Raw genomic sequence first — 44498 nt, 5'->3', positions numbered from 1 at the left:
GACGGTCACGTCGAAGGTGCCGGTCGAGGCGGTGAAGCAGGTGTCGCCGTTGTAGAGGGCGGTGACGGTGCCGGTTCCCAGTGTGCTGGTGGTGACGCAGGCGGTGCCGTTGGTGTCCAGGGGGACGGTGGTGTTGAGTCCGCCGGGTCCGGTGAAGGTGATGGTTCCGGTGGGGGTGCCGCTGCCGGGTGCGACCGCCGTTACGGTCGCGCACACCTTTACCGTCTCGCCGCATACGGAGGGGTTGGGGCCCGCCGAGACGGTGGTCGTGGTGGAGGCTTGGTCGACGGTCACATCGAAGGTGCCGGTCGCGCTCGCGTAACAAGCGTCCCCGCCGTAGGCGACGGTGACGGTGCCGGTCTCCAGCACGGTCGTGGTCACGCAGGCCGTGCCGCTCGCGTTCAGCGTGACCGTCGTGTTCAACCCGCCGGGGCCGGTGAAGGTCACCGAGCCCGACGGGCTGCCGATGCCCGAGGAGACGGGCGCCACGGTTGCGCAGAGTGTCACCGTGGCGCCGCACACCGACGGGTCGGGGTCGGCGGAGACGGCGACCGAGACGGGCGCGTGCTCCACCACGTGGAGCGTCAGGGGAGAGTTCGACGCATCGAAGTCCGCGTCGCCGGTGTAGAAGGCGGCTGCCTGGTGGAAGCCGACATGCAGGTCGCTGAGCGTGACCTGGGCTTGCCCGTTCTGATCCACGGGGGCGCTCAGCACCGGACCGTCGTCGCTGATGATGAAGGACACCAGTCCGGTCGGGGTTCCCGCGCCCGGCGGAACGGGCGTCACCTGCGCGGTGAAGGTGACCGCCTCGCCGCAGAACGAGGGTTCTGGGTCGAAGGACAGGGTGGTGGTCGTTCTCGCGAGGGTGACGTCCTGGGTGTCCGCGCCCGTGGACGGGTCGTACTCGGCGTCACCCGAGTAGTTGGCCTCCACCGCGTGGAGACCCACATCCAAGTCCGTGGTCGTGTACTGGGCTTGCCCGCTTCCGTCGAGCCCGATCGTCGTGACGGACACGCCGTCGACGACGAACTCGACACTGCCGGTCGGGACGGGGCCGCCGGCGAGTTCCGGCTGGACGGTGGCGCTGAGGGTGACCGACTGGCCGAAGGCGGACGGATCCGGCGCCGAAGTCACCGTTGTGATTGAACTGGCCATGACATGTCTCCTTTCGGATGACGCACGAAAGCAGGTGATCACCATCGTCTGTGTGGCGTGCGGCCGGAGTGCGGGACGTACAGGAGAAAGCCCATACGCGTTCCTGAATGCCCCTTGTTGCGCGCGGAGTTGAAGACATCACCCGCCGATATCCTCATTAGGGGCTTTGGTTGTGGAGTAGGCCAGAGTGCCGAGTGGTATCCCACCCCTTCGGCGTAGCGCACTTCGGGGCGCGCGAGGTGGGAAACCCTCATGCGACGCCTTGGCGCGCCTGCCGCATCGCTATCCGGAAGGGGAAAAGAGTTCCGTTTCTGATCGAAGCGCAGATGGATGAGATCCTGGAACTGATGGACTCGAAGTGAACCGCTACGCCGACCAGGTGGAACGCCAGGTCGGCAGGGCACTGTCGGCTTGCCAGTGCCCTGCCCGGCCTTTGACGATGAGACGTATGACACGTTGCGAAGTGTGTGGGAACGACTACGAGCTGGCATTCACTGTCGAGACCCAGGACGGATCACGTCACGTCTTCGATTCGTTTGCCTGTGCGATTCATCGGATGGCCCCTATCTGTGAGCACTGTCGCGTCCAGATCCTCGGCCAGGGAGTCGAGGTCGAGGGTCACTGGTACTGCGGCGCCCACTGCTCGCGTGCAGAGGGCAAGGCCGGCATTGTGGACAAGGTTGGCTCTGCCGTATGACCAAGGGGCCCTGCGCCATACGAGATCCCGCACGAGACCATCCGGTTGCGAGCCGGCGACGCTGAGTGCGCCACACTGTTCGGGACGCTGCTCGGTGCGGTGGTAGGTGGATGTCGCGGTGCGCCGGCCCCCCGGCTCACCGCAGACCTCGCACCGCGTGCCGCGTCAATCCATCCGTCCGGTCACTCGTCTGTGGGGAACAGCCCGGGGGCCGACTCCTGCGCGGGTACGGGACGGCCCGGTGGTACGGAGTGCTCCGCCGGTACGGCGCCATGGTCCGGACCGGCGCCACGGGCGGCCGTCCGCCCCGTCGAACCGCCCGCGGGCGTCACGTCCCGCAGGAGCTGGGTGAAGGCCGCCTCGTCGACGACCGGGGTCCCGAACGACGCCGCCTTGACCGTCTTCGACGTCGAGGACCCCGGATCGTTCGTCACCAGCAGACTCGTCAGCCGGGACACGCTCGTCGCGACATGCAGCCCCGCCTCCACCGCCCGGTCCTCCAGCAGCTCCCGGTCGACGGACGTGTCCCCCGAGAACGCCACCCGCATCCCCTGCTGCAGCGTCCCGCCCGGCACGTACCGCCCCGGGTTCGGATAGGGACAGGCGGGCCGCTTGCGCGACGGCCGCCAGCTCGTCTGACGGTGCGAGGCCTGGCCGTACGACGGCTGATACCCGACCCGGGGCCGCGACGGGGCGTCGGACCACTCGGTCAGCGGCCGGCACTCCAGCAGCGGCAGCCGTACGCCGCCCCGCGCCGCGGCGTGCAGACTCGGCCGGAACGCCTCGGCCAGCACCCGGGCGTCGTCCAGCGCGTGGTGCGCGCGCCGCTGTACGACACCGAAGTGCGCGGCGAGCGACTCCAGTTTGTGGTTGGGCAGGGGCAGGCCCAGCTCCTTGGAGAGCGCGATGGTGCACAGCCGCTGCCGGGTGGGGGCGGTGCGCTTCGCGCGCGCGTACTCCCGGGCGATCATCGACCAGTCGAAGATCGCGTTGTGCGCCACGAGCACCCGCCCGTCCAGCCGCTCGGCCAGCTCCTCGGCCACCTCGGGGAAGAGCGGCGCGCCCGCCAGCACCTCACTCGTCAGACCGTGGATCCACACAGGTCCCGGATCGCGCTCCGGGTTGACGAGGGTGTACCAGTGGTCCTCGACATTGCCGAGGGCGTCCAGACGGTAGACGGCGGCGGAGATTATCCGGTCGTCGCGGGCGAGACCGGTGGTCTCGACGTCGACCACCGCGTACCCCTGTGGATAGGCGGTCGGCCATGCCGCTGAAGTCGTCTGCGTCTGGTCGTCAAGCATGGTCACAGAGAATACGGGCCGGGACCGACAGTGCTGTTGCCCGGTCAGCCGTTGCCCCGTCAACGGCCTTGACGGGCGGGTCGGTACGGGCGCCACGAGGCCCCGGGGTGAGACCTTGGCGGAATGACCGACCCCACGCATCAGGATGAACCGTCCGGCGAACCCCGTCACGAACACCGTCACGAGCCCCACGACGAACCCCATGGTGATTCCCTGGGCCCCCGGCTCAACTGGCTGCGCGCGGCCGTCCTCGGCGCGAACGACGGCATCGTCTCCACGGCGGGCATCGTCGTCGGGGTCGCGGGTGCCACCCAGGCCCGCTCCACCCTGCTCACGGCCGGGCTGGCCGGGCTGTTGGCCGGATCGATGTCCATGGCGGCGGGGGAGTACGTATCGGTCTCCACCCAGCGCGACTCGGAGAAGGCGGCACTGGAGACGGAGAAGCGAGAACTCCGCGAGCAGCCGCAGGCCGAACTGCACGAGCTGACGGAGATGCTCGCGGCCCGCGGGCTCTCGCAGGACGTGGCGAGGGAAGCCGCGGAACAACTCACCCACCGCGACGCCCTGCGCGCCCACGCGAGCGTGGAACTGGGCATCGACCCCGACGCCCTCACCAACCCCTGGCACGCGGCGGGCGCCAGCTTCCTCGCCTTCACGGCGGGCGCGCTGCTCCCCCTCCTGGCGATGGTGCTCCCGCCGGCCTCCCTGCGCCTCTGGATCACGGTCCTGTCGGTCCTGGCGGCCCTGGCCCTGACCGGCTGGGTCAGCGCCCGCCTGGGCTCGGCGGCGGTGCGGCCCGCGCTGCTGCGCAACATGGCCGGGGGAGCCCTGGCGATGGGGGTGACGTACGGGGCGGGGACGTTGCTGGGGGCGGCGGGGGTCTAACCGATGCGGATGAGCTGACCGGGCGGGAACGCGTCCTCGCCATGGACCGTCTGTTCGTACGTATCGAGCTGAGCCGCGTCCGGCGGGCACTCCCGGCGCGCCGCGTCGTGCCAGTGCCTGACGAACGCGCGGATGTCGCCGCGCTCCATCGGCAGCAGAGAGTGCGCGGTGAAACCGTGGCCCGTCAGCCAGCCCTCAGGAACGGCGGAGGGCCGCGTCGTCACCACGTACCGCGCCTTCGGGAACGCCGCGATCAGGGACTTCAGCCAGCTCTCCGTACGGGCTCGCAGCCGCGCCGGGACCTCGTCCACCCCGTCCGCCAGCACCAGCGCCCGGCCGCTCGTCAGCAGGTCTTCCACCCACCCCGCGGGTGCCGAGGCGCCCAGTGGCACCCCCGCCGCCCGCAGGAAGTCGGCGGGCAGCGGCAGTTCGGCGGAGGTCGTGAACGCGCGCAGCCGCAGGACGAACGGCACGCACGCGTTCCACGCCGCGAGTTCGGCGGGGAAGGTGCGCCGGGCCGCGTTCAGCGCCGGCCACTGGACCAGCGTGCTCTTGCCGGAGCCGGCCGGGCCGCGCAGCACCACCCGGCGCGCGCCCCGCAGGGCCTGTTCGGCCTTGACCGGGCCTTGGCCGACGACCCCGGCCCCGTGGAACTCCCAGCGGTCGCCGGCCGGTTCACCCGTCACCGCGAGGCTGATGTAGGCCGTGTCCAGCGGCCATTCGCCCGCCGACCGGCCCAGCGTCAGCCCGTACAGCTCCAGCCGGCTCTGAGCGGCCGCCACATACTCCGCGTACCGCCCCTCGAACTCCAGCGCGGCAGCGGCGGGGCGCGGGCCCATCCGGTCCCGTACGTCCTCCACCAGCTCCCGTGTGCGCCCCGCCGCCCGGGTCTGTTCCACCGCCGCCCGGGCCGTGAACGAGAGGTGTGCCGTGAGCTGCTCCACCACATGCGCGCAGCACAGCCCGAGCAGTTCGTCGTACAGCCCGAGTGCTCGCTCGCTCAGCCCCGCCGCCGGGGCCCGTAACCGGGCACACAGCCGGGCCGGGTCCAGGTCCAGCGAGAAGAGCAACTCCGCGTCGAGGGCGCCCGCCGCCGCGAAGGTGTCCTGTACGGAGTCGGCCGCCGCCTGCCGTTCGTGCTCGGGGAGTGCGGCGTACGCGTCGGAGAGGCGTCCGGCCAGGACTCTTGCCAGGCGGCGCGGGGCGTCCTGGCCCACCGGACGAGGGAGCGGGCGGACCGGGTCACCGACCAGGGCCGCGCCCGGCCGTGGAGTCAGCGGGGACTTGGCGATCGCGCCCGCGACCGTACCCGCGAGACGGATCAGTAGCACTTCCGGACCTGACACAGCAGCCTCCCCCGACGCCGGTACGGATGATCGTACGGTCGTCCGGGGACGCCGGGGGTGTGTTCGGGCGCGGGCCCGCCCGGTGGACGGCCCGCGCCCGGTGCTGTGCGCCGCTACTTGCTGACAGCGGCCAGGGCGTCGACCAGGCCCGCCCCGTAGAAGCTGTTGTAGCGCTTGCCGCCCTCGCAGACGGCGTCGATCCGGCCGTCACCGTCGATGTCGTACGCCTCCGGGCAGGCGACGTCGTCCGCCTGCGCCTTCAGCAGCGCCTTGATCGCCCACGCGGGGGCGTGCGGGTGCGTCGACTTCAGCAGGGCCGCCACGCCCGCGGCGTGCGGGGAGGCCATCGACGTACCGGCCATGTAGCCCCAGCCGCCGCCCGGCAGCGGGCCGAGGATCAGACCGCTGGTCGCCGGCGGGGCCGGGGTCTGGTAGCGGGTGGAGTCGCCGCCCGGGGCAGCGACGTCGATGATGCCCAGACCGTGGTTGGAGAAGGAGGACTTCAGGTTCTTGGCGCCGGTGGACGCGACCGTCACCACACCGGGCAGCTGGGTCGGTATGTCGAAGCACGTGGACGGGTCGATGACCCGCTCACCCGGCGTCGAGTCGTTCGGGCTGCTCGGGTCGGTGATCGAGTCGGCCGCGAGGTCGTAGTTCTCGTTGCCCGCCGCGGCCACGTTGACCGTGCCCTTGCTCTCCGCGTACCGGGTGGCCCGGGTGATCGAGTCGACCAGGGCCTTCTGGTCCGGGTCGCTCGTGCAGTTGAAGTACCACGGGTCGGTGTAGTAGCTGTTGTTCGTCACGTCCACGCCGTGCTCGGCGGCCCAGACGAAGCTGCACACGACGGCCTCGGTGAAGAAGTACCCGGCCGGGGTGGACGCCTTGATGCCGGCGACCTTCACGCCCGGCGCGACACCGGTGATCCCGACGCCGTTCTTCGCCCCGGCTATCTCACCCGCCACATGGGTGCCGTGCGGGCTCTCCTCGGCGGTCGGCCGCCAGGCGCCGTCCGCCGTGTCGGGCTTGCCGCTCACGCAGTTGACGGAGGCGGCGCGGTCGAAGTTCGGGGCTATGTCCGGGTGCGTGTCGTCCACGCCCGTGTCGATGACCGCCACAGTGACGTTTTTGCTGCCGAGGGTCTTCTCGTGGGCCTTGTCCGCCTTGATGGCGGGCAGGTCCCACTGCAGGGGCTCCAGCGGGTCCTGGGCCAGTGCCCGGCCCGACGCCCCGCCCGCCTGCTTGTTCGCGCGCTCGGCCCTGGCGGTCGCCGCCGCGATCTCCTCGGCCGTCACCTCCTGGGGCGCCCCGAGGTCCGTCGTGGACTGCGAGGGCAGCGGCGAGGTACGGGTCGCGCCGGCCGAGTCGACACCCCTGACCTTGCGGACCGTCGCGGCGAAGTCGGGGTTCTGCGAGGTGGCGACGATCACCCCGATGCGGTCGTACGTCGTCACCACCGTGCCGCCGGCCTTGCCGATCGCCTTCTCGACCGACCGGGCCGTGGAGCGCCCGCCGCGGGTGTTGACCACGTACGAGAGCTTCGGCCCGTCCGTCACGACCGGGGCGGACGGACCGCCTTCCGGGGCCGTGACCGCGGCCGTGGCCGTCCCCGCCGGCAGGAAGCCGAGCGTGACGGTGAGGGCCAGACCTGCGGGCAGCGCGAGGACGCGCCGCCGTCTGGATCCCAGATGAGCCATGGGTTCTCCACATCATCCGTGAGAGCCGTCCGGGCGCGGGCTACGCCTGGACGGGTACATGACCAGTGAAGTTATCGCCGACCAGCCGCGCTCATCAATCACTTCCAGAATCCTTTCCGGAAGAACCGGAAGAAAAAGGCCGGTGTTGAACCGCTTCGCCATGCCTCCCGTGCCGTTGTCAGAGGGACCAGTACCTACGCGCTCCCTGTGAGGTCTCCCGTCCCCATGAACCACCCCACCGCACCCGCGTCACGAGGAGAGTCCGTGGCTTCCGACACACCGCCGCCGCCCGAGGGCGGTACGGACACCAGCACCGTCCCGTCCACACCCGAGGGGGCCCCGAAGAGCGGGGCTCCGCAGGACCGGATCCCGGCGGACGGGCCCACGACGGCCCAGCCCACGACGGCCCAGTACGTCGCGGTACAGGGGAGCGAGGAGTTCGGCGAACTGCGCCGTACCTACCGCTCCTTCGCCTTCCCGCTGACCGTCGCCTTCATCGCCTGGTACCTGCTCTACGTCCTGCTGTCCAACTACGCGGGCGGCTTCATGGGCACCAAGGTCTTCGGCAACATCAACGTCGCGCTGGTCCTCGGCCTCGCGCAGTTCGCCACCACCTTCCTCATCGCCTGGGTCTACTCGCGGCACGCGGCGCGGAAGCTCGACCCGCAGGCCGAGGCCATCAAGTCCCGCATGGAGGCGGACGCATGAGCCATCCCGTCACTCTCCTCGGCCAGTCGGCCCCGGTGCAGCTCGCCGCCACCGGCGACGCCAGCGAGCACCGGCCGCTGATCATCACGCTCTTCGGGCTCTTCGTCGTGGCGACCCTGATCATCACCGTCTGGGCCGGCCGCCAGACCAAGGACGCCTCCGACTTCTACGCGGGCGGGCGGCAGTTCTCCGGCTTCCAGAACGGCCTCGCCGTCTCCGGCGACTACATGTCCGCCGCGTCGTTCCTCGGGATCGCCGGGGCCATCGCGCTCTTCGGGTACGACGGCTTCCTCTACTCCATCGGCTTCCTGGTCGCCTGGCTCGTCGCGCTGCTGCTCGTCGCAGAACCGCTGCGCAACTCCGGCCGGTACACGATGGGCGACGTCCTCGCGTACCGCATGCGCCAGCGCCCGGTCCGTACCGCCGCCGGCACCTCCACCATCGTCGTGTCGATCTTCTACCTGCTGGCGCAGATGGCCGGCGCGGGCGTGCTGGTCTCCCTGCTGCTCGGCATCACCAGCGACGCGGGGAAGATCGCCATCGTCGCGCTGGTCGGCCTGCTGATGATCGTGTACGTCACGATCGGCGGCATGAAGGGCACCACCTGGGTGCAGATGGTCAAGGCCGTCCTGCTCATCGCGGGAACCCTGCTGATCACGCTCCTGATCCTGTGGAAGTTCCACTTCAACCTCTCCGACCTGCTGGGGACGGCGGCGAGCAACAGCGGCAAGGGCGCGGCCTTCCTGGAGCCCGGTCTCAAGTACGGTGCGACGGCCACCTCGAAGCTGGACTTCATCTCGCTGGGGATCGCCCTGGTCCTCGGTACGGCGGGGCTGCCGCACATCCTGATCCGCTTCTACACCGTGCCGACCGCGCAGGCGGCCCGCAAGTCGGTCATCTGGGCCATCGGCATCATCGGTGCCTTCTACCTGATGACGATCGTCCTCGGCTTCGGCGCCGCCGCGCTCCTCAAGTCGGACGACATCATCGCCTCCAACAAGGCGGGCAACACGGCGGCTCCCCTGGCGGCCCTGGAGATCGGAGGCGGCGCCGGGTCGACGGGCGGCGCGATCCTGCTGGCCGTGATCTCGGCGGTCGCCTTCGCCACCATCCTCGCGGTGGTCGCAGGGCTGACGCTCGCCTCGTCCTCGTCGTTCGCCCACGACATCTACGCCAATGTGATCCGCAAGGGCGAGGCGACCGAGCAGGAGGAGGTCCGCGCGGCCCGCTGGGCGACCGTCGCCATCGGTGTCGTCTCCATCGGACTCGGTGCCATGGCCCGCGATCTGAACGTGGCCGGACTGGTCGCGCTCGCCTTCGCCGTCGCCGCCTCGGCCAACCTGCCGACGATCCTGTACAGCCTGTTCTGGAAGAGGTTCACCACCCAGGGCGCCCTGTGGTCCATCTACGGCGGTCTGTCCTCGTCCGTCCTGCTGGTGCTCTTCTCGCCGGTCGTCTCGGGCAAGCCCACGTCGATGTTCCCGGACGTCGACTTCCACTTCTTCCCGCTGGAGAACCCGGGGCTGATCTCCATCCCGCTGGGCTTCCTGCTGGGCTGGCTGGGCACCGTACTCTCCAAGGAGGAGCCGGACAGCGGCAAGTACGCCGAGCTGGAGGTCAAGTCCCTCACCGGTACGGCGGCGCACTGACCTTGAGCGGGTGAACGAGCTCTGCTCCGGGGCCGCTTCGTGGAATCCCGCGACGCGGCCCCGCTGCTTTCCACAGCTTTCCCCCGCTTTCCGCTGTCGGAGCTGTCAGCGCCGGCAACGCTGTTGGAGGTCTGACGTAGGCTCGATGGAGCCGGATCCGATCACCGGCCGGTCACCGGGGAGCCACACCGACCACCAGACATCACCGGGAGGGGCCAGCGTGCTCATCGACACCTACGGCCGGGTTGCCACGGATCTTCGTGTCTCGCTCACGGACAAGTGCAATCTGCGGTGCACCTACTGCATGCCGGAGGAAGGCCTCCAGTGGCTCACGAAATCCGAGCTGCTGACCGATGACGAGATCGTCCGGCTGATCGGACTGGCCGTGGCACGTCTGGGCATCGAGGAGATCCGCTTCACCGGCGGTGAGCCGCTGCTCAGGCCCGGGCTCGTCGGCATCGTGGAGCGGTGCGCGGCGCTGGAGCCGCGCCCCAGGATGTCGCTGACCACCAACGGCATCGGGCTGGTGCGTACGGCGGCCGCGCTGAAGGCCGCAGGGCTGGACCGCGTCAACGTCTCCCTCGACACCCTGCGGCCCGACGCCTTCAAGGCCCTCACCCGCCGGGACCGGCACCGGGACGTCCTCGACGGACTGCGCGCGGCCCGCGACGCGGGGCTGACCCCCGTCAAGGTCAATACGGTCCTGATGCCGGGGGTCAACGAGGACGAGGCCCCCGATCTGCTGGCCTGGGCGGTCGAGCACGGCTACGAGCTGCGGTTCATCGAGCAGATGCCCCTCGACGCGCAGCACGGCTGGAAGCGCGAGGGCATGGTCACGGCCGGTGACATCCTGGCCTCGCTGCGGACCCGCTTCACGCTGACCGAGGAGAGCGGGAGCGCCCGGGGCTCGGCGCCCGCCGAGCGCTGGCTCGTGGACGGCGGCCCGCACCGCGTGGGGGTGATCGCCTCCGTCACCCGTCCCTTCTGCGGCGCCTGCGACCGCACCCGGCTGACGGCCGACGGCCAGGTGCGTACCTGCCTGTTCGCCCGGGAGGAGACCGACCTGCGGGCCGCCCTGCGCTCGGGCGCCCCCGACGAGGAGATAGCGACGCTCTGGAAGCTGGCGATGTGGGGAAAGAAGGCCGGTTCCGGTCTGGACGATCCCGCGTTTCTCCAGCCGGACCGGCCCATGTCAGCCATCGGAGGCTGAATCGTGCTCCTCGCGACCCTCCCACTCCGCCAGGGTCACGACCTCCTTGAGGAACCCGCGCACCCCCAGGAACGACGAAAGGTGTTCCCGGTGCGCGTCGCACGCCAGCCAGGTCTTGCGGCGCTCCGGCGTGTGCAGCTTGGGGTTGTTCCAGGCGAGGACCCAGACGGCGGTGTCCCGGCAGCCCTTCGCGGAGCAGACCGGAGCCGCGCTGTCGTCAGGGGAATCAGGAGCGGGGAAGAGGGGGAAGTTCACCCACCCACCCTAGGGCGTCGCGGTCATGGCCCCCGGCCGTGATCGACTCGGGAAAGGTCGTGATCGACTCGGGAAAGGTTCGCGCTCGGCCCAGGGAAACGTCGTGTTCGCCCCCGGGAAGGTCGCGCTCAGCCCGGGAAAGGTCGTGTTCGACCCTGGAAAAGGCGACGCCGAGCAGCCACGGGGGGAGCTGCCCGGCGTCGGTCCGTCGCTCCGACGGGGGATGCGGAGCGCCTGCAAAGTATGTCACGCGCAATGGGGTGCCGTGCACCGGAACTTCACGATTGATCTGAGCTTTTCTTGAGGCTGCGCCTGCTTCAGGCGGACGCGGTGAGTCCGCTCCCGCCGGGTCCGCCGCCTCCCGTCACGTCGGTTCCCGTGTCGGTGACGGCCCCTCACCGTACTCCCGGCCGGTGCTCCCGGCCCCCGCTTGCGCCGTACCGGACGCGGGCGGCGCCGCGATCATCGGGGGCAGGGTCGGCGTGGCCACGAACGTGGCGGGCAGCGCGGGGGAGTTCTCCCGGCCCGCGTTGGCGATCACCACCGCCACATAGGGCAGCAGCACCCCCAGGGCGAGCGTCACGATCGCGACAGGCCTTTGCACGTTCCACAGGGCCACCGTGGCGATCACCGAGAGCGTCCGTACCGTCATCGAGATCACATACCGGCGCTGCCGGCCACGTACATCCTCGGCCAGTCCCGTACGGGCCCCGGTGATCTGGAAGACCTCCGTGCCGCTCTGCTTCCGCATCACGTTCCACCACCCGATTCCCGCCGCCGGACTCCCCGGATCGGAGTACCCCTCACGGTACGCCCGGCGCCCGGCGGCTACGAGAGGGGGTCACCCTTCAGCGTGACCGACCCCTCTCGTCGATCGGGCCGACACCGCTCGTCACGCCCCGTACGGCCGCGTCCGACATGCGCCGTATGGGCGATCGCCACAGACTGGCCCTCATGCGCACATCGCGCCGTGTGAGGAGGCGACCATGAGCTGGTTGTGGGTCATCATCGTGGGACTGGTGCTCGGCCTGATCGCCAAAGCGATCATCCCGGGCAAGCAGAACATCCCGCTGTGGCTGACGACCCTGTTCGGCATCCTGGGCAGCGTGCTCGGCAACGCCGTCGCCGGCTGGCTCGGGGTGGCCGACACCAAGGGCGTCGACTGGACCCGGCACGTGCTCCAGCTCATCGGGGCCGTCATCGTGGTCGCCCTCGGCGCCAAGCTCTGGCACGCGATCCGCGGCACCAAGGGCACGGGCACCACCGGCACCCGGGAGCGCATCTGACGGACCCCGTCCCGGGAACGCCCCCGCAGTACGGACCCCGTCCCGGGAACACCCGCGCGGTACGGGGCCGGCCCGGGAACACCATCGCGGTACGGGCCCGGCCCCGGAACACCACCGCGGCCGGGTACCCGGATGACCTCCCGCGTACCCGGCCGCAGCCGTGTCCGTATCCCTATCCCTGGATCCCTGATCAGCCCGCCGTGACCTCGACCGCGGCCAGGTTCTTCTTCCCGCGGCGGAGCACCAGCCACCGGCCGTGCAGCAGTTCCGTACGGTCCGGGACCGCCTCGCCGTCCGCGACCTTCACGTTGTTCATGTACGCCCCGCCCTCCTTGACGGTCCGCCGCGCCGCCGACTTGCTCGGCGCCAGACCCACCGCGGCGAGCAGGTCCACCACCGACGCCAGCTCCTTGACCTCGGCGCGCGGCACCTCGGAGAGCGCCGCGCCCAGCGTCGCCTCGTCCAGCTCCGTCAGCTCGCCCTGGCCGAAGAGCGCCCGGGAGGCCGAGATGACCGCCGCGCACTGCTCCGCGCCGTGCACCAGCGTCGTCAGCTCCTCCGCCAGTGCCCGCTGCGCGGCGCGCGCCTGTGGACGTTCCGCCGTGGCCCGCTCCAGCTCCTCCAGCTCCGCGCGGTCGCGGAAGCTGAGGATGCGGCTGTACGCGGAGATGTCGCGGTCGTCCACATTCAGCCAGAACTGGTAGAACGCGTACGGCGTCGTCATCTCCGGGTCGAGCCAGACCGCGCCCCCCTCCGTCTTGCCGAACTTGGTGCCGTCCGCCTTCGTCATCAGCGGCGTCGCCAGCGCGTGCACCTCGGCGCCCGGCTCCAGGCGGTGGATCAGGTCCAGGCCGGCCGTGAGATTGCCCCACTGGTCGCTGCCGCCCTGCTGGAGGACGCAGCCGTACCGGCGGTACAGCTCCAGGAAGTCCATGCTCTGGAGCAGCTGGTAGCTGAACTCGGTGTAGCTGATGCCCTCGTCGGACTCCAGCCGCCGGGCGATGGAGTCCTTCGTCAGCATCCTGTTGACGCGGAAGTGCTTCCCGATATCCCGCAGGAACTCGATCGCGGACAGTCCCGCGGTCCAGTCCAGGTTGTTGACCATGGTCGCCGCGTTCGGGCCCTCGAAGGAGAGGAACGGCTCGATCTGCGACCGCAGCCGCTGCACCCAGCCCGCCACCGTCTCCGGGTCGTTCAGGGTGCGCTCGGCGGTCGGCCGCGGGTCACCGATCTGCCCGGTGGCCCCGCCCACCAGCGCCAGCGGCCGGTGCCCGGCCCGCTGGAGCCTGCGTACGGTCAGCACCTGCACGAGATGACCCACGTGCAGGCTGGGCGCGGTGGGGTCGAAGCCGCAATAGAACGTGACGGGACCGTCCGCGAGCGCCTTGCGCAAGGCGTCCTCGTCGGTGGACTGGGCGAAGAGCCCGCGCCACTTCAGGTCGTCGACGATGTCCGTCACGGTCGTTTCTCTCCTCGGGTGGTGCACGCGTGGATGGTGCGGCGTCGAATCGGTCGAATCATCAGTCTATGGCGGTCATACGCCCTGGCTGACCGAGCTCATGTTGAAATCGGGGATGCGCAGGGCGGGCATCGCGGCCCGGGTGAACCAGTCGCCCCACTCGCGCGGCAGCGTCTTCTCCGTACGGCCGGCCTCCGCGGCCCGGGACAGCAGGTCGACGGGCGACTCGTTGAACCGGAAGTTGTTCACCTCGCCGACGACCTCACCGTTCTCGACCAGATAGACGCCGTCCCTGGTCAGACCCGTGAGCAGCAGGGTCGCCGGATCGACCTCGCGGATGTACCAGAGGCAGGTCAGCAGCAGCCCGCGTGAGGTGTCCGCGACCATCTCGTCCAGCGAGCGCCCGCCCCCGCCGTCCAGGATCAGATTGCCGATGCCGGGCGCGACCGGGAGTCCGGTCAGCGCGGCGCTGTGCCGGGTGGTGATCAGACGGTCCAGGGTGCCGCCGCGCACCCACTCCGTGGGGGCGAGGGGCAGCCCGTTGTCGAAGACGGAGGCGTCGTCGCCGGAGGCGTGCGCGATCACGAACGGCGCGGACTCCAGACCGGGCTCGCCGGGGTCGCTGCGCAGCGTGAGCGGCAGCTCCGACAGCTTCTCCCCGACGCGGGTGCCGCCGCCGGGCCGGGAGAAGACCGTACGGCCCTCCGCCGCGTCCCGGGCCGCCGACGACCAGAACTGGTAGATCAGCAGATCGGCCACGGCGGTCGGCGGCAGCAGCGTCTCGTACCGCCCGGCGGGCAGCTCGATCTTGCGCTCGGCCCAGGCGAGCCGCTGGGCCAGCTCGGCGTCGAGGGCGGCCGGGTCCACGTCCGTGAAGTCGCGGGTGGCCCGCCCGGCCCAGGCGGAGCGCGAGCGGTCGGGCGACTTCGCGTTCAGCTCCAGCGTGCCGCTCGGCTGGTCGTGGCGCAGCCGTACGCCCGTCGACGTACCGAGATACGTGGAGGTCAGCTCGTGGTTGGCGAAACCGTACAGCTCCCGGCCGCCGGCCCGGGCCCGGGCGAAGGACTCGCCCAGCGCCGGCGCGAACTCCGCGAAGACGGCGGAGGTCGTCTCGGCGGGCGCGTCCGTGAAGTCCCCCGACACCCGCTCCGCCCCCACCAGCGGCTGCGCGTCCTCGGCGGGCCCGGCCCCCCGCGCGGCGGCCTCGGCGGCCCGCACCAGCGGCTCCAGGTCGTCGGCGGTGACGGCGGAGCGCGACACGACCCCGGAGGCGGTGCCCCGCGCGCCGTCCACGGTCGCGATGACGGTGAGCGCCCGGCCCCGGGTGACCCCGTTGGTCGTCAGCGCGTTGCCCGCCCAGCGGAGGTTGGCGGAGGACTGCTCGTCGGCGATGACCACACAGCCGTCGGCGGTGGACAGTTCGAGGGCGCGCTCCACGATCTCGTGCGGCTTGCTGATACGGCTCATGGGGGAAGTCGGGGAAGTCATCGGCCAGCCTCCTGCGTCGTGTTCAGAATGTTGACGCCGCGGAACAGCGCCGACGGGCAGCCGTGGGAGACCGCCGCCACCTGGCCCGGCTGCGCCTTGCCGCAGTTGAAGGCGCCGCCCAGGACATAGGTCTGCGGTCCGCCGACCGCCTCCATCGAGCCCCAGAAGTCCGTGGTCGTCGCCTGGTAGGCGACATCGCGGAGCTGGCCCGCCAGCTTGCCGTTCTCGATCCGGAAGAACCGCTGCCCCGTGAACTGGAAGTTGTAGCGCTGCATGTCGATCGACCACGACCGGTCGCCGACCACGTAGATCCCGCGCTCGACCCCGCCGATCAGATCCTCCGTGGCGAGCCCGCCCGGATCCGGCCGCAGCGACACGTTCGCCATGCGCTGCACGGGCACATGCCCCGGCGAGTCCGCGTACGCGCAGCCGTTCGACCGGCCGAGGTCGGTGAGCTTCGCGATCCGGCGGTCGAGCTGGTAGCCGACGAGCGTGCCCTCCTTGACCAGGTCCCACGACTGCGCCTCGACGCCCTCGTCGTCGTACCCGATCGTGGCGAGCCCGTGCTCGGCGGTGCGGTCGCCCGTCACATTCATCACCGAGGAGCCGTACGCCAACGTCCCGAGCTGGTCGAACGTGGCGAACGACGTCCCCGCGTACGCCGCCTCGTACCCCAGCGCCCGGTCCAGCTCGGTGGCGTGGCCGATCGACTCGTGGATCGTCAGCCACAGGTTGGACGGGTCGACGACCAGGTCGTACGTTCCGGCCTCGACGCTCGGCGCCCGCATCTTCTCCGCGAGCAGTTCCGGGATGCGCTCCAGCTCCGCGTCCCAGTCCCAGCCGGTCCCGGTCAGGTACTCCCAGCCCCGGCCGACGGGCGGCGCGATCGTGCGCATCGAGTCGAACTCGCCGCTCTTGCCGTCGACCGCGACGGCCGTGAGCTGCGGATGCAGCCGTACTCGCTGCTGGGTGGTGACGGTGCCCGCCGTGTCCGCGTAGAACTTGTTCTCGTGGACCGTCAGCAGCGAGGCGTCCACATGCGCCACGCCCTCCGCCCGCAGCAGCCGCTCGCTCCACTCGGTGAGCAGCCCGCTCTTCTCCTCGTCGGGGACGGCGAACGGATCGATCTCGTACGCCGACACCCAGGTCTTCTCGGCGTGCACCGGCTCCTCGGCCAGCTCCACCCGCTCGTCGGACCCGGCGGCGGCGATCACCTTCGCGGACAGCTTGGCCATCGCCACGGCCTGCCCGGCGACCCGCGCCGCCGCGTCCATCGTCAGATCCACCCCGGACGCGAAACCCCAGGCCCCGCCGTGCACCACCCGGACCGCGTACCCGAGATCGGTGGTGTCCGAGGACCCGGCCGGCTTCCCGTCCCGCAATCGCCAGGCCGCGCCGCGCACCCGCTCGAACCGGAAATCCGCGTGCTGCGCGCCGAGCGCCCGCGCCCGCGCGAGCGCGGCGTCGGCGAGCGCCCGCAGCGGCAGCGCCAGGAACTCCTGGTCGATGTCATGGGCCATGTGCGGCCTCCCCTTTTCTGCTCACACCGTCGTATCCGCCAGACGGAAGTCAAGCACGGACGCACGTCGCGCGCCCGGACGATCGTGTGCGCAGGGGGACCTGTGCCTCGGCGAGCGTTTGGTGGCGCTCAGAGTTCGCCGGTGACCACTCCGGTACGGAAGGCGGCCCACCCCGCGGCGGTGAAGCGCAGGGGAGTGCGCTGGGGGTCCTTCGAGTCGCGTATGGCTCGTCCTGCACCGGGGAGTTCCGCGATCTCGACACAGTCGTGTTCGGCTCCGCTGGCGGACGACTTGCGCCAGGAGGCGGCGGAGAGGTCGTAGGCGTACAGCTCTGCCTTCGAGTCGGTCACTTTCTTTGGCCTTCTTCCATCTCGGCGATCCGTGCCAGCGAATCCTCTGTCGAGAGAGCCGTGGCGCGGATGCGTTCGAAGGCTCTCGTGAAGGGAGCCGCTTCGTCTCCTTCAACGTAGGCGGCACCGCCCACGTTCTCCAAGAGCACGACGGATGGCATGCGTGCGGGAAACGATGTGACGCTGAAACCGCCGACGACGCCAGGGTGCGCGGTGCAATCCAGTGGCATCAACTGGACGGTGACATTGGGCATCTCGGCAGTGTCCAGAAGGCGCCGCAGCTGGTCCCGCATGGTGTCGGGCCGTACGGCAAATCGCTGGTGAAGCGTTGCTTCATGGATGATCGCCCAGTATTCCAACGGGGCACCTGGGCGTGTGAGGACCGACTGACGGGCCAACCGGACCTCAGCCAGCGCGGCAACCTCGTCCGGGGTCCGCGAGGTGGTGATGCCGGCGATGTTCTCGCGGGCGTACGCGGCGGTCTGCAGCAGGCCGGGAATGACCAACGGGGACCACGCGGAAATGGTCTCGGCGTCGGACTCCAGGGAGATGTAGTCCGCGTAGGACGGCGAGACGATGCCGCTGTACGTCTGCCACCAGCCTTTCTTTCCAGCGTCCTTGGCCAGGTTGTCCAGTGCGGTGTACACCTCGCGGTCGGTCACCCCGTACACCTTGAGCAACCCGGCCAGGTCGTTGGGGCGGATGGACTGAGCCGCGTTCTCGATCTTCGACATTTTCGGGCCCTTCCAGCCCACGGCCCTGGCGGCATCGTCGAGTGTGAGTCCGGCGTCGTTGCGAAGCCTGCGCAAGGCCGATCCAAGACGGCGGCGGCGGATGGTCGGGACGAGCGGAGAGTTCGGCATGCCCGGAGTTTGGCACCGGATTTCGGTGGCCTGCCCCCGACTTCGCGGGTTCACCACTCGATCGGGTGGAAAGGTTGCGATCGATCATGGAAAGGATGCACCCTCGCTCCATCGGTCACCCAAAGCGATGGTGTGACATCAAGGCGTTACATCGATCGGCGCTGACGACGCGCGCCGCCTACGGCTGGAGGCTCCATGAACCTCAACCCGCCCCACGAGCCCGCTCTTCGCCACCCCGCCACCCTCGGCCACTACCTCACCCCCACCCCCGCCGGTTTCTCCCTCCACATGTCCGCCTCCCCGCGCAACCTCCGCGCCGTACGCGGGCTCACCGAGAAGACCCTCCTCGACGCGGGCGTCAGCCCGAACGGCGTGGACTGCGCGCAGCTCGTTCTCGCCGAGCTCTACAGCAACGCCGTCCACGCCTGCGGCGACTACGTTCCGCTCGTCGCCGAGGTGGAGGCGGGAGCGGCGGGTGTCTGGGTCCGGCTGCACGATCCGGACGGGCGCCGGATGCCCTGGCACTCGGGCGTGGCCATGAACGATCCGGAGGCCGAGTCCGGACGCGGGCTGGCGATCGTGGACGTGCTCGCGCCCGGCTGGGATGTGATGCCCACGCCCGTCGGGAAACAGATCCGCTGCCTGCTGCCGCGGGACTGACGGCGGTGGTGACCGTGACGTACCCCCTGCCATGTCGTGAGGGAAACGTACTTCCGGGAAATGTGCTTCCTTGACCGGGAACCCGCCGAAACGAAGGGGAGGGGCGCGTGTGCGGCAGGGGCAGCACCACCTCGCGAAGCCGGACGACATGTTCGACCGGGACCGGGAGTGGAGCGAGCTGACAGCCTTCGCGTCCGATCCCGGGCCCGAGGCGACGATGGCCGTCGTGTCCGGTCGGCGCAGGCAGGGCAAGTCGTTCCTGCTCGACGCGCTCGCCCGGGCCGGTGACGGCTTCTACTTCTGCGCCTACGAGGCGACGGAAGCCGAGTCGCTGCGCCGCTTCGGCGATGAGCTGGCCCTGTACACGCGGAGCGCCGCCCCGCTCAGGTTCGACCGCTGGGAAGCGGCCGTCGATGCCCTCCTGGCGCTCGGGCGGGAAGGGCCCCTTCCGGTGGTGGTCGACGAATTCCCCTATCTCGCGCGCCACTCGCCCTCGCTGCCCTCCGTACTTCAGGTGGCGTACGGGCCGCGCCGCCCGGAGCGCCGGGAGTCCAGAACCCGGCTGCTGCTGTGCGGCAGCTCGCTCGCCTTCATGGGCGGGCTGCTCAGCGGCACGTCGCCGTTGCGTGGCAGGGCGAGTCTGGAACTCGTCGTCCATCCGCTCGACTTCCGGAAGGCGGCCGAGTTCTGGGGCATCGGCGATCCCCGGCTCGCGGTGCTCGTCCACTCCGTCGTCGGCGGCACTCCGGCCTACCGCCGTGAGTTCGTACGGGACGACACCCCGTCCGGCATCGAGGACTTCGACGCATGGATCTGCCGCACCGTACTCTCGCCGAGCTCGCCCCTCTACCGGGAGGCGCGCTATCTGCTGGCAGACGAATCCGACCTGCGGGACCGGGCGATCTATCACTCCGTGCTGTCTGCGATCGCCTCGGGGAACTGTACGTCCGGCCGTATCGCGAGCTTCCTCGCCCGGCCCACCGGCGATATCACGCATCCGTTGACCGTGCTCCAGGACTGCGGCCTGGTGCGTCGGCAGACGGACGCCTTCCGCAAGAACCGGAGCAAGTGGGACCAGAAAATGGGGATCGGGCATCTCGAACGGCTGTGGATGATTCTGCGGCTGCTGGCCGAGCGGGGCACCGATGTGACACAGGCCCGGCCCGTCTGCTTCAGCGCGGCCGGGTTCACCCCCGAACTGCGCGCGGCGGAGCGGCGTGGCGAGGTCGTTCTGGTGGGGCTGGAGCGGTTGTACGGCGGTGAGTGAACCGGGCACGTGAACCAGAGCCGGTCGGGACCGCAGCAGTCGTGTCACCCGCACGAGGGCACTCAGTCCCATCGTGCGGTTCGTACTGATGGGCATCGGTACGGTGAGCGCATGTCCTCTAAGAGTCGTTCCACCACGCGAAAGCGTGTCCCCGCGCCCCGCCCGGTCCGCCGTGTGTACTCCGCCGCCGAGGCCGCCGCCGAGATGGAGGCGGACGCCGAGCGGTATCCGGAAGCGCGCGAAGAGCTGCTGCACGATGCGGCCGGCGAGTGGAGTGCAGCCGGGGAGCACGGCCGGGCGGTCGCGGTGTACGAGCGGCTGCTCGCGGACGGCCCCGCGGCTCCGGAGCTGACCGAGGCGTACCGCATCGGTGCGTTGTGGGATGCCGGGCGGGAGGCGGAGGCGCGGGCGGCCGCCACTGACCTGCGCCGGAGCCGTATCAAGGACGCGGGAGCTTGGAACGCCGTCGCCGAGTTGTTCGAGGCCAAGGGCGAGTACCGTGCCGCCGCCGAGTGGTTCACGGCGGGTATCACCCAGGCGCTCGGGGCGACGACCCCGCTGGCCTCGGTGGGTGACCGGGGGACCGGTGACGACGATGTGGACATGCTGGTGATCGGGCGCCATCGGGTGCGCCGGAGGCTCGGGGAGCCGCACGACGACGGCGACGAACTCGCCCATGAGCTGCACCAGGGGCGAGACGGTTTCTTCGGCGAGTTGCGATCGCTCGACGAACTTCACGACCCCCGGCGGCTCGACGCCACCTGGGAGAGCGATCCCGAAATGATGCGGAACGAGATGCTGGCGGCCGAGGAAGCAGCGGCTCGGAACGAGCGCGATGCGGCTGCTGCCCGGCCGCGGACGGTGATGCCGTGCGTGCTCTTCTGGCCCGAGGTGGAGTTCGGGCGGCTCCTCGACACCTGGGCAGAAGCCGCCGACGAGTACGGAACCGAGCACGCCGGGCATCTTCGGCAGGTCGAGCGGACCCTGCGGGACCTCTCCGACCAGGGAGGCGTCCGGCTCGCCGTCGGGCAGGGCTCCGTAGCGGATCTCGACGAGTACGCGCGGGGCCGGGACACCTCGCCGGCCGTCCCCGCCACGCGGTCCGCGTACGCCGCGGAACTGGCCAGGACCGGGCGCGCCGACGACTGGCCGCCGCCGCGCAACGGTCCCTGCTGGTGCCGGTCGGGACGTAAATACAAGAAGTGCTGCGGCAACCCGGCGGCGCTGTCCTGATCCCGGCCGCCGACGGGAAACGCGGCCACGCGTTTCTGTAGGGATCCGACAGGGAGTGCCCCGAGGCGCTGTCAGGGGCCGAGTCCCCGTGGAACGGGCGGGACCTATAGGTTTTCAGGGGTAGCAGACCCCCTGAGGAAAGGCTGATCCGTTGAGCCGCTCGGTTCTCGTCACCGGAGGAAACCGGGGCATCGGCCTCGCCATCGCCCGTGCCTTCGCCGACAACGGCGACAAGGTCGCCATCACCTACCGCTCCGGCGAGCCGCCGCAGGTTCTCACGGAGCTGGGCTGCCTGGCGGTCCGCTGCGACATCACCGACAGCGAGCAGGTGGAGCAGGCATACAAGGAGATCGAGGAGAAGCACGGTCCCGTGGAGGTGCTGGTGGCCAACGCCGGTATCACCAAGGACCAGTTGCTGATGCGGATGTCCGAGGAGGACTTCGCGTCCGTGCTCGACACCAACCTCACCGGCACCTTCCGCGTCGTCAAGCGCGCCAACCGCGCGATGCTGCGGGCCAAGAAGGGCCGGGTCGTGCTGATCTCGTCCGTGGTCGGGCTGCTCGGTTCGGCGGGGCAGGCGAACTACGCCGCGTCCAAGGCCGGACTGGTCGGGTTCGCCCGGTCTCTCGCCCGTGAGCTGGGTTCGCGGAACATCACCTTCAATGTCGTCGCGCCGGGCTTCGTCGACACCGACATGACACAGGTCCTCACGGACGAGCAGCGCGCGGGCATCGTCTCGCAGGTGCCGCTCGGCCGTTACGCGCAGCCGGAGGAGATCGCCGCGACGGTGCGGTTCCTCGCCTCCGACGACGCCTCGTACATCACTGGAGCCGTCATTCCCGTTGACGGCGGATTGGGCATGGGTCACTGATCACATGAGTGGAATCCTCGCCGGCAAGCGCATTCTCGTGACGGGGGTCCTCACGGAGTCCTCCATCGCCTTCCAGGCCGCCAAGGTGGCGCAGGAGGAGGGCGCGGACGTCATCCTCACCGGCTTCGGCCGGCTCTCGCTCGTCGAGCGCATCGCCAAGCGGCTGCCCAAGCCCGCCCCGGTCATCGAGCTGGACGTCACCAACCAGGAGCACCTGGACGGGCTGGCCGACAAGATCCGTGAGCACCAGGGCGAGGGCGCCTCCCTCGACGGCGTCGTGCACTCGATCGCCTTCGGCCCGCAGGGCGCCTTCAACTTCCTGGAGGGAAGCTGGGAGGACGTCTCCACGGCGGTGCACGTCTCGGCGTACTCCCTGAAGTCGCTGACGACGGCCTGCCTGCCGCTGATGGGGCGCGGCGGCTCGGTCGTCGGCCTCACCTTCGACGCGCAGGTCGCCTGGCCCAAGTACGACTGGATGGGCGTCGCCAAGGCGGCCCTGGAGTCCACCAACCGCTACCTCGCGCGTGACCTGGGCGCCCAGAACATCCGCTGCAACCTGATCTCGGCCGGCCCCCTCAAGTCGATGGCGGCCAAGTCGATCCCGGGCTTCGAGTCGCTCGCGGACGTCTGGAACCACCGGGCCCCGATCGGCTGGGACCTCACGGACCCGGAGCCGGCCGGGCGCGGCATCGTCGGCCTGCTGTCGGACTTCTTCCCGAAGACCACCGGCGAGATCGTCCACGTCGACGGCGGCGTGCACATGATGGGTGCCTGACCGGGGGCTGATACCGCTCGGCAGTGCTGGGGAGCCGCGTGTTCCGTCCCGGGGACGGCACGCGGCTCCCGTGTTTCTCCCCGAGTCGAAAAGAGCGCGGCTTCACCGCACACTGGGGCCAACGGAGTCTTCCGGAGCCGTTTCCGCCCGGTGCCCGGCCGTTCGGTGGGGGAGGAGGTGCCCGTATGCGTCCCCGCCGTTCCCACCGCTCCCGCCTCGCCCGTCACCGCCGCCGGGCGGCCGTTGTCGCGGCGGCCGTGCTGGCCGCCTCCGCGTTCACGATGGCCGGCGGGCGCCCGGGCCAGGACCGCCCGGGCGCCGACCGGTTCCACGCCACCTGCCGTACGGAGATCCAGGGCTCCCACGCCCTCGCGTACTGCCACAACCCGTACCCCGAGACGGACCGTGTCCGGCTGCACGTGGACTGCGCGCGCTGGTGGGACATCGACGCCGTCGGCGCGGCCGTGGACATCCGGGCCGCCGGATACGTCCGGCTCGCCGACCGGTGCTGGAAGGAGGTCCGTTCCGTACGGGTCAGCCACGAACGCCCGTGACCACGCAGTGCTCGGTGTAGCTGGCCGCCTCGGCCGCCGCCGTCTCCGCGTCGCCGGCCCGGATCGCCGCCACCAGCCGCGCGTGGTCCATGTGGTTCTCGGGGCGCAGCTCCCGGCCCACGCCGTCGCGGAGCCAGTCACGCAGGAGATGGCCCAGATCCGCGTAGAGCGCCGTCAGCACCTCGTTGTGCGAGGCGGCGACGACCGCGAGGTGCAGGGTCGCGTCGGCCGCCACGAACCGTTCCGCGTCCCCCGCGGCCCATGCCTCGTCGCGCCGCGCGAGGAGCGTGTCGAGCTGCCCCAGATCGCGTTCGGTACGGCGCCGGGCGGCCAGCCGCGCGGCCGAGGACTCCAGTGTGGAGCGCAACTCGGCGACGTGCAGGGGATCCGCGTCGGCGAACCGGCGGTGCATCACCCCGGCCAGCTCGCTGGTCGCGACGACATACGTGCCCGAGCCCTGCCGGATGTCCAGCAGCCCGTTGTGGGCGAGGGCGCGCACCGCCTCGCGGACGGTGTTGCGCGCCACACCGAGCTGCTCGACCAGCTCGGGCTCGGTGGGGATGCGTGAGCCCACCGGCCACGCGCCCGACGTGATCTGATTCCGCAGCTCGGCGATCACCTGATCGGAGAGCGCGGAGCGCCGGGGAGAGGTCAGTGCCATGGTGCTCCTGGTCTCTGGGAGGGACGTCGTCCCGGGGACGATCAGTCTTCCGCAGGCGGGCGGCGTCCCGCGAGTGGACAGTCAATCATCCCATCATTCTATGATGGGCCCATGCCCGACGAGTCGCACACCTCCCTCCGCCCACCGACCCGGCACATACCGGCGAAAGCCCCGGGCGTCGCCATGAGCGCGCCGCTCCCCGAGCTTCCGAAGCACTCGCAGTGGCGTACACGGCTTCTCATGGCAGGGCTCGTCCTCGCCGCCCTCAACCTCCGCCCCGCCATCACCAGCCTCGGCGCCCTCCTGGAAGAGGTGCGGGACGGACTGCAGATGAGCGGCACCCTCGCGGGGGTCCTCACCTCCGTACCGCCGCTCTGCTTCGCCGCCTTCGGCTTCGCCGCGCCCCGGCTGGCGCGCCGCTTCGGCCCCGGCGCCGTCGTGCTCGCCGGGATGGTGGCGATCGCCGCCGGAGTGGCGCTCCGGCCGTTCGCCGGCGGTACGGCCGGCTTCCTCGCCGCCAGCGCCTTCGCCCTCATGGGGATCGCCGTCAGCAACGTGCTGATGCCGGTGATCGTCAAGCGCCACTTCCCGGACCGGGTCGGCACCATGACCGGCCTGTACTCCATGGCGCTGGCGCTCGGCACCGCCACGGCGGCCGCGGTGACCGTCCCGATGACCGAGGCGCTGGGCGGCAGTTGGCGTACGGGGCTGGGCGTCTGGGCGGTGCTCGCCGCCGCGGCCGTACTGCCGTGGACCGCCCTGGCCCGCGACCGCGCCCCGGGCGGGGACGCGGCTCCGGCCGGCACCGCCTCGATGGCTCCGGGCGGTGGCGGGTCCGGTCCCGGGCTCGGGCGCAGCCGTACGGCGTGGGCCCTGGCCTGCTTCTTCGGCCTCCAGGCCACCGGCGCGTACATCACCATGGGCTGGATGCCGCAGGTCTTCCGGGACGCCGGGGTCCCGGCGTCCACGGCGGGGCTGCTGCTCGCCGTGATCATGGCGATGGGCGTGCCGCTGGCCTTCGTGATCCCGCGGGTGGCGACCCGGATGAGCAGTCAGGGGCCGATCGTCGTCGCCCTGGGGCTCTGCGGGCTGACCGCCTTCGCCGGGCTGTACGTCGCGCCGGCCGGCGGAGCGTGGCTGTGGGCCGTGCTGCTGGGCATCTCGAACTGCTCCTTCCCGCTGGCCCTCACCATGATCGGCCTGCGGTCCAGGACGGGCGCCGGTGTCGCGCGCCTCTCGGCCTTCGCCCAGAGCACCGGCTATCTGATCTCCATCCCGGGCCCCGTACTGGTGGGCGTCCTGTACCAGCACTCCGGCGGCTGGGGGCTGCCGATCGCGCTGATGGCGGGGTTCCTCGTGCCGCAGATGGTGATGGGCGTCATCGCGGGGCGGGACCGGACGATCGAGGACGAGACGCGGATGCGAGACTGAGCGCATGCCAGTCCTTGACCCGAACCCCCAGAACGGGCAGCGGAAACTGCTGCTCGTCTTCGGCACGATCATCGGCATCATGGTGATCATCAGCATCGTCGCGACCATCGCCAGCCCCTGACCGCCGCCCCGTCGGCCCTCGCTCCCTGCCCGCGGGCCGGTCGGGGTGGGGTTGTCCCCCCATCCCCTAGGGGGCGTGGGTCAGGGTCAAGTGGGTGGGTCACCGGATGGGAGCCGGGCCCGCCGGTCCGTAGCGTGGAGGCATCGCGGATCACCGACCCGAATCACCGACTCCCGGAGGCGGCCATGCCGGCCCGTACCCACTCCCGGTCCCACTCCCCGCTTCCCTCCGGCGGCGTCGAAACGCGGCTGCCGTGGTGGTCGGTCGCCCTGCCCTCCATAGCCTTCGTGGTCCTGTTCCTGCTGGTGGCGGATCCCGCCCAGGCGCATGCCGTGCCCGCCGACCCCACGGTCGGCCGGATCCTGGAACAGCTGCATCTGACGCTGGCCCGGTAGTACCGGTCAGCGGTGACGGCGCCGTTCACCCGTGCCGGGTGAGCACGTCAACACCCTGCGCCCGCTGGCTCATTTCATGCGAAGCTGGGAAGCATGAGCGTCGAAACACCCCGCAGGATCGTCCTCCTCCGGCACGCGAAGGCCGACTGGCCGGACGTGGCCGACCACGACAGGCCGCTCGCCGACCGGGGCCGTGCGGATGCGCCCATCGCCGGCCGCAGGCTGGCCGAGACGGGCATCGCCTTCGATCTGGCCCTCTGCTCGACCGCGGTCAGAACGCGAGAGACCTGGAAGCTCGCCGTGGCGGAGCTGCCGCAGCGCCCCAGGACCGTCTACGAGGACCGGCTGTACGACGCCGCCCTCGGTGAGTTGATCGCTGTGGTCAACGAAACCCCCGACGAGGTGCGCGACCTCCTCCTCGTCGGGCACAACCCCGGCACGCACGCCCTCGCCGACGCGCTCGCGGGCCGGACGGAGGGCGACGCGCTCACGCGGATGAACAGGAGCGCGTTCCCCACCGCGGCCTTCGCGGTCCTCACCTTCGACGGCACCTGGAAGTCGGTGGAGCACGGCGTGGCGACGCTCACCGAGTTCTGGACGCCGCGCGATTGATCCGCGATTGAGCCGCGACTTGTGCGCGTCTGATTCCGGCCGTACGGCAGGGGCAGGCGTACGCGGGCCGGGCAAGCCGTACACCGACCAGGTCGTACGTGGGCCGGGCTGCGCGCGGCGAAGGGGAGGGCCCCGGCGCGGAGGCCGGCGCGTACGCCGACTCCGTACCGGGGCCCTCGACCTTCGTCTCTTTCCGGTCCATCCGGTTTGTCCGGCCTCGCGCGGCCGTCGACTCAGTCGGTCAGGCCGCTCCGCGGACCCGGCTCGACCGGTATGACAGGTTCGTTGAGGCCGTCCTCGCAGTCCGCGATCTCGACCTCCTCGCGGGTGATGCCGAGCAGATACAGCACGGTGTCCAGGAACGGTACGTTCACCGCCGTGTGCGCGGCCTCCCGGACCACCGGCTTGGCGTTGAAGGCCACGCCCAGGCCCGCCGCGTTCAGCATGTCGAGGTCGTTCGCGCCGTCCCCGATGGCGACCGTCTGCGCCAGCGGCACCCCGGCCTCGGACGCGAACCTGCGCAGCAGCCGGGCCTTGCCCTCCCGGTCGACGATCTCGCCCACGACCCGTCCCGTGAGCTTCCCGTCCACGATCTCCAGGGTGTTGGCGGCGGCGAAATCCAGGCCGAGCTGTCCCTGGAGGGCATCGGTGACCTGGGTGAATCCGCCGGAGACCACCCCCACCTGGTAGCCGAGCCGCTTGAGCGTACGGACCAGGGTGCGGGCGCCGGGGGTGAGCCGTACCTCGGCCCGTACCTTCTCCACCACCGACGCGTCGAGCCCGGCGAGCAGGGCGACCCGGGCGTGCAGGGACTCCTCGAAGTCCAGCTCCCCGAGCATGGCCCTGGCGGTCACCGCGGCGACCTCGGCCTCGCAGCCCGCGTGCGCCGCGAACAGCTCGATGACCTCGTCCTGGATCAGGGTCGAGTCCACATCCATCACCACCAGCCGCTGGGCCCGGCGGTGCAGCCCGGCCGAGACGACGGCGACATCCACCCCGATCCCGGCCGCCTCGGTGGCGAGCGCGGTCCGCAGCGGTTCGGTCTCCACCCCGGACACGGCGAACTCGACCGCCGTGACCGGGTACTTCGCGAGCCGGAAGATCCGGTCGATGTTGCCGCCGGTCGCGGTGATGCTGGCGGCTATGGCCGCCGTCGACTCGGCGGTCAGCGGGTTGCCGAGGACGGTGACATGCGAACGGCCGCTGCCGCGCGGGCGGTTGTCGCCCGTGCCGGAGATGATCTCGGCCTGTAGTTTGAGGGATTCGGTCCAACTGTGCACGGTGGCCCGCAGCTCGCCCTCGGTGGCACCGCCCGCGGTCGGCGCGGTGACGAGCGCGCACAGGACGATACGGCCACGGGTGACGACCTGCTCGATGTCGATCACGTCGACGGAGAAGGCGGCGAGGGTGTCGAAGAGCCCGGCGGTGATCCCCGGGCGGTCTTTTCCGAAGATCTTGACGAGGAGGGTCGGGACGTCGGAGTTCAGACGGGGCTGAGTTGCGCTCATGGTGGTTCCACCGTATCGGGCGGGGCGCGGAAACCGGCCAACCGTCCCGCGTACCGGACAGCGATCACCCGGCGAGGGCGGGGATGACCAGCGGATACGGTGCGCCCCGGCCTCCCGGGCACTCCCTGGTGCCTCCCGCGCACCCTCCGGTGCCCGGGAAGTACCCGACGTACCGGATTACCTGACTCCGCTACGGTCCCCGGGCCGGTCTTCGATTGGCGAGAAAACGACGGTTTATATCGCCCCCAACCGGTCCGATGCCGTCCAGTGTGCTCCGGCACGGCCCCGGACAACCCTCCCGGCGCCCCGGCCGGAGCCGTGGTTTGCCGGTCTTGTTGCTTTCCGTGGGTCTTTGTTCTCCCCCGACAGGCCTCCCTTGTGGGGCTGTTACACGCTTGTGCCGGTATTGCACACGGCCCGACTTTCAAAGTCAGGAGCGAGCCTGAAATAGTTCCCCCCGATGTTCGCCATCCCTAGACTCCCTGCGATGGGGGAAACTCGGGGGACAACAAGTGGGGCATGGAGTGCCGGAACTCGTACTGGAATTGAACGGAAGGACCTGGACGCTCGATCCCTCCAGGTCGTACACCCTCGGCCGCGATCCACAGGGCGACGTCGTGATCGACGACGCCAGGGTCTCGTGGCGTCACGCCACGATCAGCTGGGGAGGCAATGGCTGGGTCATTGAGGACCACGGCAGCACCAACGGCACCTATCTGCGGGGGCAGCGCGTCCAGCGGTCGGAGATAGGCGCCGGCTCCGCCGTCCATCTCGGCAACGCCAACGACGGACCGCGCGTGAGCCTCACCGGCGCGGCAGCGGGAGCACCGGCGGGGGCGCCGGCCGGAGCCGGCGCCGGGGCCTACGGCGCCCAGGCCGCCGCCCAGGGCGCTCCGCCGCAGCAGGCGGGGGCCCAGCAGGGCTGGGCGGCCGCCCAGCAGCAGGCGGCTCCGCCGCAGCAGAACTGGCAGCAGGCACCGCCACAGGGCTCCGTACCGCACCAGGCGCAGGCTCCCGGGCAGCAGGCGTACCAGCCCCAGCAGGCGCAGCGGCCGGACCTGGGCGGTGCGGGCGGCGTCGCGGGGGCCCCGTCCACGTACGGGGACCGCAGCCCGACCACCTTCCACGAGTTCTCCCTCGGCCGGGTGATGCGCATCGGCCGTGCGCTGGAGAACGACCTGGTCGTCTCCGACCTCCAGGTCTCGCGCCACCACGCCGAGTTCACGGCGACCCCCGACGGCCGCTTCGAGATCCACGACCTCGGATCCCACAACGGCACGTACGTCAACGGTCAGCCGATCGCCAAGTCCGGCACCGTGCTCCTCGGCCCCAACGACATCGTCGGCGTCGGTCACTCCACCTTCCGGCTGGTCGGCGACCGGCTCGAAGAGTTCGTCGACACCGGTGAGGTCTCCTTCTCCGCCCGGCACCTCACGGTGACGGTCGACGGCGGCAAGCAGATCCTCAAGGACGTCTCCTTCGGCGTCCCCGAGAAGTCGCTGATCGCGGTCATCGGCCCCTCCGGCTCCGGCAAGTCCACGCTCCTCAAGGCGCTCACCGGCTACCGCCCCGCCGACCAGGGCGAGGTCCTCTACGACAACCGGAACCTGTACAAGCAGTTCGCCGAGCTGCGTCAGCGCATCGGTCTCGTTCCGCAGGACGACATCCTGCACAAGGAGCTGACCGTCAAGAAGGCGCTCAAGTACGCGGCCAAGCTCCGCTTCCCCGGCGACACCGCCGAGGCCGAGCGCGAGGCCCGGATCGGCGAGGTGCTGGGCGAGCTGAAGCTCGACATCCACAAGGACAAGAAGATCACCTCGCTCTCCGGTGGTCAGCGCAAGCGCGTGTCCGTGGCCCTCGAACTGCTCACCAAGCCGTCGCTGATCTTCCTGGACGAGCCGACCTCCGGCCTCGACCCGGGCATGGACCGCGATGTCATGCAGCTGCTGCGCGGCCTCGCCGACGACGGCCGTACGGTCCTGGTGGTCACCCACTCCGTGGCCGAGCTGGGCATCTGCGACAAGCTGCTCGTGATGGCCCCCGGCGGCTCCGTCGCGTACTTCGGCCCGCCGGAGGAAGCACTCAACTTCTTCGGCTACAGCACGTGGGCGGATGTCTTCTCGGCCTTCGAGAACTACCGCGACTACGACTGGGCGGGCCGCTGGCGCGGCTCCCAGCACTACCAGATGTACGCCGCGGACATCGACGCCGTCGCCCCGCAGTCCGCCCCCATGCCGCCGCACCAGCAGATGCGCCCGCCGAAGGCCCAGAGCTGGGGCTCCCAGCTCTGGACGCTGATACGCCGCTACGCCTCGGTGATCGCCTCCGACAAGGGCTTCATGGGGCTGATGCTGATCCTGCCCGCCGTGCTCGGGGTGGTCAGTGTCGTGATCCCCGCCAAGTTCGGCCTCGGGCCGCCCGAGGCGCCGTCCCGGTTCAACGGCGCCGCGGGCACGATCATGCTGATCCTCACGGTCGGCATGTGCTTCTCCGGCGCGGCCAACTCCGTACGTGAACTGATCAAGGAAAGGGTGATCTACGAACGGGAACGGGCCACCGGCCTCTCCCGTTCCGCCTATCTGATGTCCAAGGTGATCACACTCGGTGTGATCACCGCCTTCCAGGGCGTCATCATCTGCGGTATCGGCTTCGCGCCCCGTGTGCTGCCCGAAGAGGGCCTGATCATGCCGCCCGCCGTCGAGATCTGCCTGGTCGTGATCGCCCTCGGCTTCACCTCGATGATGTTCGGCCTGGTCATCTCCTCGCTGGTGAAGACCGCCGAGAAGACGATGCCGCTGCTCGTCATGTTCGCGATCGTCCAGGTCGTGTTCACCGGCGTCCTCTTCCAGCTCTACGACTCGCCGGGCCTGGAGCAGCTCGCCTGGCTGATGCCGTCCCGCTGGGCCATCGCCGGAGCGGCCACGACCCTGGACCTCTCGCACCTGATGGCGCCGTGGGACATCAACGACCCGACGAACCTGGACCCGCTGTGGGAGCACGCCGCGAGCCAGTGGGCCCTGAACATCTCGGTCCTGCTGCTGATCGGGGTCGTCTGCGGCTTCGCGGTCGCGCGGCTGCTGCGCCGCCACGAGCCCGAGGTCATGCGCAAGTGACGGCCGGCGCGCCCGGCCACGGCCGGGCGTGAGGCCCCCGGGCGCGGCACGCCCGTGACGCGCCGGAGCACGCCGGAACATGCCGGAGGGCGGCACCCCCGCAGTGGGGGTGCCGCCCTCAGCCGTTCACACGGCCGCCCGGATCACTCTCGCGCCGGTCAGTACGCGCTGTTGACGTTGTCCATCGAGCCGTACTTGTCCGCGGCGTAGTTGCACGCGGCCACGATGTTCGAGACCGGGTCGTAGATGTTATTGGGCGTTCCCTTGACGTGGTACGTCTTGAAGGTCGGCGGGATCACCTGGAGCAGTCCCTTGGAGGGGATGCCGTTCTGGGCGTTGATGTCCCACAGGTTGATCGCGTTCGGGTTACCGCTCGACTCACGTATGACGTTGCGGTGGATCCCGTTGTACGAGCCCGGGATGCCGTGCTTCTTCATGATGGCCAGCGACTCGCGGATCCAGCCGTCCAGGTTGTTCGGGTAGACCGGCTTGCGCACGGTCGAGCGGCCGGCGGACGTGGTCTTCTCGCGCTTCTTCGCCTCGGCCTTGGCCTTCGCCTTGGCGGCGGCCTTGGCCTTGGCCTTCGCCTCGGCCTTCGCCTTCGCGGTGGCCTTCGCCTTCGCCTCGGAGTCGGACTTCGTGATGCCGACGCTGTGGACGTTGGCCTGGCTGTCGAGCGAGTTCGTGTACTGCTTGGCGATGACCGCCTGCACGTTCGAAGTCTGCTTGCCGTCGGCCGTGGGCGTCCACGCCACCTGAGTGGCGGCGGAGGACTTGACCCGCGCCTCGGGCTTGGCCTCGGCGGTGTGGTGGCCTCCGGGGACGAGGGTGAGCGTCAGAGCCGCGGCTCCGGCGGCTGCGACGCCGGCAATCGAGGCCTTGTGGGTCTTGTTCAGACGGCTGAGGCCAGGGGTGCGTGACGAGAACATAGAGACGTACCTCTTCGAATAGCGGGAGTCGCGGAGGCCGGACGGCCAGCCATCTCGGCGGCGACGTCGGCAATTGTTAGCGGCCGCAAAATGCCCTGGCAAAGGTGTGACGTACGACCCCGGATAGTGCAAAGGGGCGCCGGGAAGGCGCCCCAATGTCCGGTTTTGCCGTGCTCACGCGGCCCTTATCCGTCGACTAATCCCGCTCGTAAGTGACGTGGGTCCTATGCCGGGGCTCACATCGGGCCCCCCACGCCATGACCGGTTGTTGCTCCAGCAATTCGAAGAGTGAGCGATTTCGGGGCGTTTTCAGGGCAGCAGGAGATGCACGTCCCCGAACTCGTGCCAGAGATAGCGGGAGCGCAGCGCCGCCGCGTATCCCCGGGCCAGTGCCGCCCGCCCGGCGATCGCCTCCAGCATCAGCAGATGCGAGGCGGCGGGCTCGTGCAGCCCGGTCAGCAGCCCGTCCACGACCCGTACCCCGCGCCGGGGCGTCACCACCAGGTCCGTCCAGCCGGCGGCCGCCCGCACCACCCCGTCCGGGCCCGCCGCGGACTCCAGGGCGCGCACCGCCGTCGTACCGACCGCGACGACCCGGCCCCCGGCCGCCGCCGCGGCGTTCACCAGCCGGGCCGTCGACTCGGGCACCGCGAAGCGCTCCGGGTACGGCGGCTCGTGCGCCTCGGGCGACGCCACCCCCGTGTGCAGGACCAGCGGCGCGAACTGCACGCCCCGGCTCACCAGCGCCGCCACCAGCCCCGCCGTGAAGGGCCGCCCCGCGCTCGGCATCTCCGCCGAGCCGCGGCCGTCGGGGGAGGGGAGCGCGAAGACCGTCTGATACGCGGAGAGCGGCTGGTCCCGCTCGGTGTACCCGTACCGGATGGGCCGCCCGCGCCGGCTCAGCAGCTCCGGCACCCCGGCGCCAAGGACCCGCGCCCACCAGAGCCGCACCCCCGCCGGGTCCAGCGGCTCCTCCACCACCAGCTCCGCGCCGCCCGGCAGCCGTACGACCAGACCGGCCGGCCCGCCGGGCCGAGGCAGCGTCGCCCCGGTCCTGGTGCCCTCCCCGGCGCCGGTACCCGCCGCGGCGCCGAGGTGCCCGTGCGGCGTCCGCAGCTCGACCGCCCACCTGCCGTCGTCACCCACCGTCGAGAAGTGCACGACCACCCGCTCACCGCCCGGATCGGGACCGACCCGCCCGTCGACGGCCGCGGGCAGCGTCGCCGAGGTGTTGACCACCAGGACGTCCCCGGCCCGCAGCAGCCCCGGCAGCTCCCGGAAGGCGTAGTGGCTCACCCGCGTCCCCCGGGACACCAGCAGCCGTACGTCGTCCCGCCCCGCCCCGCGCTGCTCCGCCGGGACCCGCGCCGAGAGCTCCTCGGGCACGTCCGGTATCTCCAGCGGCCCCGCCCCGACCCCCGGCGCCGTGCCCGATCCCGTCTCCGCCGCGGCTGTGTCCCCCGTACCCGTGCCCGTCTCCCTCATAGCCGTGCCCGTCCCTGTCTCCGTCATGGCCGCCCCCGTTCCGCCGTTCATGCCGTCGCCTCCAGCAGCGCGGGCGCCGCGTACCTGCCGCTCGTCGGCCGCCGCTCCAGCAGCCGCAGGAAGCCGGGCACCACCGCCTCGGGCGCCGGGCGCGGGTCCGTGTCGTCCGGCACGGCCGCCGCGTACAGATCCGTCCCCATGTCCCCCGGGTCGACCGACCACACCCGCAGCCCCGGCTCCTCGACCGCCAGTACCGCCGCCAGGTGGTCCAGCGCCGCCTTGGACGCCCCGTACCCGCCCCAGGTCTCGTACGCCTCGGCCGCCGCGTCCGAACTGACCGCGATCACCGCGCCCGTCGCGCTCGCCCGCAGCAGCGGCAGGGCCTCCTGCACCAGCCCGAGCGCCGCCACCACGTTCGTCTCCAGCGCGGCCCGCAGCCCCGTCAGCGGCAGCGCGTCCAGCCGTACCAGCGGCTCCGCGCCCAGCGCGCTCGCGTTGCTCACCACCAGGTCCAGCGAGCCGAGCCCCGCCGCCGCGGCCACCAGCTCCGCGCGGTGCGTGGCGTCCGTCACATCCCCGGCGAGCGCCACCACCCGGGTCCCGTGCGCCCCGGCCGCCCGCGCCGTCTCCTCCAGTACGCGCGCGGTCCTGGCGTCCAGCACCAGATCCCAGCCGCGCCGCGCCAGCTCCTCGGCCAGCGCCCGTCCCAGCCCCTTCGATGCCCCCGTGATGACCGCTACCGGCATGATGTCCGCTCCTTCGCGTCGGCGTTCCCGGCCACCGGCCGACCGGCGGCCGGGAACGGGCCTTGTGACGCGTCCAACGTAGGAACGCTCCCGCCCCCGCCGCCTCGTGCGCGGGCCCCGACCCACGCGGGCAGTTCGCCCTAGGCCGGGGCGGCCGGGTCCTAGGCCCAAAGGCCCCGGCCCCGGGCGGTCCCCGGTCCGATACGCGGCGTACCGGCCCGCCGGTACGGTGGCCACATGAGCCACCGACCCCGCTCCGGCCTCGCGGCCGTGAGCACCGCACTCCTCGCCATGAGCAGGCGTCTGGAGGTGCACGACGTCCTGAAGACGATCGTCGTCTCCGCCCGCGAACTGCTCGACGCCGAGTACGCGGCCCTCGGTGTGCCGGACGACCACGGCGGCTTCGCCCAGTTCGTCGTGGACGGCGTCAGCGACGAACAGTGGAAGGCCATCGGCCCGCTGCCGCGCCAGCACGGCATCCTCGCCGCGATGCTCCACGAGCAGAAGACCGAGCGCCTCGCCGACGTACGGAAGGACCCCCGCTTCGAGGGCTGGCCCTCCGCCCACCCCGACATGTCGGACTTCCTCGGCCTGCCGGTCAGGGACGGCGACGAGATCATCGCCGCGCTCTTCCTCGCCAACAAGCGCTGCCCCCGAACACCGTCCGCCCGCGGGGACGGCTGCGGCTTCACCGAGGAGGACGTGGAACTCCTCTCGATCCTCGCCCAGCACGCCGCGATCGCCCTGACCAACGCCCGGCTGTACGAGCGCAGCCGCGAACTCACCATCGTCGAGGAACGCTCCCGGCTCGCGCACGAGCTGCACGACGCCGTCAGCCAGAAGCTCTTCTCCCTGCGGCTCACCGCCCAGGCCGCCGCCGCGCTGGTCGACCGCGACCCCGCCCGCGCCAAGGGCGAGCTCCAGCAGATCGCCGCCCTCGCCGCGGAGGCCGCCGACGAGCTGCGCGCCGCCGTGGTCGAGCTGCGCCCCGCGGCCCTGGACGAGGACGGCCTGGTCGCCACGCTCCGTACCCAGATCCAGGTGCTCGACCGCGCCCACTCGGCCAGGGTCACCTTCGACAGCTCCGCGGTACGGGCGCTGCCCGCCGCCCAGGAGGAGGCGCTGCTGCGGGTGGCCCAGGAGGCGCTGCACAACGCGCTGCGCCACTCCGGGGGCGACCGCGTCGACGTCACCCTCGCCCGCCGCGCCCAGGGCGCGGTCCTCAGCGTCACGGACAACGGCAAGGGCTTCGAGCCCCGCGCGGTCCGCAGGGCCGGACGCCACCTCGGACTGGTCTCGATGCGTGACCGGGCGAGCGGCGTCGGCGGCAGACTCCGGGTGCGATCGGCGCCCGGACAGGGCACCACGATCGAGATGGAGGTGCCCGGTGGCTGAAGAGCGCGAGGGCGGCGGGCAGCGCTTCGAAGGAGGGCCGGTGCCGGGTGCCGGGCGGGCGATCCGGGTACTGCTGGTCGACGATCACCAGGTGGTACGGCGCGGGCTGCGCACGTTCCTGGAGATCCAGCCCGACATCGAGGTCGTGGGGGAGGCGGCGGACGGGGCCGAGGGCGTCGCCCGCACCGAGGAGCTGCGCCCCGATGTCGTCCTGATGGACATCAAGATGCCGGGCGCCGACGGGATCGAGGCGCTGCGCAAGCTCCGCGACCTGGGCAACCCGGCCCGGGTGCTGATCGTCACCAGCTTCACCGAGCAGCGCACCGTCGTCCCCGCGCTGCGCGCCGGGGCCTCGGGCTACGTCTACAAGGACATCGACCCGGAGGCGCTGGCCGGCGCCATCCGCTCCGTCCACGCCGGGCACGTACTGCTCCAGCCCGAAGTGGCGGGTGCGCTGCTGGCCCAGGACGACCCGGCGGCGGGCCAGGGCAGGGGGACCTCGCTCACCGAACGGGAGCGCGAGGTGCTCACCCTGATCGCCGACGGGCGTTCCAACCGGGAGATCGCCCGCGCGCTGGTGCTCTCCGAGAAGACGGTCAAGACGCATGTCTCGAACATCCTGATGAAGCTCGACCTGTCGGACCGTACGCAGGCTGCGCTGTGGGCCGTACGCCATGGGGTGACCGGCTGAGGTGACCGGCTGATACGACGGCGCGCGGCGCCGGGACCGGCACGAACCGGAGGGTCATCTTCCGATCCGAGATTCATACTGTCGGGTGTATGTCACCCACACGGCGCATCCTGGGTGCCGACCGCGCGTTCTCCATGGCGTGCCGCCGCATACCGCCGCGGCTGTTGATCACGCGATTAAGGAACACCCCATGAAGGTTGCCAAGAAGGCCGCCCTGGTCCTCGTCACCGCCGGTCTCGCCGCGGGCGCCTCCGCCGGTGCCGCGTTCGCCACCGAGGGCGGCGCCCACGCCAACGGCGTGGCCCAGCACTCCCCGGGTGTCGGCTCCGGCAACGCCGTCCAGGTCCCGGTGCACGTCCCGGTGAATGTGAGCGGTAACACGCTCACCGTGATCGGCCTGCTGAACCCGGCGTTCGGCAACCACGCGGTCAACCACTGACCCCAGTGGGTCACGGGCCGCCGCCCGGAGCGCCGCCGCGAGGCGCCGCACCGGGCGGCGGCCTTCCGCGCGCCCGGCTCCCGCCCGTGGCTCCCGCACACGGGCCGCGCCCGAACTCGCTCCGACAGCTCTCGCGCGAGCCAGCGCGCCCGCGCGACAGGGCCGCCTGCGCGCCGCTCAGCAGACCGGAGGCGTCAGACCCCCGCCCCGGGACCGTTCCGCTCCCGCTCCTCCACATACGCGTTGTACGCCGCCACCCGCGCCCGCCGCGCGAACCGCTCCACCGGCCGCAGCGCCTCCCCCCGCGCCGCCATCTCCGACGCGCTCACCGCGCCCCCGTGCCCGTGCTCGTACGCCAGCTCGATCATCAGCCCCACCCGCTGCGCCTGCTCCAGCACCCGCACCGCCCGCTGCGGATAGCCCGGGGCCAGCACCTCACGCCCCGCCTCGGCCCGCGCCCGGTACGCGTCCACGATCGCCTCGGCCACCGGCCCCGACGCCGCCACGTCCAGCCCGGACAGCACCTCCGCCGCCTCCCGCAGCGCCTCCGCCAGCTCCCGCTCCGCCTCCCCGAGCGAGGGCACGTCCGCCGGCGGCGCCTCCCGTACGGGCAGACAGTGCCAGAGGACCTCGACATGACGGTCGCCCTCGGGGCCCACCGCGGACACCTCGGGCACCAGCCCGTACGGCGCCCCCACGGCGATCACGGCCTCCTCCGCCTCCAGGGCGCGGGCATTGAACTCCGGCGGACCGCACAGACCCAGCGGATGCCCCGGCGCGGGCAGCGCGACCCGGTAACCGGTCACCCCCAGCGCCCGCAGCCGCCCCAGCGCCAGCGTCAGCCCCACGGGTCCCGGCTCGCCCGGCAGCCCCTCCACCCGGTGCAGCGCGTCCTCGCCGACCACGGCGAGCACCGCGTCGTCCGGCGATACGAATCCGGCCAACAGGGCATTTCCCCATGAGGCCAGCAGTCCTGAGCGTGGTTGCGAAAGCATGGCCCCAGCCTAGGGAACGGACCTCACGGCCGGACCACTCGACCGGTGGCGTAGGTTTTCCCTGGGGGTCCGCGTCTACAGGCGCACCCGAAACCTCAAGACGATTGCATGGGGAGACAACGCGCTCATGAGCGATGTACTGGAGCTGGTGGACGTAACCGTGGTCCGCGACGGACGCGCTCTGGTGGACGATGTCTCCTGGTCGGTCAAGGAGGGGGAGCGCTGGGTCATCCTCGGCCCCAACGGCGCCGGCAAGACCACCCTGCTCAACCTCGCCTCCAGCTATCTCTTCCCGACCAAGGGCCAGGTCCGGATCCTCGGCGAGCGGCTCGGCAAGGTCGACGTCTTCGAGCTGCGCCCGCGGATCGGCGTGGCGGGCATCGCCATGGCCGAGAAGCTGCCCAAGCGCCAGACGGTCCTGGAGACCGTCCTGACGGCCGCGTACGGCATGACCGCCACCTGGAACGAGGACTACGACGAGGTCGACGAGCAGCGCGCCCGCGCCTTCCTCGACCGGCTCGGCATGACCGACTACCTGGACCGCAGGTTCGGCACCCTCTCCGAGGGCGAGCGCAAGCGCACCCTCATCGCCCGCGCGATGATGACCGACCCCGAACTCCTCCTCCTCGACGAGCCCGCGGCCGGCCTCGACCTCGGGGGACGCGAGGATCTCGTACGCCGCCTCGGCCGCCTCGCCCGCGACCCGTACGCCCCCTCCATGATCATGGTGACCCACCACGTCGAGGAGATCGCCCCCGGCTTCACCCACGTCCTCATGATCCGCCAGGGCAAGGTGCTCGCCGCCGGGCCCATGGAGACCGAGCTGACCTCCCGCAACCTCTCCCTCTGCTTCGGACTCCCGCTCGTCGTCGAGCGCGCCGGTGACCGCTGGACGGCGCACGGACTGCCGCTCGGCTGATCCTCCGTCATATCGGTGGCCTTCTGACCCGATATCACCCCTGTCGGGACAGGGACCCGCGCCCCTACCATGACCATGTGGAAATCGACGCGTGGGTGTGGTGGCTGATCGGCGCCGTAGGACTGGGCATTCCCCTCGTCATCACGGCGATGCCCGAGTTCGGCATGTTCTCCGCCGGTGCGGTCGCCGGCGCGATCACCGCGGCCCTCGGTGGCGGAGTGGTGGTCCAAGTCCTCGTCTTCGTCGTGGTGTCCGTGGCGCTCATCGCCGTCGTACGCCCGTTCGCGGCCCGGCAGCGCGCCGCGGCGGCCCCCGGATCGGCCACCGGCATCGACGCGCTGAAAGGCCGTCAGGCCCTCGTCCTGGAACGGGTGGACGGCAGAGGCGGCCGGATCAAGCTGGCCGGCGAGGTGTGGTCCGCGCGCGCCTACGACGAGGCCACCTCGTTCGAACCCGGCCAACAGGTCGACGTGGTCGAGATCGACGGAGCGACAGCCGTCGTCATGTAGCGGCCACGACAGCCACCCACGGCGGCCGACGCCCGTACGCCGGCCACCCACGACAACGAGACGTGACAGTCAGGTGACTCAACCCGGCGGAACGGTCAGCACGTTCGCCGCCGGTCTGAGAAACTGGATCATCGGAACATCCGGCAGAGAAGGGCCCGAGAAACGCGATGCCATCAATCATCATCGTCCTGGTCATCCTGGTGGTGCTTGTATTCATCGCCCTGATCAAGACGATCCAGGTCATCCCGCAGGCGAGCGCCGCCATCGTCGAGCGGTTCGGCCGCTACACACGCACCCTCAACGCGGGCCTGAACATCGTGGTCCCGTTCATAGACTCGATCCGTAACCGGATCGACCTCCGTGAACAGGTCGTCCCCTTCCCGCCCCAGCCGGTGATCACCCAGGACAACCTGGTCGTCAACATCGACACGGTCATCTACTACCAGGTCACCGACGCCCGCGCCGCCACGTACGAAGTCGCCAGCTACATCCAGGCGATCGAGCAGCTCACCGTCACCACCCTCCGCAACATCATCGGTGGCATGGACCTGGAGCGCACCCTCACCTCCCGCGAGGAGATCAACGCGGCCCTGCGCGGCGTCCTCGACGAGGCCACCGGCAAGTGGGGCATCCGCGTCAACCGCGTCGAGCTGAAGGCCATCGAACCGCCCACCTCCATCCAGGACTCGATGGAGAAGCAGATGCGCGCCGACCGTGACAAGCGCGCCGCGATCCTCACCGCCGAAGGTATCCGCCAGTCGCAGATCCTCACCGCGGAGGGCGAGAAGCAGTCCGCGATCCTGCGCGCCGAAGGTGAGGCCAAGGCCGCCGCCCTGCGTGCCGAGGGTGAGGCCCAGGCCATCCGTACGGTCTTCGAATCCATCCACGCGGGCGACCCCGACCAGAAGCTCCTGGCCTACCAGTACCTCCAGATGCTCCCCAAGATCGCCGAGGGCGACGCCAACAAGCTCTGGATCGTGCCCAGCGAGATCGGCGACGCGCTCAAGGGGCTCAGCGGCGCCTTCGACAACCTCGGCGGCGGCATGCCCGGCTTCAACACCGGCAAGGAGCGCAGGCAGGACACCCCGCTCGACTGACCGCCCCCGCCCTTCGTGCATGATCGGTGGTCGGTGCATCCGGCACCGATCAGCACGAAAGGCACCACACCGTGACCATCTGGGAGATGCTCGCCGTACTCGTGGCGGGCATCAGCGCGGGCGCCATCAATACCGTCGTAGGCTCCGGCACGCTCATCACCTTCCCCGTCCTGCTGGCGACAGGACTCCCCCCGGTCACGGCGACCGTCTCCAACGCCCTCGGCCTGATACCGGGCTCGATCAGCGGAGCCATCGGCTACCGCGCCGAACTCACCGGCCAGCGCCCCCGCGTCCTGCGCCTCGGCGTCGCCGCGGTCATCGGCGGATTCACCGGCGCCACCCTGCTGCTGGTCCTGCCGTCCACGGCCTTCGAGACGATCGTGCCCGTCCTGGTCACCCTCGCCCTCGTCCTCGTGATCCTCCAGCCCCGGCTCGCCCGCGCCGTCCAGGCCCGCCGCGCACGCAAAGGCATCAGCGCGGGACCCGACGGCGGCCCGCTCCTCTTCACCGGACTGCTGCTCGCCAGCGTCTACGGCGGCTACTTCACCGCGGCCCAGGGGATCATCTACGTCGCCCTGATGGGCATGCTGCTCGACGACACCCTGCAACGCCTCAACGCCGTCAAGAACATCCTCGCCGCCATTGTCAACAGCGTCGCCGCGCTCTTCTTCCTCTTCGTCGCGGAGTTCGACTGGACGGCGGTCGCCCTCATCGCGGCCGGCTCGACCGTCGGCGGCCAGCTCGGGGCCAGGTTCGGCCGCAAGCTGCCGCCCGCCGCCCTGCGCGCGCTGGTCGTGACGGTCGGCGTCGTCGCCATCGTCCAGCTCCTCATCCACCGGTACGGCTGAGGGGCCGGCCCGTACGGCTGAGGGTCACGCGGCGGGCTGCGCCGGAACTCCCGCGAGCCACTGCGGCAGCTCGGAACGCTCACCGGCCCGCAGCGACAGCAGCATCGCCTCCGCCGGGGACGGCACGAACGGCGCCCGCAGCAGCGGCATCCCCGCCTGGTCCGGCGTCCGGTCCGCCTTGCGGTGGTTGTCCTCGGCGCACGAAGCCACCGTATTCAGCCAGCTGTCCGCGCCTCCCCGGGACCGCGGCACCACATGGTCCACCGTCGTCGCGCGCCGGCCGCAGTACGCGCACCGGTGCTGGTCCCGTATCAGGACCCCACGCCTCGACCACGGAGCCTGTCTTCGGAAGGGCACCCGGACATACCGGCACAGCCGGATCACCCGGGGCACCGGAAGCTCCACGGCGGCGGCCCGCACACGGAGACCGGGATGGGCCTGCTCGACGACGGCCTTGTCCTGCAGCACCAGCACCACCGCACGGTTGAGTGTCACCGTCGACAGCGGCTCGAAGCTCGCATTCAGTACCAACGTGTCCCGCATCCCGCCCACCTCCCGTGTTTCGCCGCCCGGCCCCTGACATGGCTGACAAGGCTGCGGGCTCGGATCAACTCTGGCCGGGCGCGCCGAGAGGGACAACACAATAAAAAATGCCCTGCCCTGATCTCTCCAAGACCAGGGCAGGGCAAACAAAAAGGAAACGGTCAGCTCCCCGCGGGAGCCGCGTACTCCCCGATGAGCTGGGCGCGCGCCAGCGTGTGGAAGCGCAGATTGAACCCGACGACCGCGGGAGTGGCGTCACTGTCGGGACCGAGCCGCTCGCTGTCCACCGCGTACACCGTGAACACGTAGCGGTGCGCCGGGTCCCCGGGCGGCGGCGCCGCACCGCCGAAGTCCTTCGACCCGTAGTCGTTCCGCGCCTGTACGGCCCCCGCGGGCAGCCCCTCGAACGAGCCGCTGCCCGCGCCCACCGGAAGCTCCGTGACCGACGCCGGGATATCGAAGACCACCCAGTGCCAGAACCCGCTGCCGGTCGGCGCGTCGGGATCGAAGCACGTCACGGCGAAGCTTCCGGTCCCCGCCGGGAACCCCTCCCACCGCAGCTGCGGCGAGGTGTTCCCGGCGGCCTGGACCTGGGCGTCCTTCAGAACCGCCCCCGGCGCGACATCGTCGCTCACCACGGTGAAGGACGGCACTCGCGGATGGAAGTCATGGGGGAGTGGGGCCCTCGTCGCCTCGGTCACGTCTGAACCTCCGGATGTCAGCTCTGGCCTGTCAACTGTTCGTCTGTCCTGTGCCGGCCGCCGATGTCGGACGTCGGCCGCCGGAGGACCGAGCCTAGAGGCTCCCCTCAGAACCAGTTACGACGGCCACCGACCTCGGCGAGCCACTGGTTGAGATACGCGGCCCAGTCCGTGCCCTGGAAGTCGCCCAGCCCCACCTGGAACGAGCGGAACGAGTCGCTGCCCTCGGTGAACAGCCCCGGCTTCTTGTCCATCTCCAGGATCACGTCCATCTCACGGTCGTCCGCGACGAAGGTCAGCTCGACCTGGTTCAGCCCCCGGTACTGCTGAGGCGCGAAGAACTCGATCTCCTGGTAGAACGGCAGCCGCTGCCGCGTCCCGTGGATGTGCCCCTTCTCCATGTCCGCGCTCTTGAAGCGGAAACCGAGACGGACGAAGGCGTCCAGGATGGCCTGCTGCGCCGGGAGAGGGTGGACGTTGATCGGGTCGAGGTCGCTGTTGTCCAGCGCCCGCGCGATGTCCAGGTCCGTGGTCACCCCGATGTTCATGCCGCGCAGCGGCTGTCCCTCGATGGTCGTGACCGGCGTCTCCCAGGGGATCTCCAGACCGAACGGCACCACGTGCACCGCCCCCGCCTCTATCTCGAAGGCGCCCCCGATGCTCTGCCGGGTGAACTCGATGTTCTGCACGGTCTCCTGTTCGTTCCCCTCCACCTCGACCCGCGCCTGGAGCCCGACGCTGAGCCCCTGGATCCGCTGGTTCACGGAGCCGCCTTCGAGCCGCACCTCACCCTGCACCACCCCGCCGGGCACCACGTTCGACTCGATCAGCTCGGTCTCGACCGTCGCCCCGCCGGCGCCCAGGCTCGCCAGCAGCTTCTTGAAGCCCATGTCTCACTCCTACTAAGTCCCTCGGGGTCCCTGCCCCCTACATACGCGCTCCGGCCACGGACGGTTCCCCGGTACGCTCGGACGCCATGATGGCGAGCCCCGACCGTATGCCGTTGCCCAGGGACTTCTTCGACCGGCCGGTCCTGGAGGTCGCGCCCGACCTCCTGGGCCGCACGCTCGTACGGGAGACGGCCGACGGCCCCATCGAACTCCGCCTCACCGAAGTGGAGGCGTACGCGGGCGAGTTGGACCCGGGCTCGCACGCCTTCCGGGGCCGCACGCCCCGGAACGACGTGATGTTCGGCCCGCCCGGCCACGCGTACGTCTACTTCACCTACGGGATGTGGCACTGCCTCAACCTGGTGTGCGGGCCGGAGGGCCGGCCGAACGGGGTACTGCTCCGGGCCGGCGAGATCGGCGTGGGCGCGGAGCTGGCCCGTAAACGTCGACTCTCGGCCCGCAACGACAGAGAACTGGCCAAAGGCCCGGCCCGTCTGGCCACCGCCCTGAACGTGGACCGGGACCTCAACGGCACCGACGTCTGCGCGGGCCCGGGCCATCCGCTGTCGATGCTCACCGGCACCCCGGTCACCAAAGCCCAGGTCCGCAGCGGCCCGCGTACGGGAGTGGGCGGCGACGGTGCGACCCACCCCTGGCGCTTCTGGATCGACGGCGACCCTTCCGTCAGCCCTTACCGGGCCCACGCACCACGCCGCCGACGAACTTGACTCGGCCGGTCCACCCGCCTAACGTAGCCCGAGCCGCTTTCAACGGAGCCTGCTGTTCAGCAGCCTCCGCAGCGGCCACCCACTACATCACGATCAAGCCCTTAGGGGTCTGAGTTTCGGCATGCCGAAATTCTGTACCCGACGACTCGATTATGAGCCGGGCGGGGATTCGGTTAAAGTAGTGAACAGCCGAAAGGCAAAGGGCCAATCCAAAGGCCATCAGAATTCTGGAAGCGGGAAACACCGCCAAATGAATCTGATAGAGTCGGAAACGCAAGAACGAAACACTGAAGGGAAGCGCCCGGAGGAAAGCCCGAGAGGGTGAGTACGAAGGAAGCGTCCGTTCCTTGAGAACTCAACAGCGTGCCAAAAGTCAACGCCAGATATGTTGATACCCCGACCTCCCGGATTGTTCCGGTGGGTTGAGGTTCCTTTGTAGTAAACACAGCGAGGACGCTGTGAACCGACTGGTCATATTCCGACCGGTTGGTTCCGCTCTCGTGGTGCTACCGGATA

At 70.7% G+C, this 44498-nt stretch carries 45 protein-coding genes; 25 read left to right on the top strand and 20 right to left on the bottom strand.

Annotation, left to right across the window (positions count from 1 at the left end; translation table 11 throughout):
* The coding region (locus tag AB0P17_RS37865; RefSeq protein WP_365818618.1) for an Ig-like domain-containing protein at window positions 1-1155 on the bottom strand (1155 nt) is incomplete at its 3' end.
* A 448-nt stretch (window positions 1156-1603) separates the two neighbouring features.
* Here AB0P17_RS37865 and AB0P17_RS37860 point away from each other — a divergent pair.
* Window positions 1604-1852, top strand: coding sequence for a hypothetical protein (locus tag AB0P17_RS37860; RefSeq protein WP_365818616.1), 249 nt, complete (start codon window positions 1604-1606; stop codon window positions 1850-1852).
* A 182-nt stretch (window positions 1853-2034) separates the two neighbouring features.
* Here AB0P17_RS37860 and AB0P17_RS37855 read toward each other — a convergent pair whose 3' ends face one another.
* A complete protein-coding gene (locus AB0P17_RS37855; protein ID WP_365818614.1) occupies window positions 2035-3159 on the bottom strand; it encodes a DEDDh family exonuclease in 1125 nt (374 codons plus the stop codon).
* A 117-nt stretch (window positions 3160-3276) separates the two neighbouring features.
* Between AB0P17_RS37855 and AB0P17_RS37850 the strand changes: the two genes are divergently transcribed.
* The gene (locus AB0P17_RS37850) at window positions 3277-4038 is read left to right on the top strand and encodes a VIT family protein (RefSeq protein WP_365818612.1); all 762 of its coding nucleotides are present in this window, start codon (window positions 3277-3279) and stop codon (window positions 4036-4038) included.
* Here AB0P17_RS37850 and AB0P17_RS37845 read toward each other — a convergent pair.
* Entirely contained in the window at window positions 4035-5384 is a 1350-nt protein-coding gene (locus AB0P17_RS37845; protein WP_365818610.1) for an NACHT domain-containing protein, read from the bottom strand. The two genes, AB0P17_RS37850 and AB0P17_RS37845, sit on opposite strands and share 4 nt — an antisense overlap.
* A 113-nt stretch (window positions 5385-5497) precedes the next feature.
* Window positions 5498-7078: a S8 family serine peptidase gene (locus AB0P17_RS37840; RefSeq protein WP_365818608.1), complete on the bottom strand. Its 1581-nt coding sequence runs from the start codon at window positions 7076-7078 to the stop codon at window positions 5498-5500.
* Window positions 7079-7342: 264 nt separating this feature from the next.
* Here AB0P17_RS37840 and AB0P17_RS37835 point away from each other — a divergent pair, with 264 nt between their 5' ends.
* From AB0P17_RS37835 to moaA, 3 genes are all read left to right on the top strand, one after another.
* Entirely contained in the window at window positions 7343-7786 is a 444-nt protein-coding gene (locus AB0P17_RS37835) for a DUF485 domain-containing protein (protein ID WP_365818606.1), read from the top strand.
* A complete protein-coding gene (locus AB0P17_RS37830; RefSeq protein WP_365818604.1) occupies window positions 7783-9435 on the top strand; it encodes a cation acetate symporter in 1653 nt (550 codons plus the stop codon). The genes AB0P17_RS37835 and AB0P17_RS37830 overlap by 4 nt, the downstream gene beginning before the upstream one ends.
* Window positions 9436-9655: 220 nt before the next feature.
* The gene (gene moaA / locus AB0P17_RS37825; protein WP_365818602.1) at window positions 9656-10645 is read left to right on the top strand and encodes a GTP 3',8-cyclase MoaA; all 990 of its coding nucleotides are present in this window, start codon (window positions 9656-9658) and stop codon (window positions 10643-10645) included.
* Here the strand turns inward: moaA and AB0P17_RS37820 are convergent.
* A complete protein-coding gene (locus AB0P17_RS37820) occupies window positions 10628-10900 on the bottom strand; it encodes a hypothetical protein (protein WP_365818600.1) in 273 nt (90 codons plus the stop codon). The two genes, moaA and AB0P17_RS37820, sit on opposite strands and share 18 nt — an antisense overlap.
* Before the next feature lie 364 nt (window positions 10901-11264).
* Window positions 11265-11651 (bottom strand): DUF3099 domain-containing protein, encoded by a 387-nt coding sequence (locus AB0P17_RS37815; protein WP_365818598.1) that lies wholly within the window; start codon window positions 11649-11651, stop codon window positions 11265-11267.
* A 235-nt stretch (window positions 11652-11886) separates the two neighbouring features.
* On the opposite strand from AB0P17_RS37815, the gene AB0P17_RS37810 reads away from it, so the two are divergent.
* A complete protein-coding gene (locus AB0P17_RS37810) occupies window positions 11887-12186 on the top strand; it encodes a GlsB/YeaQ/YmgE family stress response membrane protein (protein WP_365818596.1) in 300 nt (99 codons plus the stop codon).
* A gap of 190 nt (window positions 12187-12376) precedes the next feature.
* On the opposite strand, the gene tyrS is transcribed toward AB0P17_RS37810, so the two are convergent.
* The 5 genes from tyrS to AB0P17_RS37785 all read right to left on the bottom strand — a co-directional run bounded on the left by tyrS (window position 12377) and on the right by AB0P17_RS37785 (window position 17866).
* Window positions 12377-13645 (bottom strand): tyrosine--tRNA ligase, encoded by a 1269-nt coding sequence (tyrS, locus tag AB0P17_RS37805; protein WP_365818594.1) that lies wholly within the window; start codon window positions 13643-13645, stop codon window positions 12377-12379.
* A gap of 75 nt (window positions 13646-13720) precedes the next feature.
* The gene (locus AB0P17_RS37800) at window positions 13721-15112 is read right to left on the bottom strand and encodes a metallopeptidase TldD-related protein (RefSeq protein ID WP_365818626.1); all 1392 of its coding nucleotides are present in this window, start codon (window positions 15110-15112) and stop codon (window positions 13721-13723) included.
* 17 nt (window positions 15113-15129) lie between these two features.
* On the bottom strand, window positions 15130-16653 hold the full coding sequence (locus tag AB0P17_RS37795; RefSeq protein ID WP_365818592.1) for a TldD/PmbA family protein: 1524 nt from the start codon (window positions 16651-16653) through the stop codon (window positions 15130-15132).
* Between the two features lie 128 nt (window positions 16654-16781).
* A complete protein-coding gene (locus AB0P17_RS37790) occupies window positions 16782-17003 on the bottom strand; it encodes a DUF397 domain-containing protein (protein ID WP_365818590.1) in 222 nt (73 codons plus the stop codon).
* Window positions 17000-17866, bottom strand: a complete 867-nt coding sequence (locus AB0P17_RS37785; protein ID WP_365818588.1) for a helix-turn-helix transcriptional regulator — start codon at window positions 17864-17866, stop codon at window positions 17000-17002. Before AB0P17_RS37785 ends, AB0P17_RS37790 begins: the two co-directional genes overlap by 4 nt.
* Window positions 17867-18061: 195 nt before the next feature.
* On the opposite strand from AB0P17_RS37785, the gene AB0P17_RS37780 reads away from it, so the two are divergent.
* From AB0P17_RS37780 to AB0P17_RS37755, 6 genes are all read left to right on the top strand, one after another.
* Complete coding sequence (locus tag AB0P17_RS37780; RefSeq protein ID WP_365818586.1) at window positions 18062-18526, top strand: ATP-binding protein; 465 nt, start codon at window positions 18062-18064, stop codon at window positions 18524-18526.
* A gap of 148 nt (window positions 18527-18674) precedes the next feature.
* Entirely contained in the window at window positions 18675-19793 is a 1119-nt protein-coding gene (locus AB0P17_RS37775) for a hypothetical protein (protein ID WP_365818624.1), read from the top strand.
* Between the two features lie 111 nt (window positions 19794-19904).
* Window positions 19905-21026 carry an SEC-C domain-containing protein gene (locus AB0P17_RS37770; protein WP_365818584.1) on the top strand — a complete coding sequence of 374 codons (1122 nt, stop codon included), beginning with the start codon at window positions 19905-19907 and terminating at the stop codon, window positions 21024-21026.
* A gap of 151 nt (window positions 21027-21177) precedes the next feature.
* A complete protein-coding gene (gene fabG / locus AB0P17_RS37765) occupies window positions 21178-21897 on the top strand; it encodes a 3-oxoacyl-[acyl-carrier-protein] reductase (RefSeq protein ID WP_365818582.1) in 720 nt (239 codons plus the stop codon).
* A 4-nt stretch (window positions 21898-21901) separates the two neighbouring features.
* On the top strand, window positions 21902-22672 hold the full coding sequence (gene fabI / locus AB0P17_RS37760) for an enoyl-ACP reductase FabI (RefSeq protein WP_365818580.1): 771 nt from the start codon (window positions 21902-21904) through the stop codon (window positions 22670-22672).
* A 185-nt stretch (window positions 22673-22857) separates the two neighbouring features.
* The gene (locus AB0P17_RS37755; protein ID WP_365818578.1) at window positions 22858-23226 is read left to right on the top strand and encodes a hypothetical protein; all 369 of its coding nucleotides are present in this window, start codon (window positions 22858-22860) and stop codon (window positions 23224-23226) included.
* Here AB0P17_RS37755 and AB0P17_RS37750 read toward each other — a convergent pair.
* Window positions 23207-23887: a FadR/GntR family transcriptional regulator gene (locus AB0P17_RS37750; protein WP_365818576.1), complete on the bottom strand. Its 681-nt coding sequence runs from the start codon at window positions 23885-23887 to the stop codon at window positions 23207-23209. The genes AB0P17_RS37755 and AB0P17_RS37750 overlap by 20 nt on opposite strands.
* A gap of 183 nt (window positions 23888-24070) precedes the next feature.
* On the opposite strand from AB0P17_RS37750, the gene AB0P17_RS37745 reads away from it, so the two are divergent.
* From AB0P17_RS37745 to AB0P17_RS37730, 4 genes are all read left to right on the top strand, one after another.
* On the top strand, window positions 24071-25318 hold the full coding sequence (locus AB0P17_RS37745) for an MFS transporter (RefSeq protein WP_365818622.1): 1248 nt from the start codon (window positions 24071-24073) through the stop codon (window positions 25316-25318).
* Window positions 25319-25322: 4 nt separating this feature from the next.
* Window positions 25323-25439, top strand: a complete 117-nt coding sequence (locus AB0P17_RS37740) for an SGM_5486 family transporter-associated protein (RefSeq protein WP_267899034.1) — start codon at window positions 25323-25325, stop codon at window positions 25437-25439.
* Between the two features lie 185 nt (window positions 25440-25624).
* Window positions 25625-25834, top strand: a complete 210-nt coding sequence (locus AB0P17_RS37735; RefSeq protein WP_365818574.1) for a hypothetical protein — start codon at window positions 25625-25627, stop codon at window positions 25832-25834.
* 93 nt (window positions 25835-25927) lie between these two features.
* Window positions 25928-26446, top strand: coding sequence for a histidine phosphatase family protein (locus tag AB0P17_RS37730; RefSeq protein ID WP_365818572.1), 519 nt, complete (start codon window positions 25928-25930; stop codon window positions 26444-26446).
* Between the two features lie 233 nt (window positions 26447-26679).
* Here AB0P17_RS37730 and serB read toward each other — a convergent pair whose 3' ends face one another.
* The gene (gene serB / locus AB0P17_RS37725) at window positions 26680-27954 is read right to left on the bottom strand and encodes a phosphoserine phosphatase SerB (RefSeq protein ID WP_365818570.1); all 1275 of its coding nucleotides are present in this window, start codon (window positions 27952-27954) and stop codon (window positions 26680-26682) included.
* Between the two features lie 512 nt (window positions 27955-28466).
* Here serB and AB0P17_RS37720 point away from each other — a divergent pair.
* Window positions 28467-31067 (top strand): FHA domain-containing protein, encoded by a 2601-nt coding sequence (locus AB0P17_RS37720; RefSeq protein WP_365818568.1) that lies wholly within the window; start codon window positions 28467-28469, stop codon window positions 31065-31067.
* A 158-nt stretch (window positions 31068-31225) separates the two neighbouring features.
* Here the strand turns inward: AB0P17_RS37720 and AB0P17_RS37715 are convergent, their stop codons facing one another.
* From AB0P17_RS37715 to AB0P17_RS37705, 3 genes are all read right to left on the bottom strand, one after another.
* Complete coding sequence (locus AB0P17_RS37715; protein WP_365818566.1) at window positions 31226-31996, bottom strand: transglycosylase SLT domain-containing protein; 771 nt, start codon at window positions 31994-31996, stop codon at window positions 31226-31228.
* Window positions 31997-32305: 309 nt separating this feature from the next.
* Window positions 32306-33508, bottom strand: coding sequence for an S-adenosylmethionine:tRNA ribosyltransferase-isomerase (locus tag AB0P17_RS37710; protein ID WP_365818564.1), 1203 nt, complete (start codon window positions 33506-33508; stop codon window positions 32306-32308).
* Between the two features lie 20 nt (window positions 33509-33528).
* Window positions 33529-34227, bottom strand: coding sequence for an SDR family oxidoreductase (locus AB0P17_RS37705; protein ID WP_365818562.1), 699 nt, complete (start codon window positions 34225-34227; stop codon window positions 33529-33531).
* Between the two features lie 237 nt (window positions 34228-34464).
* Here AB0P17_RS37705 and AB0P17_RS37700 point away from each other — a divergent pair, with 237 nt between their 5' ends.
* The 3 genes from AB0P17_RS37700 (at window position 34465) to AB0P17_RS37690 (ending at window position 36752) form a co-directional block, all read left to right on the top strand.
* Complete coding sequence (locus AB0P17_RS37700) at window positions 34465-35622, top strand: GAF domain-containing sensor histidine kinase (RefSeq protein ID WP_365818560.1); 1158 nt, start codon at window positions 34465-34467, stop codon at window positions 35620-35622.
* Between the two features lie 40 nt (window positions 35623-35662).
* The gene (locus AB0P17_RS37695; protein ID WP_365818620.1) at window positions 35663-36313 is read left to right on the top strand and encodes a response regulator transcription factor; all 651 of its coding nucleotides are present in this window, start codon (window positions 35663-35665) and stop codon (window positions 36311-36313) included.
* A gap of 190 nt (window positions 36314-36503) precedes the next feature.
* Window positions 36504-36752 carry a chaplin gene (locus AB0P17_RS37690; RefSeq protein ID WP_365818558.1) on the top strand — a complete coding sequence of 83 codons (249 nt, stop codon included), beginning with the start codon at window positions 36504-36506 and terminating at the stop codon, window positions 36750-36752.
* Window positions 36753-36946: 194 nt separating this feature from the next.
* On the opposite strand, the gene AB0P17_RS37685 is transcribed toward AB0P17_RS37690, so the two are convergent.
* A complete protein-coding gene (locus tag AB0P17_RS37685) occupies window positions 36947-37747 on the bottom strand; it encodes a hypothetical protein (protein ID WP_365818556.1) in 801 nt (266 codons plus the stop codon).
* Between the two features lie 127 nt (window positions 37748-37874).
* On the opposite strand from AB0P17_RS37685, the gene AB0P17_RS37680 reads away from it, so the two are divergent.
* From AB0P17_RS37680 to AB0P17_RS37665, 4 genes are all read left to right on the top strand, one after another.
* Window positions 37875-38666, top strand: coding sequence for an ABC transporter ATP-binding protein (locus AB0P17_RS37680; RefSeq protein WP_365818554.1), 792 nt, complete (start codon window positions 37875-37877; stop codon window positions 38664-38666).
* 77 nt (window positions 38667-38743) lie between these two features.
* Window positions 38744-39175, top strand: a complete 432-nt coding sequence (locus AB0P17_RS37675) for an NfeD family protein (RefSeq protein ID WP_365818552.1) — start codon at window positions 38744-38746, stop codon at window positions 39173-39175.
* A 167-nt stretch (window positions 39176-39342) separates the two neighbouring features.
* Window positions 39343-40272, top strand: coding sequence for an SPFH domain-containing protein (locus AB0P17_RS37670; protein WP_030353811.1), 930 nt, complete (start codon window positions 39343-39345; stop codon window positions 40270-40272).
* Between the two features lie 71 nt (window positions 40273-40343).
* The gene (locus tag AB0P17_RS37665) at window positions 40344-41120 is read left to right on the top strand and encodes a sulfite exporter TauE/SafE family protein (RefSeq protein WP_365818549.1); all 777 of its coding nucleotides are present in this window, start codon (window positions 40344-40346) and stop codon (window positions 41118-41120) included.
* A gap of 24 nt (window positions 41121-41144) precedes the next feature.
* On the opposite strand, the gene AB0P17_RS37660 is transcribed toward AB0P17_RS37665, so the two are convergent.
* From AB0P17_RS37660 to AB0P17_RS37650, 3 genes are all read right to left on the bottom strand, one after another.
* Entirely contained in the window at window positions 41145-41663 is a 519-nt protein-coding gene (locus tag AB0P17_RS37660) for an HNH endonuclease (RefSeq protein WP_365818547.1), read from the bottom strand.
* Between the two features lie 161 nt (window positions 41664-41824).
* A complete protein-coding gene (locus AB0P17_RS37655) occupies window positions 41825-42364 on the bottom strand; it encodes a YbhB/YbcL family Raf kinase inhibitor-like protein (RefSeq protein WP_365818544.1) in 540 nt (179 codons plus the stop codon).
* A gap of 107 nt (window positions 42365-42471) precedes the next feature.
* Complete coding sequence (locus tag AB0P17_RS37650; RefSeq protein WP_365818542.1) at window positions 42472-43254, bottom strand: sporulation protein; 783 nt, start codon at window positions 43252-43254, stop codon at window positions 42472-42474.
* Window positions 43255-43340: 86 nt separating this feature from the next.
* Between AB0P17_RS37650 and AB0P17_RS37645 the strand changes: the two genes are divergently transcribed.
* Window positions 43341-43982, top strand: a complete 642-nt coding sequence (locus tag AB0P17_RS37645; RefSeq protein ID WP_365818540.1) for a DNA-3-methyladenine glycosylase — start codon at window positions 43341-43343, stop codon at window positions 43980-43982.
* Window positions 43983-44498: the final 516 nt, after the last annotated feature.

The organism is Streptomyces sp. NPDC088124, from assembly GCF_040685895.1.
In the GTDB taxonomy this organism is placed as follows: domain Bacteria; phylum Actinomycetota; class Actinomycetes; order Streptomycetales; family Streptomycetaceae; genus Streptomyces.
This window is presented reverse-complemented; position numbering and strand designations above follow the sequence as displayed.

Coding starts and splice junctions, on each gene's coding strand:
- AB0P17_RS37770 (WP_365818584.1), top strand. CDS start 19,905: ATGTCCTCTAAGAGTCGTTCCACCACGCGAAAGCGTGTCCCCGCGCCC.
- AB0P17_RS37700 (WP_365818560.1), top strand. CDS start 34,465: ATGAGCCACCGACCCCGCTCCGGCCTCGCGGCCGTGAGCACCGCACTC.
- AB0P17_RS37705 (WP_365818562.1), bottom strand. CDS start 34,227: ATGCCGGTAGCGGTCATCACGGGGGCATCGAAGGGGCTGGGACGGGCG.
- AB0P17_RS37645 (WP_365818540.1), top strand. CDS start 43,341: ATGATGGCGAGCCCCGACCGTATGCCGTTGCCCAGGGACTTCTTCGAC.
- AB0P17_RS37800 (WP_365818626.1), bottom strand. CDS start 15,112: ATGAGCCGTATCAGCAAGCCGCACGAGATCGTGGAGCGCGCCCTCGAA.
- AB0P17_RS37840 (WP_365818608.1), bottom strand. CDS start 7,078: ATGGCTCATCTGGGATCCAGACGGCGGCGCGTCCTCGCGCTGCCCGCA.
- AB0P17_RS37735 (WP_365818574.1), top strand. CDS start 25,625: ATGCCGGCCCGTACCCACTCCCGGTCCCACTCCCCGCTTCCCTCCGGC.
- AB0P17_RS37660 (WP_365818547.1), bottom strand. CDS start 41,663: ATGCGGGACACGTTGGTACTGAATGCGAGCTTCGAGCCGCTGTCGACG.
- AB0P17_RS37685 (WP_365818556.1), bottom strand. CDS start 37,747: ATGCTTTCGCAACCACGCTCAGGACTGCTGGCCTCATGGGGAAATGCC.
- AB0P17_RS37690 (WP_365818558.1), top strand. CDS start 36,504: ATGAAGGTTGCCAAGAAGGCCGCCCTGGTCCTCGTCACCGCCGGTCTC.
- AB0P17_RS37680 (WP_365818554.1), top strand. CDS start 37,875: ATGAGCGATGTACTGGAGCTGGTGGACGTAACCGTGGTCCGCGACGGA.
- AB0P17_RS37715 (WP_365818566.1), bottom strand. CDS start 31,996: ATGTTCTCGTCACGCACCCCTGGCCTCAGCCGTCTGAACAAGACCCAC.
- fabI (WP_365818580.1), top strand. CDS start 21,902: ATGAGTGGAATCCTCGCCGGCAAGCGCATTCTCGTGACGGGGGTCCTC.
- AB0P17_RS37830 (WP_365818604.1), top strand. CDS start 7,783: ATGAGCCATCCCGTCACTCTCCTCGGCCAGTCGGCCCCGGTGCAGCTC.
- AB0P17_RS37780 (WP_365818586.1), top strand. CDS start 18,062: ATGAACCTCAACCCGCCCCACGAGCCCGCTCTTCGCCACCCCGCCACC.
- AB0P17_RS37750 (WP_365818576.1), bottom strand. CDS start 23,887: ATGGCACTGACCTCTCCCCGGCGCTCCGCGCTCTCCGATCAGGTGATC.
- AB0P17_RS37740 (WP_267899034.1), top strand. CDS start 25,323: ATGCCAGTCCTTGACCCGAACCCCCAGAACGGGCAGCGGAAACTGCTG.
- AB0P17_RS37785 (WP_365818588.1), bottom strand. CDS start 17,866: ATGCCGAACTCTCCGCTCGTCCCGACCATCCGCCGCCGCCGTCTTGGA.
- AB0P17_RS37810 (WP_365818596.1), top strand. CDS start 11,887: ATGAGCTGGTTGTGGGTCATCATCGTGGGACTGGTGCTCGGCCTGATC.
- AB0P17_RS37650 (WP_365818542.1), bottom strand. CDS start 43,254: ATGGGCTTCAAGAAGCTGCTGGCGAGCCTGGGCGCCGGCGGGGCGACG.
- AB0P17_RS37815 (WP_365818598.1), bottom strand. CDS start 11,651: ATGCGGAAGCAGAGCGGCACGGAGGTCTTCCAGATCACCGGGGCCCGT.
- AB0P17_RS37710 (WP_365818564.1), bottom strand. CDS start 33,508: ATGACGGAGACAGGGACGGGCACGGCTATGAGGGAGACGGGCACGGGT.
- AB0P17_RS37670 (WP_030353811.1), top strand. CDS start 39,343: ATGCCATCAATCATCATCGTCCTGGTCATCCTGGTGGTGCTTGTATTC.
- serB (WP_365818570.1), bottom strand. CDS start 27,954: ATGAGCGCAACTCAGCCCCGTCTGAACTCCGACGTCCCGACCCTCCTC.
- AB0P17_RS37795 (WP_365818592.1), bottom strand. CDS start 16,653: ATGGCCCATGACATCGACCAGGAGTTCCTGGCGCTGCCGCTGCGGGCG.
- AB0P17_RS37860 (WP_365818616.1), top strand. CDS start 1,604: ATGACACGTTGCGAAGTGTGTGGGAACGACTACGAGCTGGCATTCACT.
- AB0P17_RS37850 (WP_365818612.1), top strand. CDS start 3,277: ATGACCGACCCCACGCATCAGGATGAACCGTCCGGCGAACCCCGTCAC.
- AB0P17_RS37775 (WP_365818624.1), top strand. CDS start 18,675: ATGTTCGACCGGGACCGGGAGTGGAGCGAGCTGACAGCCTTCGCGTCC.
- AB0P17_RS37730 (WP_365818572.1), top strand. CDS start 25,928: ATGAGCGTCGAAACACCCCGCAGGATCGTCCTCCTCCGGCACGCGAAG.
- AB0P17_RS37755 (WP_365818578.1), top strand. CDS start 22,858: ATGCGTCCCCGCCGTTCCCACCGCTCCCGCCTCGCCCGTCACCGCCGC.
- AB0P17_RS37745 (WP_365818622.1), top strand. CDS start 24,071: ATGAGCGCGCCGCTCCCCGAGCTTCCGAAGCACTCGCAGTGGCGTACA.